This window comes from Agromyces intestinalis (assembly GCF_008365295.1).
In the GTDB taxonomy this organism is placed as follows: domain Bacteria; phylum Actinomycetota; class Actinomycetes; order Actinomycetales; family Microbacteriaceae; genus Agromyces; species Agromyces intestinalis.
The window spans coordinates 3,698,024-3,755,694 of the sequence record NZ_CP043505.1 but is presented as its reverse complement, the minus strand read 5'-3'; the positions used below and the strand labels follow the sequence as shown (position 1 = coordinate 3,755,694).

At 70.2% G+C, this 57,671-nt stretch carries 45 protein-coding genes and 1 tRNA gene (2 of these 46 running past the window's edge); 16 read left to right on the top strand and 30 right to left on the bottom strand.

Going from position 1 to position 57,671, the window contains the following annotated elements; translation table 11 throughout:
* Positions 1–394, top strand: the 3' portion of a protein-coding gene (locus tag FLP10_RS17095) for a vitamin K epoxide reductase family protein (protein WP_149161955.1). It extends 233 nt beyond the left edge of the window; 394 of the gene's 627 nt are visible here — the last part of the coding sequence; its start codon lies beyond the left edge, outside the window; its stop codon occupies positions 392–394.
* 90 nt (positions 395–484) lie between these two features.
* Here the strand turns inward: FLP10_RS17095 and ndk are convergent, their stop codons facing one another.
* The 6 genes from ndk to FLP10_RS17065 all read right to left on the bottom strand — a co-directional run bounded on the left by ndk (position 485) and on the right by FLP10_RS17065 (position 9,675).
* Entirely contained in the window at positions 485–907 is a 423-nt protein-coding gene (gene ndk / locus FLP10_RS17090; RefSeq protein WP_149161954.1) for a nucleoside-diphosphate kinase, read from the bottom strand.
* A complete protein-coding gene (locus tag FLP10_RS17085) occupies positions 904–1,383 on the bottom strand; it encodes a DUF4233 domain-containing protein (RefSeq protein WP_149161953.1) in 480 nt (159 codons plus the stop codon). The genes ndk and FLP10_RS17085 overlap by 4 nt, the downstream gene beginning before the upstream one ends.
* Entirely contained in the window at positions 1,380–2,753 is a 1,374-nt protein-coding gene (locus FLP10_RS17080; protein ID WP_149161952.1) for a bifunctional folylpolyglutamate synthase/dihydrofolate synthase, read from the bottom strand. Before FLP10_RS17080 ends, FLP10_RS17085 begins: the two co-directional genes overlap by 4 nt.
* On the bottom strand, positions 2,750–6,058 hold the full coding sequence (gene ileS, locus FLP10_RS17075; RefSeq protein ID WP_149161951.1) for an isoleucine--tRNA ligase: 3,309 nt from the start codon (positions 6,056–6,058) through the stop codon (positions 2,750–2,752). The genes FLP10_RS17080 and ileS overlap by 4 nt, the downstream gene beginning before the upstream one ends.
* A gap of 225 nt (positions 6,059–6,283) precedes the next feature.
* Entirely contained in the window at positions 6,284–9,001 is a 2,718-nt protein-coding gene (locus tag FLP10_RS17070) for a cation-translocating P-type ATPase (RefSeq protein ID WP_149161950.1), read from the bottom strand.
* 68 nt (positions 9,002–9,069) lie between these two features.
* Positions 9,070–9,675, bottom strand: a complete 606-nt coding sequence (locus FLP10_RS17065) for a TetR/AcrR family transcriptional regulator (protein WP_149161949.1) — start codon at positions 9,673–9,675, stop codon at positions 9,070–9,072.
* A 70-nt stretch (positions 9,676–9,745) separates the two neighbouring features.
* On the opposite strand from FLP10_RS17065, the gene FLP10_RS17060 reads away from it, so the two are divergent.
* The 6 genes from FLP10_RS17060 (at position 9,746) to FLP10_RS17035 (ending at position 18,436) form a co-directional block, all read left to right on the top strand.
* Positions 9,746–11,398 carry an ABC transporter substrate-binding protein gene (locus FLP10_RS17060; RefSeq protein ID WP_210418437.1) on the top strand — a complete coding sequence of 551 codons (1,653 nt, stop codon included), beginning with the start codon at positions 9,746–9,748 and terminating at the stop codon, positions 11,396–11,398.
* The gene (locus FLP10_RS17055) at positions 11,395–12,399 is read left to right on the top strand and encodes an ABC transporter permease (protein WP_149161948.1); all 1,005 of its coding nucleotides are present in this window, start codon (positions 11,395–11,397) and stop codon (positions 12,397–12,399) included. The genes FLP10_RS17060 and FLP10_RS17055 overlap by 4 nt, the downstream gene beginning before the upstream one ends.
* Positions 12,396–15,017, top strand: coding sequence for an ABC transporter ATP-binding protein/permease (gene nikE, locus FLP10_RS17050; RefSeq protein ID WP_246150068.1), 2,622 nt, complete (start codon positions 12,396–12,398; stop codon positions 15,015–15,017). Before FLP10_RS17055 ends, nikE begins: the two co-directional genes overlap by 4 nt.
* A gap of 138 nt (positions 15,018–15,155) precedes the next feature.
* The gene (valS, locus tag FLP10_RS17045; RefSeq protein WP_149161947.1) at positions 15,156–17,762 is read left to right on the top strand and encodes a valine--tRNA ligase; all 2,607 of its coding nucleotides are present in this window, start codon (positions 15,156–15,158) and stop codon (positions 17,760–17,762) included.
* 9 nt (positions 17,763–17,771) lie between these two features.
* Positions 17,772–18,215 (top strand): GNAT family N-acetyltransferase, encoded by a 444-nt coding sequence (locus FLP10_RS17040; RefSeq protein WP_149161946.1) that lies wholly within the window; start codon positions 17,772–17,774, stop codon positions 18,213–18,215.
* Positions 18,215–18,436, top strand: coding sequence for a hypothetical protein (locus tag FLP10_RS17035; protein WP_149161945.1), 222 nt, complete (start codon positions 18,215–18,217; stop codon positions 18,434–18,436). Before FLP10_RS17040 ends, FLP10_RS17035 begins: the two co-directional genes overlap by 1 nt.
* 72 nt (positions 18,437–18,508) lie before the next feature.
* Here FLP10_RS17035 and FLP10_RS17030 read toward each other — a convergent pair whose 3' ends face one another.
* Genes FLP10_RS17030 through sufB form a run of 6 tightly spaced genes read right to left on the bottom strand, consistent with a single transcriptional unit; the run spans position 18,509 to position 23,497 of the window.
* On the bottom strand, positions 18,509–19,348 hold the full coding sequence (locus tag FLP10_RS17030) for a methyltransferase domain-containing protein (protein ID WP_149161944.1): 840 nt from the start codon (positions 19,346–19,348) through the stop codon (positions 18,509–18,511).
* Positions 19,348–19,677 carry a metal-sulfur cluster assembly factor gene (locus tag FLP10_RS17025; protein WP_149161943.1) on the bottom strand — a complete coding sequence of 110 codons (330 nt, stop codon included), beginning with the start codon at positions 19,675–19,677 and terminating at the stop codon, positions 19,348–19,350. The genes FLP10_RS17030 and FLP10_RS17025 overlap by 1 nt, the downstream gene beginning before the upstream one ends.
* Positions 19,678–19,697: 20 nt before the next feature.
* The gene (gene sufC / locus FLP10_RS17020) at positions 19,698–20,495 is read right to left on the bottom strand and encodes a Fe-S cluster assembly ATPase SufC (protein ID WP_149161942.1); all 798 of its coding nucleotides are present in this window, start codon (positions 20,493–20,495) and stop codon (positions 19,698–19,700) included.
* A 47-nt stretch (positions 20,496–20,542) separates the two neighbouring features.
* A complete protein-coding gene (locus FLP10_RS17015) occupies positions 20,543–20,869 on the bottom strand; it encodes a non-heme iron oxygenase ferredoxin subunit (RefSeq protein WP_149161941.1) in 327 nt (108 codons plus the stop codon).
* Between the two features lies 1 nt (position 20,870).
* Complete coding sequence (sufD, locus tag FLP10_RS17010) at positions 20,871–22,076, bottom strand: Fe-S cluster assembly protein SufD (RefSeq protein ID WP_425457623.1); 1,206 nt, start codon at positions 22,074–22,076, stop codon at positions 20,871–20,873.
* A 2-nt stretch (positions 22,077–22,078) separates the two neighbouring features.
* Positions 22,079–23,497 (bottom strand): Fe-S cluster assembly protein SufB, encoded by a 1,419-nt coding sequence (sufB, locus tag FLP10_RS17005; RefSeq protein ID WP_149161940.1) that lies wholly within the window; start codon positions 23,495–23,497, stop codon positions 22,079–22,081.
* Between the two features lie 254 nt (positions 23,498–23,751).
* On the opposite strand from sufB, the gene FLP10_RS17000 reads away from it, so the two are divergent.
* Entirely contained in the window at positions 23,752–24,666 is a 915-nt protein-coding gene (locus tag FLP10_RS17000) for a COX15/CtaA family protein (RefSeq protein WP_246150067.1), read from the top strand.
* A gap of 251 nt (positions 24,667–24,917) precedes the next feature.
* On the opposite strand, the gene FLP10_RS16995 is transcribed toward FLP10_RS17000, so the two are convergent.
* Positions 24,918–25,838, bottom strand: coding sequence for a heme o synthase (locus tag FLP10_RS16995; RefSeq protein ID WP_149161939.1), 921 nt, complete (start codon positions 25,836–25,838; stop codon positions 24,918–24,920).
* A 317-nt stretch (positions 25,839–26,155) separates the two neighbouring features.
* Between FLP10_RS16995 and tkt the strand changes: the two genes are divergently transcribed.
* From tkt to pgl, 6 genes are read left to right on the top strand one after another with little or no spacing between them, the layout of a single operon-like run.
* Entirely contained in the window at positions 26,156–28,246 is a 2,091-nt protein-coding gene (gene tkt, locus FLP10_RS16990; RefSeq protein WP_149161938.1) for a transketolase, read from the top strand.
* A gap of 22 nt (positions 28,247–28,268) precedes the next feature.
* The gene (gene tal, locus FLP10_RS16985) at positions 28,269–29,393 is read left to right on the top strand and encodes a transaldolase (protein WP_149161937.1); all 1,125 of its coding nucleotides are present in this window, start codon (positions 28,269–28,271) and stop codon (positions 29,391–29,393) included.
* Positions 29,390–30,994 carry a glucose-6-phosphate isomerase gene (locus tag FLP10_RS16980; RefSeq protein WP_149161936.1) on the top strand — a complete coding sequence of 535 codons (1,605 nt, stop codon included), beginning with the start codon at positions 29,390–29,392 and terminating at the stop codon, positions 30,992–30,994. The genes tal and FLP10_RS16980 overlap by 4 nt, the downstream gene beginning before the upstream one ends.
* Before the next feature lie 16 nt (positions 30,995–31,010).
* Positions 31,011–32,552: a glucose-6-phosphate dehydrogenase gene (gene zwf / locus FLP10_RS16975; protein ID WP_149161935.1), complete on the top strand. Its 1,542-nt coding sequence runs from the start codon at positions 31,011–31,013 to the stop codon at positions 32,550–32,552.
* Positions 32,549–33,511 (top strand): glucose-6-phosphate dehydrogenase assembly protein OpcA, encoded by a 963-nt coding sequence (locus FLP10_RS16970; protein WP_149161934.1) that lies wholly within the window; start codon positions 32,549–32,551, stop codon positions 33,509–33,511. The genes zwf and FLP10_RS16970 overlap by 4 nt, the downstream gene beginning before the upstream one ends.
* Positions 33,508–34,278 (top strand): 6-phosphogluconolactonase, encoded by a 771-nt coding sequence (pgl, locus tag FLP10_RS16965; protein WP_149161933.1) that lies wholly within the window; start codon positions 33,508–33,510, stop codon positions 34,276–34,278. The genes FLP10_RS16970 and pgl overlap by 4 nt, the downstream gene beginning before the upstream one ends.
* A 70-nt stretch (positions 34,279–34,348) precedes the next feature.
* On the opposite strand, the gene FLP10_RS16960 is transcribed toward pgl, so the two are convergent.
* The 12 genes from FLP10_RS16960 to coaE form a co-directional block, all read right to left on the bottom strand.
* Positions 34,349–34,714 carry an RNA polymerase-binding protein RbpA gene (locus FLP10_RS16960; protein WP_149161932.1) on the bottom strand — a complete coding sequence of 122 codons (366 nt, stop codon included), beginning with the start codon at positions 34,712–34,714 and terminating at the stop codon, positions 34,349–34,351.
* Between the two features lie 12 nt (positions 34,715–34,726).
* Positions 34,727–34,978, bottom strand: coding sequence for a preprotein translocase subunit SecG (gene secG, locus FLP10_RS16955; RefSeq protein ID WP_149161931.1), 252 nt, complete (start codon positions 34,976–34,978; stop codon positions 34,727–34,729).
* 93 nt (positions 34,979–35,071) lie between these two features.
* Complete coding sequence (tpiA, locus tag FLP10_RS16950) at positions 35,072–35,860, bottom strand: triose-phosphate isomerase (RefSeq protein ID WP_149161930.1); 789 nt, start codon at positions 35,858–35,860, stop codon at positions 35,072–35,074.
* Positions 35,851–37,065 (bottom strand): phosphoglycerate kinase, encoded by a 1,215-nt coding sequence (locus FLP10_RS16945; RefSeq protein ID WP_149161929.1) that lies wholly within the window; start codon positions 37,063–37,065, stop codon positions 35,851–35,853. Before FLP10_RS16945 ends, tpiA begins: the two co-directional genes overlap by 10 nt.
* 13 nt (positions 37,066–37,078) lie before the next feature.
* On the bottom strand, positions 37,079–38,083 hold the full coding sequence (gene gap / locus FLP10_RS16940; RefSeq protein ID WP_149161928.1) for a type I glyceraldehyde-3-phosphate dehydrogenase: 1,005 nt from the start codon (positions 38,081–38,083) through the stop codon (positions 37,079–37,081).
* 93 nt (positions 38,084–38,176) lie between these two features.
* Complete coding sequence (locus FLP10_RS16935; protein WP_149161927.1) at positions 38,177–38,803, bottom strand: superoxide dismutase; 627 nt, start codon at positions 38,801–38,803, stop codon at positions 38,177–38,179.
* Positions 38,804–38,943: 140 nt separating this feature from the next.
* The gene (gene whiA / locus FLP10_RS16930) at positions 38,944–39,924 is read right to left on the bottom strand and encodes a DNA-binding protein WhiA (protein ID WP_149161926.1); all 981 of its coding nucleotides are present in this window, start codon (positions 39,922–39,924) and stop codon (positions 38,944–38,946) included.
* A gap of 24 nt (positions 39,925–39,948) precedes the next feature.
* Positions 39,949–40,824 (bottom strand): RNase adapter RapZ, encoded by an 876-nt coding sequence (gene rapZ / locus FLP10_RS16925; protein WP_149161925.1) that lies wholly within the window; start codon positions 40,822–40,824, stop codon positions 39,949–39,951.
* 35 nt (positions 40,825–40,859) lie between these two features.
* The gene (gene uvrC / locus FLP10_RS16920) at positions 40,860–42,767 is read right to left on the bottom strand and encodes an excinuclease ABC subunit UvrC (protein WP_149161924.1); all 1,908 of its coding nucleotides are present in this window, start codon (positions 42,765–42,767) and stop codon (positions 40,860–40,862) included.
* 2 nt (positions 42,768–42,769) lie between these two features.
* Positions 42,770–45,661: an excinuclease ABC subunit UvrA gene (gene uvrA, locus FLP10_RS16915; protein ID WP_246150066.1), complete on the bottom strand. Its 2,892-nt coding sequence runs from the start codon at positions 45,659–45,661 to the stop codon at positions 42,770–42,772.
* Between the two features lie 110 nt (positions 45,662–45,771).
* Positions 45,772–47,838: an excinuclease ABC subunit UvrB gene (uvrB, locus tag FLP10_RS16910; RefSeq protein WP_149161922.1), complete on the bottom strand. Its 2,067-nt coding sequence runs from the start codon at positions 47,836–47,838 to the stop codon at positions 45,772–45,774.
* 109 nt (positions 47,839–47,947) lie between these two features.
* Positions 47,948–48,562, bottom strand: a complete 615-nt coding sequence (gene coaE / locus FLP10_RS16905; RefSeq protein ID WP_149161921.1) for a dephospho-CoA kinase — start codon at positions 48,560–48,562, stop codon at positions 47,948–47,950.
* 68 nt (positions 48,563–48,630) lie between these two features.
* Between coaE and FLP10_RS16900 the strand changes: the two genes are divergently transcribed.
* Positions 48,631–49,257, top strand: a complete 627-nt coding sequence (locus FLP10_RS16900; protein WP_149161920.1) for a DUF4126 domain-containing protein — start codon at positions 48,631–48,633, stop codon at positions 49,255–49,257.
* Between the two features lie 72 nt (positions 49,258–49,329).
* On the opposite strand, the gene rpsA is transcribed toward FLP10_RS16900, so the two are convergent.
* The 4 genes from rpsA to FLP10_RS16880 all read right to left on the bottom strand — a co-directional run bounded on the left by rpsA (position 49,330) and on the right by FLP10_RS16880 (position 56,164).
* The gene (gene rpsA / locus FLP10_RS16895) at positions 49,330–50,781 is read right to left on the bottom strand and encodes a 30S ribosomal protein S1 (protein ID WP_149161919.1); all 1,452 of its coding nucleotides are present in this window, start codon (positions 50,779–50,781) and stop codon (positions 49,330–49,332) included.
* A 174-nt stretch (positions 50,782–50,955) separates the two neighbouring features.
* A complete protein-coding gene (locus FLP10_RS16890) occupies positions 50,956–52,632 on the bottom strand; it encodes a DUF885 domain-containing protein (RefSeq protein ID WP_149161918.1) in 1,677 nt (558 codons plus the stop codon).
* Between the two features lie 72 nt (positions 52,633–52,704).
* Positions 52,705–55,389, bottom strand: a complete 2,685-nt coding sequence (gene polA, locus FLP10_RS16885) for a DNA polymerase I (RefSeq protein ID WP_149161917.1) — start codon at positions 55,387–55,389, stop codon at positions 52,705–52,707.
* 130 nt (positions 55,390–55,519) lie between these two features.
* Positions 55,520–56,164: an ANTAR domain-containing response regulator gene (locus FLP10_RS16880; RefSeq protein ID WP_425457622.1), complete on the bottom strand. Its 645-nt coding sequence runs from the start codon at positions 56,162–56,164 to the stop codon at positions 55,520–55,522.
* Between the two features lie 3 nt (positions 56,165–56,167).
* Between FLP10_RS16880 and FLP10_RS16875 the strand changes: the two genes are divergently transcribed.
* Positions 56,168–56,253 (top strand) — tRNA-Leu (locus tag FLP10_RS16875).
* Between the two features lie 60 nt (positions 56,254–56,313).
* On the opposite strand, the gene pyk is transcribed toward FLP10_RS16875, so the two are convergent.
* A protein-coding gene (gene pyk / locus FLP10_RS16870; RefSeq protein WP_149161915.1) for a pyruvate kinase crosses the window boundary here: on the bottom strand, positions 56,314–57,671 show its 3' portion. The gene runs 58 nt beyond the window's last position; the window shows 1,358 of its 1,416 coding nt (coding positions 59–1,416); its start codon lies beyond the right edge, outside the window; the stop codon is at positions 56,314–56,316.

Below are 57,671 nucleotides of genomic sequence, written 5' to 3'. Positions count from 1 at the left end.
GGCCTGGCCTGTCGTCATGACGATCGCGGTGGCGCTCATCGGCGGCGTGCGGTTCCCGCGCTGGTTCTGGATCGGCTTCAACGTCGGCGTCGCGGGCGCACTCGTCTTCGTCGGCTGGCTCATCGCCCAGAGCATCTACGTGCTCGACGTGCTCTGCCCCTGGTGCATGCTCACCTGGGCCGTCACGATCCCGACGTTCTGGATCGTCACCCTCGACAACCTCCGCGAGGGGCGCTTCGGCGGCTCCGAGCGCACCCGCAAGGTCGGCGCCACCCTGTTCGGCTGGATCCCGCTCATCACGGTCGTCTGCTACGCGATCGTCATCCTGCTCGCGCAGGCGCAGATGAACGCGATCCCGCGGGTGCTCATCGACCTGCAGAACCTCTTCCGCTGAGCGTCGCTCCGCATCAGACACGGATGCCCCGTGGCCGGCGCCTGCGCGCCGGCCACGGGGCATCCGCTCGTTCGGGTGCAGCTCGCCGGCTCAGGCGAACCAGAGCGCGAGCTCGCGCTCGGCCGACTCGCGCGAGTCGGAGCCGTGCACCAGGTTCTGCTGCACCTTCAGGCCCCAGTCGCGGCCGAAGTCGCCGCGGATCGAGCCGGGCGCGGCCGTCGTCGGGTCGGTCGTGCCCGCGAGCACCCGGAAGCCCTCGATGACGCGGTTGCCCGCGACGCGCAGCGCCACCACCGGGCCCGACTGCATGAACTCGATGAGCGGTTCGTAGAACGGCTTGCCCTCGTGCTCGGCGTAGTGCTTCGCGAGCAGCTCGCGATCGGCCTGCACCATGCGCAGATCGACGAGCGAGTAGCCCTTCGCCTCGATGCGGCGCAGGATCTCGCCCGTGAGGTTGCGGGCGACGCCGTCGGGCTTGACCAGCACCAGGGTCTCCTCGATGCCGTTGCTCATTGCGGTTCCTTTCCGGGTTCGGCCGCGGCCGCCCTGTCTCGGTCGATTCGTGCGCCGACGACCATGCAGTACGCCCACAGGCCGCCGAAGAGTGCGCCGACGACGTACATCGCCGGGTTGATGATGCCCGCCACGATCACCACGACCTGGATCGCCCAGCCGAGCCAGAAGGCGAAGCGGAAGCGGAGCAGGCCGATCGTCGCGACGAGCAGCAGGATGATGACCCCGCCGGCGACGAGCGCCGCCCACGACGGCAGCCCCCACACGCCGCCCGACGCGTCGGCGAGGCCCCAGAGCACGAGTGCCGCGAGGAACACCACGATGGTCTCGAAGGCGAGCACGATCGACGCGAGACTGCGGCGCACCGAGCTGGGGCGGGCGGGTGCGACGGTCGGCTCAGGTGCGATCGACGCGGGCTCGGTCGAGTCGGCCTGCTCGGGCTGCACCGGCTCGGGCCGCTCGGATGCCGCGCTCATTCGCCGCTCCATCGGCGATCGCGTGCGAACGCGACGACCTCGCCGACGAGCGTGACCGAGCCGGTGGCGACCACGCCGCGACCCGGGGCGTCGGACGCCCAGTCGCGCGCATCCTCGAGGGCGTCCTCGAGGCGGTCGGCCGAGGTGACGCGTTCGGGGCCGACGACGGAGGCGATGCGGGCCGCGAGCTCGCCGACCTCGACCGCGCGATCCGACGACGACCGCGTCACGACGAAGGTCGCGCCCGTCGGCTCGAGCGCGCGGGCGATGCCCTCGGCGTCCTTGTCGGCGAGGATGCCGAGCACGATGACGAGCTCGGTGAAGTCGAAGTACTCCTCGAGGGCCGCGGCGAGCGACGCGGCGCCGTGCGGATTGTGCGCGGCGTCGACGATGAGGGTGGGGTCGGCGGCGACCCGCTGCAGGCGACCGGGCGAGGTCACCGCCGCGAGACCCGCCTGCACGACGTCATCGGGGATTCGTGCGACCCCGAGGAACGACTCGACCGCGGCGATCGCGACGGCGGCGTTCTCGGCCTGATGGCGGCCGAACAGCGGCAGCGCCAGGTCGCGGTAGTCGCCCGCGAGCCCCCGCACCGACACGAGCTGCCCGCCGACCGCGACGCGGCTGTCGATCACGGCGAACCCGCCGCCCTCGACCTCGAAGGTGCCGTCGGCGCGCGCTGCCGCCTCGCGCAGCACCTCGAGCACCGCCGGCTGCTGGAACGCGGTGACGACATCGGCGCCCGGCTTCACGATGCCCGACTTGGTGCGGGCGATCTGCTCGACCGTGCCGCCGAGTCGGCGCTCGTGGTCGAGGGCGATCGGGGAGAACACCGCGACCTGGCCGTCGGCCACGTTCGTCGAATCCCACTCGCCGCCCATCCCGACCTCGAGCACCATCACGTCGACCGGGGCATCCGCGAAGCAGGCGAACGCGAGCACCGTGAGCGCCTCGAAGAAGGTGAGCCGTGCCTCGCCGGCGGCCACGAGCTCGTCGTCGACGAGCGAGACGATGGGCTCGATCTCGTCCCAGATGCGCGCGACGTCGGCGTCGGCGATGGGCTCGCCGTCGATGAGGATCCGCTCGGTGAACCGCTCGAGGTGCGGGCTGGTGAGCAGGCCGGTGCGCAGGCCGTCGGCGCGCAGCAGGCTCTCGACGATACGGCTCGTCGACGTCTTGCCGTTCGTGCCGGTGAGGTGGATGACCGGCGCCGACCGGTGCGGGTCGCCGAGTAGCTCGACGGCGCGGCGGGTGGCACCGAGGCGCGGCTCGGGGGCCGCCTCGCCGACCCGGCCGAGCAGGCCGGCGTACACCGCGTCGGCGGCCTCGCGGGCGTCGGGGTCGAAGTCTGGGTCGAACTCGTCGGTCATGCGCGCTCCAGGTCGATGCGGACGAGGGTGCCGCCGGCGAGGGGCGCGAGGGCGGCGCCCTCATCGCCGTCCAGCGCGGTCAGCGCGAGGCCGACCGCGAGCGTCTCGCCGGCGATCAGTTCGCGGTGGGCATCGGCGGCGGCTGCCGAGGCTGCGTCGAGAGCGAGCGTCAATCGGATCCGGTCGCCGACCTCGAGCCCTGCGGCCTTGCGGGCCTCCTGCACGGCGCGCACCAGGTCGCGCGCGATGCCCTCGGCCTCGAGCTCGGCCGTGGTCGCCGTGTCGAGGATCACGAACCCGCCGTCGGAGAGCAGGCCCAGCACGGCCGAGCCGTCGCCCGCCGCGCCGGTCTCGAGCACAAGGTCGTACTCCCCCGGCTCGAGCGCGATGCCGCCGGCCACCACGGTCTCGCCGTCGAGGGTCCAGTCGCCCGAGCGGGCGGCGCCGATCGCGTGCTGCACCTGCTTGCCGAGGCGGGGCCCTGCGGCGCGAGCGTTCACCGTGAGCCGCTTGGTGACGCCGAACCGCTCGGCGCTGCCCCCATCGAGCTGCACCAGCTCGACCGCCTTCACATTCAGCTCGTCACGGAGGATCGCCTCGAACGGCGCCAGCGCCGCGGCATCCGACGCGACCACCGTGAGCGTCGCGAGCGGAAGCCGCACGCGACGGCCCGCCTGCTTGCGCAGCGCGAGCGCGGTGCCCGCGATCTCACGCACCGCGTCCATCGCGGCCACCAGCTCGGGGTCGGCCGGGAACTCGGCCGCGTCGGGCCAGTCGGCCAGGTGCACGCTGCGCCCGCCGGTGAGCCCCTGCCAGATCTTCTCGGTGACGAGGGGAAGCATGGGCGCCGCGAGGCGGGTGAGCGTCTCGAGCACCGTGTACAGCGTGTCGAAGGCCTCGGCGCCCGAACCGTCGTCGGCGACGCCCCGCCAGAACCGGTCGCGCGACCGGCGCACGTACCAGTTGGTGAGCACGTCGGCGAAGTCGCGCAGCTTCTGCGACGCGAGCGTCGTGTCGAACTCGTCGAGGTCGGCCGTCACCGCGGTGACCAGGTCGCGCAGCTTCGCGAGCAGGTAGCGGTCGAGCACGTCGGTCGACGAGGTCGAACGGGATGCCTCGTAGCCGCCCTCGCGCGCGGTGTTGGCGTAGAGCGAGAAGAAGTACCAGGTGCTCCAGAGCGGCAGCATGAGCTGGCGCACGCCCTCGCGGATGCCCTCCTCGGTGACGATCAGGTTGCCGCCGCGCAGCACCGAGCTCGACATCAGGAACCAGCGCATCGCGTCGGAGCCGTCGCGGTCGAACACCTCGTTCACATCGGGGTAGTTGCGCAGCGACTTCGACATCTTCTGCCCATCGCTGCCGAGCACGATGCCGTGACTGACCACGTTGCGGTACGCCGGCCGGTCGAACAGGGCGGTCGAGAGCACGTGCATGACGTAGAACCAGCCGCGGGTCTGACCGATGTACTCGACGATGAAGTCGGCCGGGTGGTGCGTGTCGAACCACTCGCGGTTCTCGAACGGGTAGTGCACTTGCGCGAACGGCATCGAGCCCGAGTCGAACCAGACGTCGAACACGTCGGTGATGCGGCGCATCGTCGACCGGCCGGTGGGATCGTCGGGGTTCGGGCGGGTCAGCTCGTCGATGTACGGGCGGTGCAGGTCGGGTTCGCCCTCGGGATTGCGCGGGAGCCGGCCGAAGTCGCGCTCGAGCTCTTCCAGCGAGCCGTACACATCGACGCGGGGGTACTCGGGGTCGTCGCTCTTCCACACCGGGATGGGCGATCCGAAGTACCGGTTGCGGCTGATCGACCAGTCGCGGGCGTTGCCGACCCACTTGCCGAACTGCCCGTACTTCACGTTCTCGGGCACCCAGGTGATGTCGTCGTTGAGCTCTTCCATCCGGTCGCGGAACTCGGGCACGCGCACGAACCAGCTCGACACGGCCTTGTAGATGAGCGGATTGCGGCAGCGCCAGCAGTGGGGGTACGAATGCTCGTACGACGCCTGGCGCAGCAGCCGGCCCTCGGCCTTCAGCAGCTGCGTGAGCGGCTTGTTCGCGTCGCTCCACAGCTGGCCCGCGACGTCGGTCACCGCCGGCAGGAACTTGCCGCCGTCGTCGAGCGACAGGATCACCGGGATGCCGTTCGCCTCGCAGATCCGTTGGTCTTCCTCACCGTAGGCGGGCGCCTGGTGCACGATGCCCGTGCCGTCTTCGGTCGTGACGTAGTCGGCGACCAGGATGCGCCAGGCGTGCTCGAGGCCGTACGCCTCGACGTCGGCGTAGTAGTCGAAGAGCCGGTCGTAGGTGACGCCCTCGAGCTCGGCGCCGCGCACGGTGCGCGAGATCGCGGCGCGCGCCGCATCGGCCGAGTCGTAGCCGAGCTCCTTCGCGTAGCCGCCGACGAGGTCGACGGCGAGCAGGTACTCGGCGCCCAGCACCTCGGTGTCGGATGCCTCGTCGCCGGCCTGCTCGCGCAGCACCGTCGCGTCGGGCGTGCCGTTCGGGCCGGCGGGCACCACCGCGTACTCGATGTCGGGGCCGACCGCGAGGGCGAAGTTCGTCGGCAGGGTCCACGGCGTGGTCGTCCACGCGAGCGCGCGTACGGCGGTCAGGCCGAGCGATTCGGCCTTGGGCCCGGTGAGCGGGAAGGTGACCGTGACGGTTTGGTCCTGCCGCATCTTGTAGACATCGTCGTCCATGCGCAGCTCGTGGTTCGACAGCGGCGTCTGATCGCGCCAGCAGTACGGCAGCACGCGGAAGCCCTCGTACGCGAGCCCCTTCTCGTGCAGCTGCTTGAACGCCCAGATGACCGACTCCATGAACGTCACGTCGAGCGTCTTGTAGTCGTGCTCGAAGTCGACCCACCGCGCCTGCCGGGTGACGTACTCCTGCCACTCGTCCGTGTAGCGCAGCACCGAGTCGCGCGCCGCGCGGTTGAACGCGGCGAGGCCCATCTCCTCGATCTGGCTCTTGTCGGTGATGCCGAGCTGCCGCTCGGCCTCGAGCTCGGCGGGCAGGCCGTGCGTATCCCAGCCGAACCGGCGATGCACCTGCTTGCCGCGCATGGTCTGGAACCGGGGGAAGACGTCCTTCGCGTACCCCGTGAGCAGGTGGCCGTAGTGCGGCAGTCCGTTCGCGAACGGGGGGCCGTCGTAGAACACCCACTCGGGCGAGCCCTCGCGCTCGTCGATCGACGCCTGGAAGGTGCCGTCGGCCTTCCAGAACGCGAGCACCTCCTGCTCGATGGCCGGAAAGCTCGGTGAGGGGTTCACGCCGTGGTCGTCTGGGGTGCGCGGGTACACGCTCGCTCCTTGCGGGACGGATGCCTTCACGAGGACGTCGGTCGCCCGATCGGGCGCCGCCGCGGTACCACCTCGCTTGCCCCGATCGCTCGGGACCGCTCTCACTGCGGCTGTGACGGGCCTGCCCCGTTCGGTTCTAGTGACGACGGATGCTTCGCGGCATGCCGTACGCGTTCTTCCGAAGACTCCCCGGTGATGGCCGGATCGCAGTCGTTGGGCGCTATCTTACCCGGCCCGTCGCGACCGCCGCGCGATCGCCTTCGCCGCCTCGACGATCAGGAAGACCGCCAGCGCGATGGCGGCGGTGAGGCCCCACTCGCGCGGTCCGATCGCGGCCGAACCGAACCAGGTGTGCATGAACGGCGCGTAGACGAACACGAGTTGCAGCACGATGAGCGCGATCGCCGACCACCAGACGACGCGGTTGCCGCGCAGTACGTCGACGGTGAGGCTCGACCGATCGAGGAATCGGCAGTTGAACAGGTACGCGAGCTGGCCGAGCGCGAGCATCGTCACCGCCGTGGTCTGCGCGGTCGCGAGTTCGTACCCGGCGGCGCGCTCGGCGTAGAAGACGCCGAGGGTTGCGCCGCCGATGAGCACCGAGACGAGTGCGATGCGCCGCAGCGCCGGCGCGTCGAGGATGGGGGCGCGCGGGTCGCGCGGCGGACGCGCCATCACGTCGAGCTCCGCGCGCTCGTTGGCGAGCGCGAGCGAGAGCGTCACGCCGGTGACCATGTTGACCCAGAGCACCTGCACCGGTTCGAGCGGCAACGCCAGGCCGAACAGCACGGCCACGAGGATGACGAGCGACTGCGCGCCGTTGGTCGGCAGCAAGAACAGGATGGACTTGCGCAGGTTGTCGTAGATCCGCCGGCCCTCTTCGACGGCGCGCTCGATGGTCGCGAAGTTGTCGTCGGCGAGCACGACCTCCGCGGCCTCCTTCGTGGCATCCGTGCCCTTGATGCCCATGGCGACCCCGACCTCGGCCTGGGTGAGCGCCGGGGCGTCGTTCACACCGTCGCCGGTCATCGCGACCACCTCGCCTCGGGCCTGCAGCGCCGAGACGATGCGGATCTTGTGCTCGGGGCTCGTGCGCGCGTAGACGTCGACCTGCGGCGCGAGCTCGTGCAGCTCCTCGACGCCCATCGTCTCGAGCTGCTCGCCCGTCAGCACCCGCGCGTCCTCGTCGCGAACGATGCCCATCTCGCGGGCGATCGCGTACGCGGTGCCGGCGTGGTCGCCGGTGATCATCTTCACGCGGATGCCCGCGGTGTGGCACGCCTCGATCGCCTCGACCGCCTCGGGGCGGGGCGGGTCGACGATGCCGACGAGGCCGATGAACTCGAGCCCCGCGTCGAGATCGGATGCCACGAGGGCATCGGTGCCCGATGTCGGCGTCGTGCGGGCCGCGGCGAGGACCCGGAGCCCCTGCGCGCCGAGCCGGTCGATCTCGTCGGACCAGAAGGCGGCGTCGAGCGGCTCGGAGGTGCCGTCGGGTGCGAGTTGCGTCGCGCTGCGCGCGAGCAGCCGGTCGGGGGCTCCCTTCACGTGCACCGCTCGACCGTCGGCGCTGTCGCGGTCGAGCGTGGCCATGTACTTCGTCGCGGATTCGAACGGCACGACCGCGACGCGGGTCCATCCGGCCGGATCGAACCCGGCCTTCACCCCGAGCACGTGCAGCGCGCCCTCGGTGGGCTCGCCGACGAGCCGCCACACGCCGGCGTCGTCGACGGTGCGGGCGTCGTTGCAGAGCGCCATGGTCTCGACGAGTGCGCGCAGGTCGGCGTGATCGGCGAGCGCTGCCGGCGCGCCGCCGCGCGAGAGGCCGCCGTCGGGTCCGTATCCGATGCCGGCGACGTCGTAGAGCCCACCGCGCGTGCGAACGCTGCGCGCGGTCATCTCGTTGCGGGTGAGCGTGCCGGTCTTGTCGGAGCAGATCGTGGTGACCGACCCGAGCGTCTCGACGGCGGTGAGCTTGCGCGTGATCGCCTGCCGGCGCGCCATCTGCTGCACGCCGAGCGCGAGCGTGATGGTCACGAGCGCCGGAAGCCCCTCTGGCACCGCCGCGACCGCGAAGCCGATCGCGGCCGACACCAGGTCGGGGATCGAGAAGTCGTGGACGAGCTTGCCGATCACCACCATGACGATCGCCAGCACGACGATGAGCAGGGCGAGCCGCTTGCCGAACGAGGCCAGCGTGCGGGTGAGCGGGGTCTCGAGGGCGTCGACGGTGGAGATGAGCGTCGAGATGCGGCCGATCTCGGTCGCCGCTCCGGTCGCGACGACGACCGCCTCGCCCGTGCCGGCGGACACCAGCGTGCCCGAGAACAGCATGTCGGCGCGGTCGCCGACGCCCGCCCCGGGCGCGACGGGCTCGGAGCGCTTGGTCGCGGAGAGCGACTCGCCCGTGAGCGCGGACTCGTCGACCTGCAGGTTGACCGCCTCGACGAGTCGGGCGTCGGCCGGGACCCGGTCGCCCGAGCGAACCCGCACGACGTCACCGGGCACGACCGATTCGGCGTCCACGGTCGTCCACTCGCCGTTGCGGCGCACGTGCGCGTGGACCGACAGCATCTCGGAGATGCCCTGCAGTGCCCGTTCGGCGCGCCCCTCCTGGATGAACCCGATCGCGGCGTTGATGACGGCGACGGCGAGGATGATCGCGAAGTCGATCCAGTCGCCGAGAATCGCCTTCAACCCCGCCGAGGCGAGCAGGATGTAGATGAGCACGTCCTGGAAGTGCGAGAGCACGCGGCGCCAGAGCGGCGCTCGCGGCGGGGTCGGCAGTCGGTTCGGCCCGACCCGGGCAAGCGCTGCCGTCGCGTCGTCGTCGTCGAGCCCGCCCCTGGTCGTGCCGAGGGCAGCGAACACGTCGTCGACCTCGGCCGCCCACGGCGCCTCGAGCGCCGACACCCCTGCTGCACGCACCCCGCCCTGCGTCATGCGCTCATGCTAGCGGCGGATCCGGCTCGGATCACCCGAGCGCGAACGTGCGCGGCGCCCCGCCCGATTCAGCCGAGGACGCGGCTGAACCCGTCGCAGACGGGCGCCACGGCGCGCGCCACGTACGCGGCGAGCGGATCGCGCTCGGGCCCGGCGAGCGCCCAGAGCTCGACGGCGGCGGAGCACGCCGCGGTCACCGCCGCGGCCGCCGCGCGCACGTCGGCGGACCGATCCACCGGGGCGCCCCGGCGCGAGAGCTCGGCGCGCAGCATCGAGCTCACCCGTTCGAACCGAGCGACCCCGGCGAGCCGGAACTCCGCGAGCGTGTCCATGAGCTCGGCCTGCGTGAGCGCGATCGGCACCGCTGAGCCCGGGTGCTGTTCGGCGACCGAGACGAGCGCGCGTTCGACGGCCGCCGTCGGGGAGATCCCGGGCGCCTGTGCGGCGAGCGCGTCGGCGAGCCGTTCGACGGTGGCATCGAGGTCGACCCAGAGCAGGTCGCCCTTCGACGCGAAGTAGTTGAAGAACGTGTTGCGGCTGACGCCGGCCCGGCGGGCGATGTCGTCGATCGTGGTGCGGCCGTAGCCCTGCTCCAGGAAGAGTTCGGCGGCGGCGTCCTCGAGATCGCGTCGGCTCGACGCGCGCGGGCGGCCGACACTGCGTGAAACAGGCATAGGATCATTATCCGGACTCAGTCCAAGAATCCGCCGCGAAGGTCACGGCGGAGCATCCCCGAGGAGTCTCGTGTTCTCTCGCCACCGTTCCCTCCGCTTCGCCCTGCCCGTCGCGATCTCGGCAGCTGCCGTGCTCGCGCTCGCCGCGTGCACCCCCGCCGAACCCGGCGCGTCGGGCGACGCCGCATCGGGCGGCACGCTCGTCTACGCGTCGGGCGACGCCGAGCCGACCTGCCTCGACCCGCACGTCGGCGGCAACTACCCGCAGGCACTCGCCGCCACCCAGTTCCTCGAGTCCCTCGTCTCACGCGACGCCGACGGCGAGATCATCCCCTGGCTCGCCGAATCGTGGCAGGTCTCCGACGACGGCCTCACCTGGGACTTCGCACTGAAGGCCGGCGTCGAGTTCACCGACGGCACGCCGTTCGACGCCGCGGCCGTGAAGGCCAACGTCGAGCACGTGCAGGACCCCGACACCGCGTCGTCGACCGGATGGCTCGCGCTCGCGAAGGTGGCCGAGGTCGAGGTCGTCGACGACACCCACGCCCGCTTCCACCTGAGTGCGCCCGACAGCGCGCTGCTCGAGTCGCTCAGCCAGCCCTGGGTGGCGATCGAGTCGCCGGCCGGGCTCGAGCGGGGCACCGACGAGAACTGCCTCGCCCCGATCGGCACCGGGCCGTTCATCGTCGACTCGTGGACGAAGCAGGACCGCATCGTCTTCGTGCAGAACCCCGACTACACCTCGCCGCCCGCCGACGCGGGCCACGACGGGCCCGCCTACCTCGACCGCATCGAGTGGCGGTTCCTGCCCGACTCGGCCACCCGCTACGCGGCCCTGCAGTCGGGCGAGGTCGACGTCATCGACAATGCGCAGCCCGACACCATCGCCGCCGCCTCCGACGAGGCCGGAATCGTGCACCTCGACGCACCGCGTCCGGGTGCGTCGAACCGCATCGAACTCGACTCCTCGAAGCCGCCGTTCGACGACATCCGGGTGCGCGAGGCGTTCATCAAGGCCGTCGATGTGAACGCCGGCATCGACTCGCTGTTCTTCGGCACCGCCGAGCGCGGGTACTCGCCGCTCTCGAGCGTCGAGCCGACGGCGTTCAGCGAGCCCGACCTGTTCGATGTCGATCCCGACGAGGCGAATCACCTGCTCGACGAGGCCGGCTGGACGGCGCGCGACGGCGACGGCGTGCGGGTGAAGGACGGGCAGCGCCTCGAGCTGCGGTTCCCGGTGAGCACGAACCAGTCGACCCCCGCCGAGCAGTCGCTGTTCGAGCAGCTGGGCGAGGGGGCCCGCGCCGTGGGCTTCGAGGTGCAGCTCGCACCGCTCGACCTGTCGAGCTGGTACGGCGCCCTCGCGGCGCACGAGTACGAACTCGTGAGCGCGCCGTACACGAAGGTCGGGCCCGACGTGCTGCGCATCCTCTTCCACTCCGACAGCACGATCCCGGCGCCGAGCGGGTATTTCGCGAACCTCGCGCAGGTGCGCGACCCCGAGATCGACGCGCTCCTCGAGCAGGCGTCGGCGTCGCAGGACGAGGCGCAGCGCGCCGAGATCTACCGCGATGTGCAACAGCGCGTGCTCGAGGGCCGCTACCTGCTGCCGATCTACGACCAGCAGAACCACTACCTGCACACGTCGCGTCTCGAGGGCATGCGGGCCATGCCCACGGTGTCGACCCCGACGTTCCTCGACGCGCGCTTCACCGAGGAGTGAGCGTCGCGCGCGTCGAACCGACGCGCGGGCGGTTGCGGCCGCTCGCGCGGCGGTTCGGCGTGCGCCTGGCCGGTGCGGTGCTCGTGCTGTGGGCGGTCGCGACGATCACGTTCTTCGCGATCCGGCTCATCCCGGGCGATCCCGCGCAGGCGATTCTCGGCGGCCCCGGGTCGCAGGCCAGCGCCGAGGCGCTCGAGGCGGTCCGTCACGAGTACGGCCTCGATCTGCCGCTGCTGCAGCAGTACCTGCTCGCGCTCGGCCGGCTCGCGACGTGGGACTTCGGCACGTCGTACGCGCTGCGCCAGCCCGTCGCCGAGGTGATCGCCGCCCAACTCCCCGGCACGTTCGCCCTGGCGGTGATCGCGCTCGCGTTGGCGTGGGTGATCGCGCTCGCCCTCGCGCTCTTCTCGACGCTCGGCGCGGGCACCCGCGGCGGCCGCATCGCCGCTGCGGTCGGCGGCACGGTCGAGACGGTCGCCGCCGCGCTCCCCCATTTCTGGCTCGCGGCCGTACTGGTGGTCGTGTTCAGCACCTGGCTGCACCTGCTGCCGCCGGTCAGCACTGCGGATGCCTCGGGCCTGGTGCTGCCCGTCGTCACCCTCGCGATCCCCGTCGCGGGCTTCCTCGCCCAGGTCATGCGCGAATCGCTGCAGCAAGCCCTCGGCGCCCCGTTCTCGTTGTCGGCGCGCTCCCGCGGCGAGACCGAGGGCGGGGTGCGGTTCCGTCACGCGCTGCGGCATGCGGCGCTGCCGGGCGTGAACCTCAGCGCCTGGGCGTTCGGCTACCTCGTGTCGGGCGCGGTGGTCGTGGAGACGATCTTCGCCCGGCCCGGGCTCGGTCGGTCGCTGCTGCAGGCGGTGACGCTGCGCGACGTGCCGCTGGTCACGGGCATCGTGCTGGTGTCCGCCATCGCGTACATCGTCGTGACCATCGTGGCCGACCTCGTGAGCGTCGCGCTCGACCCGCGACTGCGCGGGCCCGCCCGGGAGTTCGCGGCATGAGCGCAACCGAACCCCGCGTCGGCGCGGTAGAGCTCGAGGCGCTCGGCTCTCGCGGAGCGACCCGCGTACGCGTGCGCGGCCTCCCCGACCTGTCGGTCGGCGAGGTGATCGCCATCGCGTTCGCGGTGTTCCTGGCGATCGCCGCCCTCGCGCCCTGGCTCCTCGCACCGGGCGACCCGCGCGCCATCGCGCCGTCAGAGGCGTTCACGCCGCCGTCGCCGGGTCACTGGCTCGGCACCGACGAGTCGGGCCGTGACGTGTACACACGACTCGTGCACGGCGCCGCCGCGTCTCTCGTGATCGGCGTCGCCGCGACCGCGATCGGACTCGCTCTCGGTGCCGTGCTCGGGTTCACGGCGGGCCTGGCAGGCCGCGCCGCCGACCTCATCGTCGGTCGCGTGCTCGAGGTGCTGTTCGCGTTTCCCAGCCTGCTGCTGGCGCTCCTGGTCATCGTGATCGCCGGCCCGGGCCCGCTGCCGGCGACGATCGCGGTGGGCCTGTCCACCGCTCCCGGCTACGCGCGCATCATCCGCGGCCAGGTGCTGCGCATCCGCTCGACCGGCTTCGTCGAGGCGGCCCGCGTCCTCGGCCACTCGCGCACGCGCATCGTGTTCCGCTCGATTCTGCCGAACGTCGCGGGCGAGCTCCTCGTGCTCGCGACCCTCGGCGTCGGCCAAGCGGTGGTGTGGGCGTCGACCCTCAGCTTCCTCGGGCTCGGCGCGCAGCCCCCGGCGCCCGAGTGGGGGGCGATGCTCAATGCGGGCCGCACGTACATCCAGACGGCGTGGTGGCTCACCGTCATGCCGGGCCTCATGATCGTCGGCACGATCATCGCCGCCACCGTGATCGGGCGTCGTCTCGCCGCCGGGTCGCGTCGGCGAGCCGAGTCGGCGGGCACGGATGCGATCGCTCCGTCCTCGGCTCGGAGCGCCGTCGACGCTCGCGCCGGCGAGCTGGTCGACGAGGTCGCATCGGTGGACCACGAGCGTCAGGTCACCGACGCCGTGGGCGGGCGCGCGACCGCACCCGCCGAGCCCGAGGCATCCGACCCGCTCGTGGCCGTCGACGACCTCCGTGTCGCCTTCGGCGACCGCGAGGTCGTCGCCGGGGTCTCGCTCTCCATCGCGCCAGGCGAATGCGTCGCGATCGTGGGCGAATCCGGGTCGGGCAAGTCGGTCACGGCGCGGGCGCTGCTCGGCCTCGCCGGCGAGCACGCGCGCGTCACGGCCGATCGACTCGAGCTCGAGGGCGGCGATCTGCGCGGGCTCGGCGCGCGACGGTGGCGCGCGATCCGCGGCGAGCGGGTCGGCCTGGTGCTGCAGGACGCGCTCGTCTCGCTCGATCCGCTTCGACCGATCGGCCGGGAGATCGCGGATGCGCCTCGACTGCATCGACGCCTTTCCGTTCCTGCGCGCACGGCACTCGTACGCGACACCCTCGAACGCGTCGGCATGCCCGCCCCCGACCGGCGCGCGTCGCAGCGCAGCGGCGAGCTGTCGGGCGGTCTGCGCCAGCGCGCGCTCATCGCCTCGGCGATCGTGCTCGACCCGCCGCTCGTGATCGCCGACGAACCGACCACCGCACTCGACGCGTCCGTGCAGCGCCGCGTCCTCGACGAGCTCGCTCGTCTCAAGGCGGCCGGCACGGGGCTGCTGCTGATCACGCACGACCTCGCGGTGGTCGCCGGCATCGCCGACAGGGTGCTCGTGATGCGCGACGGCCGCATCGTCGAGCAGGGTTCCGCACACGACGTCCTCACGTCGCCGCGCACCGCGTACGCCCGTGAGCTCGTCGCGGCCGCCGACCTGCCGGCGCGCGACACGACGACCGCGGGCGCGCCGCCCGCGCAGTCGACCACCGCCCCGGTGCTCGCCGCGAGCGGCCTCGCGAAGTCGTTCGGCGACCGCATCGCCCTCGACGGAGTCGGGTTCGAGCTGCGCGCCGGCGAGACGCTCGGCGTGGTCGGCGAATCAGGCTCGGGCAAGACCACGCTCGCGCGCGCGGTCCTCGGACTCATGGCGCCCGATGCGGGCACGATCGGCTGGTTCGGGCTGACGTGGGCCGACCTCGACGGCACCGGGCGACGCTCGCTCCGCCGCCGGGTCGGCCTCGTCGCGCAGGACACGGCGTCATCGTTCGACCCGCGGTGGAGCGTCGGCCGCACGATCGCCGACGCGCTGCCGCCGCACGTGCCCGCCGCCCAGCGCGAGGCACGGGTCGGAGCCCTCCTCGCCGACGTCGGCTTGCCGGCGACGATCGCCGACCGCGCGCCGGCCACCCTCTCGGGCGGCCAGCGCCAGCGCGTCGCGATCGCGCGCGCGCTCGCCGCCGAGCCCGACGTGCTCGTGCTCGACGAACCCGTCTCGGCGCTCGACGTCACCGTGCAGGCTCGGGTGCTGGCGCTGCTCGACCGCCTGCAGCGCGAGCGCGGTCTCGCCTACCTCTTCATCTCGCACGATCTCGGCGTCGTGCGTCACCTCGCCGACCGGGTGCTCGTGCTGCACGACGGACGGGTCGTGGAGTCCGGCCCCGCCGCCGCGGTATTCGACTCGCCGACCGACGCGTACACGCGGCAGCTGCTGGCCGACCGGCTGACACTCGACCCCGCGCGCGGGTGAGCGCTCCGAGGCATCCGCATGGCGGCGGTGCGGGCGGCCTCGGCTACGTGACATCCGCCGTTCCCGTTAGAATCGGTCGGATCCACATTCAGGCACCTCATCACGGACTCGGTGCCGCACATATCGAACCGGAGCATCATGACCGACGCGCGCATTCCCGACAAGCCGGCCCTCGAGGGCCTCGAGGCCAAGTGGGGCGGTGTCTGGGAGACGCAGGGCACCTACCGGTTCGATCGCGACTCGGCACTTCGCCGCGTCGAATCCGCCGACGGCGGCCGCGAGTGCATCTACTCGATCGACACCCCGCCGCCGACCGCGTCGGGCTCGCTGCACATCGGCCACGTGTTCTCGTACACGCACACCGACGTCGTGGCCCGCTTCCAGCGCATGCGCGGCAAGCACGTCTTCTACCCGATGGGCTGGGACGACAATGGCCTGCCCACCGAGCGCCGGGTGCAGAACTACTACGGCGTTCGCTGCGACCCGACCCTGCCGTACGAGCCCGGGTTCGTGCCGCCGTTCGAGGGCGGCGAGGGCAAGAGCATCAAGGCCGCCGACCAGGTGCCGATCTCGCGGCGCAACTTCATCGAGCTGTGCGAGCGACTGACGGTCGAGGACGAGCAGCAGTTCGAGGCGCTCTGGCGCTCGCTCGGTCTCTCGGTCGACTGGAGCCAGACCTACCGCACCATCGGCGATGAAGCGCTGTTCACCTCGCAACTCGCGTTCGTGCGCAACGTCGAGCGCGGCGAGGCGTACCAGGCGCTCGCACCGACGCTGTGGGATGTCACGTTCCGCACCGCCGTGGCCCAGGCCGAGCTCGAAGACCGCGAGCAGCCGGGCCACTACCACCGGGTGTCGTTCCACCGCCCCGACGGCGGCATCGTCGAGATCGAGACCAGCCGCCCCGAGCTCATCGCCGCGTGCGTCGCCCTCGTCGCGCACCCCGACGACGAGCGGTACCAGCCGCTGTTCGGCTCGACCGTGACCACGCCCGTGTTCGGCGTCGAGGTGCCCGTGGTGGCACACCACCTCGCCCAGAAGGACAAGGGCACCGGCATCGCGATGATCTGCACCTTCGGCGACGTGACCGACGTCGTGTGGTGGCGCGAGCTGCAACTGCCGAACCGCGCGATCATCGGCTTCGACGGCCGCATCATCGCCGACGCGCCCGACGCGATCACCTCCGAGGCCGGGCTCGCCGCCTACGCGCAGCTCGCCGGCAAGACCGCATTCAGCGCCAAGCAGGCGATGGTGGAGCTGCTGCGCGAGTCGGGCGACCTGCTCGCCGACCCCAAGCCGATCACCCACCCCGTGAAGTTCTTCGAGAAGGGCGACCGGCCCCTCGAGATCGTCTCGACCCGGCAGTGGTACATCACGAACGGCGCGCGCGACGAGCAGCTGAAGCAGCGCCTGCTCGAGGTCGGCCGCGAGATCGACTGGCACCCCGACTTCATGCGCGTGCGCTACGAGAACTGGGTCGGCGGGTTGTCGGGCGACTGGCTCGTGTCGCGCCAGCGGTTCTTCGGCGTGCCGATCCCGGTGTGGTACCCGCTCGACGCCGACGGCAACCCCGTCTACGACGAGCCGATCGTCGCGACCCGCGAGCTCCTGCCGGTCGACCCGTCCTCGGCGCCTGCGCCGGGCTACGACGAGTCGCAGCGCGGCGAGCCCGGCGGCTTCGTCGGCGAGCACGACGTGATGGACACCTGGGCGACGTCGTCGCTCACCCCGCAGCTCGCCGCCGGCTGGGAGCGCGATGCCGAGCTGTTCGACCTCGTGTTCCCGTTCTCGCTGCGCCCACAAGGCCAGGACATCATCCGCACCTGGCTGTTCTCGACGGCGCTGCGCGCCCAGCTCGAGCACGGCGTCTCGCCGTGGGCGAACGCGGCGATCTCGGGCTTCATCGTCGACCCCGACCGCAAGAAGATGTCGAAGTCGAAGGGCAACGTGGTCACCCCGGCGGGCCTGCTCGAGCAGCACGGATCCGACGCGGTGCGCTACTGGGCGGCCTCGAGCCGCCTCGGCACCGACGCCGCCTTCGACCCGCAGAACCCGACGCAGGTGAAGATCGGCAGGCGCCTGGCCATCAAGGTGCTGAACGCGGCCAAGTTCATCCTCGGCTTCGAGGGCACCGCGGATGCCCCCGTGACCGAGCCGATCGACCGCAGCATGCTCGCCGCGCTCGAGCGCGTCGTCGAGCAGGCCACGCGCGCGCTCGAGTCCTACGACCACGCCCGCGCGCTCGAGGTGTCCGAGACGTTCTTCTGGACCTTCTGCGACGACTATCTCGAGCTCGTGAAGGAGCGCGCCTACGGCGAGGCCTCCCCCGCGCAGGCCTCGGCCGTCGCGGCGCTGAAGACCGCGCTCAGCGTGCTGCTGCGCCTGTTCGCCCCCGTGATCCCGTTCGCGGCCGAAGAGGCGTGGAGCTGGTCGAACGAGGCGAGCGTGCACACGGCCGCGTGGCCGACGGTCGACGAGCTCGACGCGCGCGGCGATGCCGGAGACGAGCTGCTCGAGCTCGCCGGGCTCGCGCTGACCGGCATCCGCGGAGCCAAGACGAACGCCAAGGCGTCCCAGAAGACGCCGGTCGCCCGAGCCGTGATCGCCGGCCCCGCCGACGCGATCCGCCTGCTCGAGACCGCGGCCGCCGACCTGCGCGCCGTCGGACGCATCGCCGAGCTCTCGTTCGTCGAGGGCGACGCGCTCGAGGTGCGCGAGATCGAGCTCGACGCGCCGCAGCAGTGAGGGGGAACTGTGAGCACTGACATCCGCACGGTCGAAGACGACGACTTCTTCGGCTGGTTGCCGCTGTTCGAGGGTTACTGCCGCTTCTACGGGCACGAGCTCGACGACGCGAAGGCCCTCATCGTGTGGAACTGGATCCGCGACGAGCACCACCCGCTCGACGCGCTGATCGCGGTCGACCCCGAGGGCACGCCGATCGGGCTCGCGCACTTCCGTCCAGCGCCCGACACGCTGACCGCGACCACCGGCCTGTACCTCGACGACCTGTGGGTCGCGCCCGACCACCGCGAGGGCGGGGTCGGCCGCGGCCTCATCGAGGCGGTGCACGCGCGCGCCGGGCAACTGGGCGGGGGCGTCAGCTGGATCACCGCCGACGACAACGAGCAGGCGCAGCGGCTGTACGACTCGCTCGCCCGACGCACGTCGTGGGTGACGTACGAGATGGACGCCTGATGCAGCTCGGCACGCGCTGGCCGTTCGGCGCCGAACCGCCCGTGTCCGTGCCGGCCTCGATCCGGCCGGCGATCGCCGACATCGAAGCCGGCCGGGCCGACGGTGCCGGCCGCGCATGGACGCTCACCTGGCTCGAGGGTCGACCGATCGCCGAGCTCGACGACGGCACGGTCGTGCGCGAGAGCATCGTCGATCTCGACGGTGGCGACGAGGACTGGTGACGCCGGGGGTCGCTGAAACGCGGTGCGTGCGGCAGCGATCGGGCTCGGGCCCGAGTCGCTCTCGTGTGCGGCTCAGCCGCGCGCGATGACCTCGGCGTGCGGCATCAGCAGCCAGCCGTCGCCGTCGGCCGCCCACTCGCGCCAGGCCTGCGCGATGCGCTCGAGCTCATCGGGGTGCGAATGGCCGGCCTCGACCGCGTGCGCGGCGAACTGCGACTCGGTCGCGCGCAGCGCCCACGACTCACCCCACCACTCGCGTTCGAGTGCGGTCGCGAACACCCACACCGACCCGGTCGCGGCGATCTCGTCGTATCCCGCCGTCCGAACCCACGAGGTGAGGTGCCGGCCCGCATCGGGTTCCCCGCCGTTCCAGCGGTGCACGTCGCGGTACAGCTCGAGCCAACGGGTGAGCCCCGCCGACGCCGGGCTCCAGATCACGCCGCCGTAGTCGACGTCGCGCACGGCGAGCACGCCGCCCGGACGCAGCACGCGTCGCCACTCGCGCAGGGCATCGACCGGTCGCGAGAGGTGCTGCAGCACCTGGTGCGCGTGCACGATGTCGACGCTGTCGTCGGGCAGGTCGAGCGCGTACGCATCGCCGGTGCGGAACTCGGCGTTCACGATGCCCGAGCTCTGTGCGAGGCCGGAAGCCTGCGCGACTACCTCAGCCGACGCGTCGATGCCGAGCACGCGCCCCGCGGGCAGCCGACGGGCGAGGTCGACGGTGATCGTGCCGGGCCCGCAGCCGACGTCGAGCACGCTCGCGCCGTCGAACAGGTGGGGCACGAGGTACGCCGCCGAGTTGTCGACGGTGCGCCACGTGTGGCTGCGCAACACGCTCTCGTGGTGGCCGTGCGTGTAGGTGTCGCGCGGCGCGGACTCGACCGGCCGATCGGCCGGGTCGGCCGTCATCAGATCGCGAACCCGAGCGCGCGCATCATGTCGCGACCGTCGTCGGTGATGCGCTCGGGACCCCACGGCGGCATCCACACCCAGTTGATGCGGAATTGCTCGACGATGCCGTCGAGCGCCTCGGCGGTCTGCTCCTCGAGCACGTCCGTGAGGGGGCATCCGGCACTGGTGAGCGTCATGTGGATGACCAGCGCGTCGTGCTCGTCGTCCCAGCCGAGGTCGTAGATGAGGCCGAGGTCGACGACGTTGACGCCGAGTTCGGGGTCGACGACGTCTTTCAAGGCCTCAGTGACCTCGTCGAACTTCTCAGGCGCGAGTGAGCTGACCATGAATCGAGTCTACGCCCGGACTACTCGCCCGCGGCCTCGAGGACCGCGGCCTCGGCGTCGGCCGCCTCGGCGACCTGGTACCGGTCGTAGCCCTCATCCTCGAGCCGCTCGGCGAGCTCGGGGCCGCCCTGCTCGGCGATCTTGCCTGCGACGAACACGTGCACGAAGTCGGGCTTGATGTAGCGCAGGATGCGCGTGTAGTGGGTGATGAGCAGGATGCCGAGTCCGGTGTTGTCGTGGGCGCGGTTGACGCCCTCCGAGACGACCTTCAGCGCGTCGACGTCGAGGCCCGAGTCGGTCTCGTCGAGCACCGCGAACTTCGGCTTCAGCAGCTCGAGCTGCAGGATCTCGTTGCGCTTCTTCTCGCCGCCCGAGAACCCCTCGTTGACGTTGCGCTCGGCGAACGCCTGGTCCATCTTGAGGTTCTGCATGGCGCCGCGCACGTCCTTCAGCCAGGTGCGGATCGCCGGCGCCTCGCCGTCGATCGCGGTCTTGGCGGTGCGCAGGAAGTTCGTGACGGTCACGCCGGGGATCTCGACCGGGTACTGCATCGCGAGGAACAGGCCGGCGCGGGCGCGCGCATCGACCGTCATCTCGAGCACGTTCTCGCCGTCGAGCAGGATCTCGCCCTGGACGACGGTGTACTTGGGGTGGCCGGCGATCGTGTAGGCGAGGGTCGACTTGCCGGAGCCGTTCGGCCCCATGATGGCGTGGATCTCGCCCTCGTTGATGACCAGGTCGACACCACGGAGGATCTCGCGGGTGCCCTGGTCGGTCTCGACGTTGACGTGCAGGTTCTTGATCTCGAGCACGGACATGGTGGGGTTTCTTCCTTCGGTCATGCGGCCGGAGGCCGCAGCAGGTTTCAGACGGTCAGCGTGACCGCGGGGTCGATGAGGACGTCGCCGCCCTCGATGTCGACCCGGTAGACGGGGACCGGCTCGTAGGCCGGGAGGGTGAGGGGCTTGCCGGTCTTCAGCGAGAACATCGAGCCGTGGGCCCAGCATTCGAGCGTGTCATTCTCGACGAAGCCCTCGGAGAGCGAGATGTCGCCGTGGGTGCAGGTGTCGCCGATGGCGAAGACCTCGCCGGCGGCGTCTTTCACCACCGCGATCGGCACGCCGTCGACGACGAAGCGCGACGCCTGGTTCTCGACCAGCTCGTCGATGCCGCAGATGCGAACGGCTGCCACGTCAGGCTCCCTGCAGCTCGGCTTCGAGCGCCTCGATGAGCCGTGCCTCGAGCTCGGCCTGGCCGATCTGCTGCACGATCTCGGTGAGGAACCCGCGCACGACGAGGCGGCGCGCCTCGTCTTCGGGGATGCCCCGGGCCATCAGGTAGAAGAGCTGCTCGTCGTCGAACCGGCCGGTCGCCGACGCGTGGCCTGCGCCCTCGATGTCGCCGGTCTCGATCTCGAGGTTCGGCACCGAGTCGGCACGCGTGCCGTCGGTGAGGACGAGGTTGCGGTTCTGCTCGTACGAGTCGGTGCCGGTCGCGGCGTTGCCGATGAGCACGTCGCCGATCCAGACGCTGCGCGCGCCCTCGCCCTGCAGCGCGCCCTTGTAGGTCACGCGCGAGCGGGTGTGCGGGGCGTCGTGGTGCACGAACACCTGCTGCTCGAGGTGCTGGCCCGCGTCGGAGAAGTACAGGCCCAGTGCCTCGACGTCGCCGCCCTGCTCGGCGAGGTGCGTCGACGGGTTGACCCGCACGACCTTGCCGCCGAGCGAGACGACGATGTGCTTGAGCTTCGCGTCGCGCGCGATGCGCGCGAAGTGGCTCGCGAGGTGCACCGAGTCATCCGTCCACTCCTGCAGCGAGACGACCGTGAGGTTCGCGCCCGCGCCCACCAGGATCTCGACGTTCTCACTGAGGCGGGCGTCGCCGGTGCCGCGAAGCACGACGAGTCCGCGACTGTTCGGTGCGGCCTCGATGACCGTGTGCGCGCCGCGCGGCGTCGTGCCGAGTCCGGTGCGGGTCACCGTGGCGACCTTGTCGTCCTCGCCGGTGACCGAGATGAGCAGCGCCTCGCCGAAGGTCGACCAGGCGTTGGCGCTCGCGCGCTCTTCAGGGATGCCGGCGGTGCCGATGCGGGCGTCGTCGCGCCCGATCCACGAGGTCGCGATGCCCGCGGCATCCGCGGTGTCGATCGCGAGCCGCGAGCCGTCGAGTTCGCCCGACGTCAGGTCGGCGAAGGCCGCGACCGGCGACAGCTTCCACTCGTGCTCGCGACCGGTGACCGGTTCGAAGTCGTCGACGTTCACCGAGCGGAACCGCTCGGAACGGGTCTGCACGGGCACCGTCGCGCCCGCGCCCTCGGAATGCGGACGGATGCCGTACTGGCCCTCGGTGACGAGGCCGGTCGAGGGCACAGCGGTGCTCTGCGTAGCGGGGGTGGTCACGCTCAGCCCACCGATCCTTCCATGCCCATCTCGATGAGCTTGTTGAGTTCCATCGCGTATTCCATCGGCAGCTCGCGCGCGATCGGCTCGATGAAGCCGCGCACGATCATCGCCATGGCTTCGTCCTCGGGGATGCCGCGGGCCATGAGGTAGAAGAGCTGCTCTTCGCTGACCTTCGAGACCGTGGCCTCGTGACCGAGCTGCACGTCGTCGACGCGGATGTCGATCGCCGGGTAGGTGTCGGAACGCGAGATCGTGTCGACCAGCAGCGCGTCGCAGCGCACCGTGTTCGCCGAGTGGTGGGCGTTCGCGTCGACGCGCACCTCGCCGCGATAGCCGGCGCGGCCGCCTCCGCGCGCGATCGACTTCGAGACGATCGACGACTGCGTGTACGGGGCCATGTGGATCATCTTCGCGCCGGCGTCCTGGTGCTGGCCGGGGCCCGCGAACGCGACCGACAGGGTCTCGCCCTTGGCGTGCTCGCCCATCAGGAAGATCGACGGATACTTCATCGTCACCTTGGAGCCGATGTTGCCGTCGATCCACTCCATGGTGGCGCCCTCGTGGGCGACGGCGCGCTTGGTGACGAGGTTGTAGACGTTGTTCGACCAGTTCTGGATCGTCGTGTACCGCACGCGAGCGTTCTTCTTCACGATGATCTCGACGACCGCCGAGTGCAGCGAGTCGCTCTTGTAGATCGGCGCCGTGCAGCCCTCGATGTAGTGCACGTACGAGCCTTCGTCGGCGATGATGAGCGTGCGCTCGAACTGGCCCATGTTCTCGGTGTTGATGCGGAAGTACGCCTGCAGCGGGATCTCGACCTGCACGCCCTTCGGCACGTACACGAACGAGCCGCCCGACCACACCGCCGTGTTCAGCGCGGCGAACTTGTTGTCGCCCGCCGGGATCACGGTGCCGAAGTACTCCTCGAAGAACTCGGGGTGCTCGCGCAGCGCCGTGTCGGTGTCGAGGAAGATGACGCCCTGCGCCTCGAGGTCTTCACGGATCTGGTGGTAGACCACCTCGGACTCGTACTGGGCGGCGACGCCGGCGACGAGGCGCTGGCGCTCGGCCTCGGGGATGCCGAGGCGCTCGTACGTGTTGCGGATGTCCTCGGGCAGGTCTTCCCAGGTCTGGGCCTGCTTCTCGGTGGAGCGCACGAAGTACTTGATGTTCTCGAAGTCGATCTCCGAGAGGTCGGCCCCCCACGACGGCATCGGTTTGCGGTCGAAGAGCTGCAGGGCCCGCAGGCGCCGCTGGAGCATCCACTCGGGTTCGTCCTTCAGCCCGGAGATGTTCGAGACCACCTCCTCGGAGAGTCCGCGGCGGGCGGACGCCCCGGCGGTGTCGGAGTCGGCCCAGCCGAACTCGTAGACGCCGAGACCTTCCAGTTCGGGGCGGTCGATCAGTACGTCCGTCATGTGCTCCTCGTTCTCCTCCCGTGCGACCGGCTATCATTCCGGCTCACCGCCCCTCGTACGTCGAGGTGCGTGCGTTCGGCGGTGATGTGCGGGTGGCTCCGTTGCGAACCTAAGATGGCTGGGGATCCGGGCGGCGCGTGGACATGCACCGGGCGGATGCCTCAACCTGACAAGTCTATAGGGTCGCGGACGCCGCGGCGCCGGACTCACGGCGTCGTCACAGGGCACGCGGCCCGAGTGAGGAACGAACCCGCGTGAACCCCGCGCCCGCCCCCATCTCCCGCCTGCTGCGCGTCTTCGCGTGGCTCAGCTTCCTCGCGCAGACGACGATCATCGCGACGGGCGGCGCGGTCAGGCTCACGGGTTCAGGGCTCGGATGCCCCACTTGGCCCACCTGCACGCCAGAATCGCTCGTGCCGACCGAGGAGCTGACGTACCACTCGCTCATCGAGTTCGGCAACCGCATGATGACCGGCGTCGTCGGCATCATCGCGCTCATCGTCTTCGTGCTCGTATGGCGGATCCGCCGCGAACGGCGCGACCTGTTCGTGCTCGCGTTCATCGTCGGCGCCGGCATCGTCGCCCAGGCGATCGTCGGCGGCATCACGGTGTGGACGGGTCTGAACCCCTTCATCGTCGGGTTCCACTACGTGTCGTCGATCGTGCTGGTGTGCGTGACCGCGGCGTTCCTCGCCCGGCTCGACGCGGTGCCCGGGCCGCGCGAGCTCGCCGTGCCCGGCTGGTACGCGGGGCTCGCGCACGCGACGACCGCGGTGCTCGCCCTGACGATCGCGTTCGGCATCCTCACCACGGGCGCCGGCCCGCACTCGGGCGATGCCGCGGCCGGCCGCAACGGATTCGACGCCGAACTCCTCGAGCACGTGCACGCGTGGCCCGGCTACGCACTGTTCGCGCTCACGGTCGTGCTCGCCGTCGCCGCGTGGCGGCTGAAGCTGCCGACGCTCGGATGGGCCGCTACCCTGCTGGGCGTCGAGCTCGTGCAGATCGCGGTCGGCCTCATCCAGGCGCGCAACGGCCTGCCGCCGATACTCGTCGGCATCCACATGGTGCTCGCCGCGCTCGCCGCGGCGACCATGACGCTCGTCGTCCTCCGCCTGAAGCGCCCGGTGACCGCCGACGTGCCGGCCGAGGCATCCGTCCCCGCCTGACGCCCGCACCCGCCAGAACCTCGGAGATCTGCACGGCACCGGGTCGATCGGCTGCACGTCCTCCGATGCTGTGGTGATCGCCGAATCCAGGGTGGACGACGAGCCGCTCGCCGATCAGGAAGTCCGGCACAGCACTTCCTTGGACACCAGTCCCTTGCGGCGCGCAGAATCCCACACCGCGATCGCGGCCTCGAACGGCTGGCACACGGCGACGAGCGCGAGCACGATCTCGATCGGGTCCGCGAGCGCGGCTAGAAGGGCAGCAGCGGGTCGATGCCGACCGCGAGGAACAGCAGCGACAGGTACACGATCGACCCGTGGAAGACCCGCATCGGCGAGACCTCGACATGCCGGATCGCGAGCGCGTAGAGGCGGTGCGTCTCGTAGACGAACCATCCGCCGACCACGATCGCGACCGCCGTGTACACGAGCCCCATGTCGGCGACGGGGATGAGCAGCAGCGAGCACGCGACCGTCGCCCACGTGTAGAGGATGACCTGCAGGCCCACCTGCGCGCGCCCTCGCACCACGGCGAGCATCGGCACGTGCGCGGCGGCGTAGTCGTCCTTGTACTTCATGGACAGCGGCCAGTAGTGCGGCGGCGTCCAGAGGAAGATGATGAGGAACAGGATGACGGGCGCCCAGTCGAGGCTGCCCGTCACCGCGGCCCAGCCGATAAGCACCGGCATGCAACCGGCGATGCCGCCCCAGACGATGTTCTGCGCCGTGCGGCGCTTCAGGATCAGGCTGTAGAAGACGACGTAGAGCAGGATCGCGGCCAGCGACAGCGCCGCGGCGACCCAGTTGGTGAAGACCCAGAGCCAGGCGATGGATGCCGCGCCGAGCGCGTAGGCGAATACGAGCGCCTGCCGGTCGGTGAGCTCGCCGGTGACGAGCGGGCGGTTCTTCGTGCGCTTCATCAACCGATCGATGTCGCGGTCGATGTAGCAGTTGAAGGCGCCGGCCGAGCCCGCGCTCATCGCCCCGCCGATGAGGGTGGCGAGCAGCAGCCACAGGTCGGGCAGCCCGTCGGCGGCGAGGATCATGGTGGGCGCCGTCACGACGAGCAGCAACTCGATCACCCGCGGCTTGGTGAGGGCGATGTAGGCGGCGACCTTGCGTCGCAGCGTCGTCGCCGGTCTGGCGTCACGGGTCTGTACGGCCTGCTGCATCGTTCCTCGTTCCGGAGCGCGCGACAGCCCGACCGGCGTGCACGATCCTCGACGATTCTAGGACATCCACAGCCCCGCCCCGACCTCACATCACCCGGGCGCTGGCGTGAGTCATCCTCCGTCACAGATCCCGGATGGGGAATACGGGGCGTCCGTATACTGAGACCAGCGCGCCAGGCGGCGTGGATTCGAGTGCCGTCTTCTCAACCACCGACGTGAGACCGGAACGGTCGTCGGGTCCACTGCGCCGTGACGATACGGCGGCCCCCCTGGAACGTCTTGCGGGTGTCGCCACGACCGGAAGGAACTGCAACCTCGTGGCAAGTCTCGAATGGGATCCGATCGATGCTCGGGCCGTGGATACGGCGCGCGTGCTCGCAGCCGACGCCGTGGAGAAGGTCGGCAACGGCCACCCCGGCACCGCGATGAGCCTGGCACCGGCGGCATACCTCCTCTTCCAGAAGGTGATGCGGCGCAACCCCGCCGACCACGCGTGGCTCGGCCGTGACCGGTTCATCCTGTCCGCCGGGCACTCCTCGCTCACCCAGTACGTCCAGCTCTATCTCGAGGGATCGGGGCTCGAGCTCTCCGACCTGCAGGCGCTGCGCACCTGGGGCTCAAAGACCCCGGGCCACCCTGAGTACGGCCACACCGACGGCGTCGAGATCACGACGGGTCCGCTCGGCCAGGGCCTCGCCTCGGCCGTCGGCTTCGCGTACGCCTCGCGCTTCGAGCGCGGCCTCTTCGACCCCGATGCCGCGGCCGGCCAGAGCCCGTTCGACCACTTCGTCTATGTGATCGCGGGCGACGGCGACCTGCAGGAGGGCGTCACCAGCGAGGCATCCTCGCTCGCCGGCCACCAGCAGCTCGGCAATCTCGTCGTCATCTACGACTCGAACCAGATCTCGATCGAGGACGACACGAACATCGCCTTCACCGAGAGCGTCGCCGACCGCTACGCGGCCTACGGATGGCACGTGCAGACCGTCGACTGGAAGAAGACGGGCGAGTACGTCGAGGATGTCGCGGCCCTGCACGAGGCGATCGAAGCCGCCAAGGGCGAAACCGACAAGCCGTCGATCATCATCCTGAAGACGATCATCGGCTGGCCGAGCCCGAAGAAGCAGAACACCGGCAAGATCCACGGCTCGGCGCTCGGCGCCGACGAGCTGGCGGCGGTGAAGGAGGTGCTCGGCTTCGATCCCGCCGAAACCTTCGTCGTCGCCGACGACGTGCTCGCGCACACCCGCGGCGCCCTCGAGCGCGGCGCTGCGGCGCAGGCCGAGTGGCAGGCCTCGTTCGACGCCTGGGCGGCCGCGAACCCCGAGCGCAAGGCACTGCTCGACCGGCTGCTCGCGGGCGAGCTGCCCGCCGACCTCGAGTCCGCGCTGCCGGTGTTCGAGGGCGGCACGCAGCTGTCGACCCGCGCCGCATCGGGCAAGGTCATCAACGCCCTCGCGCCGGTGCTGCCCGAGTTCTGGGGCGGATCGGCCGACCTGGCCGAGTCGAACCTCACCACCATCAACGGTGCGGCGTCGTTCATCCCCGAGCAGTGGTCGACGCACGAATTCGCCGGCAACCCGTACGGGCGGGTGCTGCACTTCGGCATCCGCGAGCACGCCATGGCCGCGATCCTGAACGGCATCGTGCTGCACGGGCCGACGCGTCCCTTCGGCGGCACGTTCCTCATCTTCAGCGACTACATGCGCCCCGCTGTGCGCCTGGCCGCGCTGATGAAGGTGCCGTCTGTGTTCGTGTGGACCCACGACTCGGTCGCTCTCGGCGAGGACGGCCCCACCCACCAGCCCATCGAGCAGCTCTCGACGCTGCGCGCCATCCCCGGCCTGTCCGTCGTGCGTCCCGCCGACGCGAACGAGGTGTCGTACGCGTGGCTCGAGATCCTCCGTCGCCGCCACGAGCCGACCGGCATCGCCCTCACCCGCCAGAACATTCCGGTGTTCGAGCGCGGCGACGGCGAGGCATCCGGTGATGTCCTCGCCTCGGCCGCCAACACGGCGAAGGGCGCCTACATCCTCGCCGAAGCCCCCGGCGGCACGCCCGACGTGATCCTCATCGCGACCGGCTCCGAGGTGCAGCTCGCGATCGCGGCGCGCGAGCAGCTCGCCGCCGACGGGGTGAACGCGCGCGTGGTCTCCGCGCCGAGCCTCGAGTGGTTCGCCGAGCAGTCCGACGAGTACCGCGAGCAGGTGCTGCCGTCCTCGGTCACCGCCCGGGTATCGGTCGAAGCCGGTCTGGCGTTGACTTGGGAGAAGATCCTCGGCGATCGCGGCCGCGCGGTGTCGATCGAGCACTTCGGCGCCTCGGCCGACTACCAGACCCTGTTCCGCGAGTTCGGCATCACCACCGAGCACGTCGTGGCCGCCGCGAAGGAATCGCTCGCCGCCTGAGCGAGCAGGAAGAAGTACAGAGATGTCCACCCAGACCCAGTCCCAGTCACCGACCGCCGCCCTGTCGGCCTCCGGCGTGAGCATCTGGCTCGACGACCTGTCGCGCCAGCGCCTCCAGTCCGGCGATCTCGACCGCCTGATCGCGGAGCGCAACGTCGTCGGCGTCACGACGAACCCGACGATCTTTGCCGCCGCACTGTCGCAGGGCGAGGCGTACGCCGAGCAGCTGCACGCGCTCGCCGCGTCCGGCGCCGACGTCGACACCGCGGTCTTCGAGACCACGACCGACGACGTGCGTGCGGCGTCCGACGTGTTCCGCCCCGTCTTCGACGCGACCGGCGGCCTCGACGGCCGGGTGTCGATCGAGGTCGCACCCGACCTCGCGCACGACGCCGCGGCGACCATCGAGTCAGCCAAGGCGCTGTGGGCGAAGGTCGACCGGCCCAATGCGATGATCAAGATCCCCGCGACGATCGAGGGCCTCGACGCCATCCGTGAGACGATCGGCGCCGGCATCAGCGTCAACGTCACGCTGATCTTCAGCATCGACCGCTACCGCGAGGTCATCGCCGCCTACCTCTCGGGCCTCGAGATCGCGAAGGCCGCCGGCATCGACCTCTCGACGATCCACTCCGTCGCCTCGTTCTTCGTGTCGCGCGTCGACACCGAGATCGACAAGCGCCTCACCACGATCGGCACCGACGAGGCGCTCGCACTGAAGAGCAAGGCCGGCGTGGCGAACGCCCGGCTCGCGTACGAGCTCTTCGAGCAGGAGTTCGCGGGCGAGCGCGCGCAGGCGCTGCTCGCCGCCGGCGCGAATCGTCAGCGGCCGCTGTGGGCCTCGACCGGTGTGAAGGACCCGTCGCTGCCCGACACGCTCTACGTGACCGAGCTGGTCGCGGCGGGCGTCGTGAACACCATGCCCGAGAAGACGCTCGAGGCGACGTTCGACCACGGCGTCGTCGAGGGCGACACCGTCACCGGCAACTATGCCGGTGCGGCGACGGTGCTCGACAAGCTCGCGAGCGTCGGCGTCGACTACGACGACGTCACGGCGCTGCTCGAGCGAGAGGGCGTCGAGAAGTTCATCGTCTCGTGGCACGAGCTGCTCGACACCGTGCGCACGGCGCTGGAGGCGGCCAAGTGAGCTTCCGCATCTCGGTCGGCGGCGCCGCCGCCGACGCCGTGCGTTCCGCGCTGCCGAAGTTGGTCGCCGACCGCATCGCCTCCGGTATCACCGCCCAGGACGGCGCACTCTGGGGCCCCGCCGCCGAGGACGAAGCATCCAAGCGACTCGGCTGGACGGAGGCGGTGGCCGTCTCGCGACCGCTCGTCGGCGAGATCGTCGCGCTGCGCGACGATCTGCGCGCGGCGGGCGTCGACCACATCGTGCTCGCCGGCATGGGCGGATCGTCGCTCGCACCCGAGGTCATCACCCGCACGGTCGGCGCGCACCTCACCGTGCTCGACTCCACCGACCCCGGGCAGGTCCGGGCTGCGCTCGCCGATCGACTGGCGACGTCCGCACTCGTCGTCTCGTCGAAGTCGGGCTCGACCGTCGAGACCGACAGCCAGCGCCGCGTGTACGAACAAGCGTTCCGCGACGCCGGCATCGACCCGGTCGGGCGCATCATCGTGGTGACCGACCCGGGTTCGCCGCTCGACGCTTCGGCACGCGAGGCCGGCTACCGGGTCTTCAACGCCGGCCCCAATGTGGGCGGCCGCTACTCGGCGCTCACCGCGTTCGGGCTGGTCCCATCGGGGCTCGCCGGCGTCGACATCGCCGAGATCCTCGACGAGGCCGAGACGATCGAGCTCTCGCTCGCCGTCGACACCGACGAGAATCCCGGCCTGATCCTCGGCGCCGCGATCGCCGCGACCTCCCCGCGCCGCGACAAGCTCGCGATCGTCGCCGACGGCACGCACATCGTCGGCTTCGCTGACTGGGCCGAGCAGCTGATCGCCGAGTCGACCGGCAAGGAGGGCACCGGCATCCTGCCCGTTGTGCTCGAGCTCGGTGCCCCCGAGCTGGCAGCTCCCCCGGCCGACCTCCAGGTTGTGCGCCTGGTGGACGACGCCGGCGACGAGGTCTTCCCCCACGGCGCACCCGACGAGATCCGCGTCTCGGGCACGCTCGGCGCGCAACTGCTCGTGTGGGAGTACGCGACCGCGGTGGCGGGTCTGCTGCTCGGCATCAACCCCTTCGACCAGCCCGACGTCGAGTCGGCGAAGATCGCCGCTCGCGGCCTGCTCGACCAGCGTCCGGCCCCCGAGCCCGCCGCCTTCGTGTCGAACGGCATCGAGGTGCGCGGCACGCCCGACGTGATCGGCGCCTCGAGCGACCTCGCCTCGGCCCTCGAGGTGCTGTTCGAGGAGCTGCCCGCCGACGGGTACGTGTCGATCCAGGCCTACCTCGACCGCGTCGACCACCCCGAGTTCGCGAAGCTGCGCGACCTGATCGCCGCGCGGTCCGGCCGACCGGTGACGTTCGGGTGGGGCCCCCGGTTCCTGCACTCGACCGGGCAGTTCCACAAGGGCGGCCCGGCGGTGGGCGTGTTCCTGCAGCTCACCGCGCGCACCGACGAGGACCTCGAGATCCCCGAGCGACCGTTCACGTTCGGCGAACTCATCGCCGCGCAGGCGTCGGGCGATGCGAGCGTGCTCGCCGCCCACGGGCGACCGGTGCTGACGCTGACGCTCACCGATCCGGCGACCCAGCTCGCCTCGATCGTCGACGCGCTCGGCTGACGGACGGGTTGCATCCATGGAACCGGCCGTCATCGAGGCGGGGCGCAATCCGCTCCGCTCCCCCAACGACTTCCGCCTGAACCGGATCGCCGGCCCGTCGAGCCTCATCATCTTCGGCGTGACCGGCGACCTCTCGCGCAAGAAGCTGATGCCCGCGGTCTACGACCTCGCGAACCGGGGGCTGCTGCCGCCCGGATTCGCGTTGGTCGGGTTCGCCCGTCGCGAATGGAACGACCAGGACTTCGCGCAGGTCGTGCACGACTCGGTGAAGCAGTACGCGCGCACCGAGTTCCGTGAGGACGTGTGGGACCAGCTCTCCCGAGGCATCCGCTTCGTGACCGGGACGTTCGACGACCCGGCCGCGTTCGACCGCCTGCGCGAGGTCGTCGACCGGCTCGACCGCGAGCGCGGCACGATGGGCAACCACGCGTTCTACCTGTCGATCCCGCCGAAGTCGTTCCCTCTCGTGACCGAGCAGCTGAAGCGATCCGGCCTCACCGAGCAGAGTGACGGTCAGTGGCGACGCGTCGTCATCGAGAAGCCGTTCGGCAGCGACCTCAAGACGGCGCAGGAGCTGAACGACGTCGTCGCGAGCGTCTTCCCGCCCGACTCGGTATTCCGCATCGACCACTATCTCGGCAAAGAGACGGTCCAGAACATCCTCGCGCTGCGGTTCGCGAACCAGCTCTACGAGCCGATCTGGAATGCGAACTACGTCGACCACGTGCAGATCACGATGGCCGAGGACATCGGCGTGGGCGGCCGAGCCGGCTACTACGACGGCATCGGCGCGGCGCGCGACGTCATCCAGAACCACCTGCTGCAGCTGCTCGCGCTGACCGCGATGGAAGAGCCCATCTCGTTCGATGCGGCGGCGCTGCGCGCCGAGAAGGAGAAGATCCTCGCGGCGGTGCGCCTGCCCGACGACCTGGCGACGGCGACCGCCCGCGGGCAGTACGCCGGCGGTTGGCAGGGCGGTGAGAAGGTCATCGGCTTCCTCGACGAGGATGGCATGAACCCCGAGTCCGTCACCGAGACCTACGCGGCGATCAAGCTGCTCATCGGCACCCGCCGCTGGGCGGGCGTGCCGTTCTACCTGCGCGCGGGCAAGCGCCTCGGCCGACGAGTCACCGAGATCGCCGTCGTGTTCAAGCGCGCCCCCCAGCAGCTCTTCGCCGACAGCCAGACCTCGCAGCTCGGACAGAACGCGCTGGTCATCCGGGTGCAGCCCGATGAGGGCGTCACCATCCGGTTCGGCTCGAAGGTGCCGGGCGCGGGCATGCAGGTCCGCGACGTCACGATGGACTTCGGTTACGGGCACGCCTTCACCGAGGCGAGCCCCGAAGCGTACGAGCGGCTCATCCTCGACGTGCTGCTCGGCGATCCGCCGCTGTTCCCCCGCCAAGAGGAGGTCGAGCTCTCCTGGAAGATCCTCGACCCGATCGAGGAGTTCTGGTCGACGCAGGGCCGTCCCGAACAGTACCGACCGGGCACGTGGGGTCCGTCGTCGGCCGATGCCCTGCTCGCCCGCGACGGCCGTAGCTGGAGGCGCCCGTGATCGTCGACCTTCCCGACACCACCACGAGCCGGATCTCGAAAGAGCTCGTGAAACTCCGCGAAGAGGGTGGTGCGGTCGCGCTCGGGCGCGTGCTGACGCTCATCATCGCGACCGCTCCCGGCGCCGAGGAAGAGGCGATCGAGGCGGCCAACGACGCGTCGCGTGAGCACCCGATGCGCGTGATCGTGGTCGCCACCGAGCCCGGCACCGAAGACGCAGCGGTCGAGCCGCGCCTCGACGCAGAGATCCGGGTGGGCGGCGACGCCGGCGCCAGCGAGGTCATCGTACTCCGCGCGAGCGGCGACGCCGCGCGCGACGAGGAGAGCCTCATCACGGGCCTGCTGCTTCCCGACGCGCCCGTGGTGACCTGGTGGCCCGGCATCGCCCCCGCGGTGCCGGGTGAGGCTCCGCTCGGCCGGTTCGCCCAGCGACGTATCACGGATGCCTCGGCCCAACCCGATCCGCAGGCCGCTCTGCTGACGCTGCAACAGAACTACACGCCCGGCGACGCCGATTTCGCCTGGACGCGGCTGACGCTCTGGCGCGCGCAGCTCGCCGCGGTGCTCGACCAGCCGCCGTACGCCCCGGTGACGAGGGTGCATGTGACCGGCGCCATCGACTCGCCGTCGACGACGCTGCTCGCGGCCTGGCTGCAGATGCAGCTCGGCGCGGTCACCGACTACGTGCTGACACCGGTCGACGACGGCTCACCCGGCATCCACGGCGTGGTGCTCGAGCGTCCGACCGGTCCCATCGAGCTCATCCGCGATGTTCCGGGGGTCGCCACCCTCCGTCAGCCCGGGCAGCCCGTGCACGATGTCGCGCTGCCTCGCCGCAGCCTTCGCGACTGCCTGGCCGACGAGCTGCGCCGCCTCGACCCCGACGAGTTGTACGGTGAGGTGATCACGAACGGGCTTCAGCAGCTCGGCGGAGCCGAGTCGGAGGGCGCAGACGCATGACCAACGAGCGACGGGTGCTGGTGCATCCTGACAAGTCCTCCCTCGCGGGTGCCGTTGCGGCACGCTTCATCACGAAGCTCCTCGACATCCTCGACGACCAGGAGCTCGCGCACATCGTGCTCACCGGCGGCACGATGGGCGCGGCCGTCCTCGAGGCCGTCGCGGCGTCGCCCGCGCGCACCACGATCGACTGGTCGCGGGTGCACGTGTGGTGGGGCGACGAACGGTGGGTCGCTTCGGGCGATGCCGACCGCAATGACGCCCAAGCCGATGCCGCCCTGCTCGACGATCTCGACCTCGACGAACGGAACGTGCACCGTTTCCCCGCGGCCGACGCCGGACTCGACCTCGATGAGGCCGCCGTTCGGTACGCGGCCGAGCTCGCCGAGTGGGCTGCGCCCGGTCTCGAGCATCCCGTGTTCGACATCACATTCCTCGGTGTCGGGCCCGACGGGCACATCGCGTCGCTCTTCCCGCACCGATCGGGCATCGGCGTCACCGACCGCACCGTCATCGCGGTGCGGAACTCCCCCAAGCCGCCGCCCGAGCGACTCAGCCTCACCCGCCCGGTGCTGAACGCTTCGCAGCGCGTGTGGTTCGTGCTCGCCGGGGCCGACAAGGCATCGGCGCTCGGGCTCGCGCTCGCGGGCGCGTCGCGCGACGAGGTGCCCGTCGCAGGCATCAAGGGCCGACGACGCACGGTGTTCTTCGTCGATCAGGATGCCGCGGCCGAGGTTCCCGAGGAACTCATCGCTCGCGACTACTGAACGACACCTGCGCCGCACGCAGAAGGGGCGGGCCGATCATCCGATCGGCCCGCCCCTTCTCGCTCTCGCGTCAGTCGTTCTTCGCGGTGCCTCGCCGGGCGCGTAGCTGCTCGAGTGCCTCCTCGAGCAGAGCGGCCGCCTCCTCCTCGGAGCGACGCTCCTTCACGTACGCGAGGTGAGTCTTGTAGGGCTCGGTCTTCGCGAGCGCGGGCGGGTTCTCGCGGTCGCGGCCGGCGGGAAGGCCGGTCGACGGGCTGTCGATGACGTCGGGAATCTCATCTTCGGGCAGGTTGGCCGCGAAGTAGCGGATCGTCTCGTTGCCCTTCGCGTCCCAGTAGCTCACCGCGACGCGGTCGGCGTGGACACCGTGGTCTTGCTCGCCCATCGGGCCGGCCCCGACTCGGGAGCCGCGGATCGCGCTGTTGCCGGAAACCATCGGAACCCCCGCTCAGAGTGCGCTGTCGAACTTGGTGATCAACCCGAGCACCACGATGCACAGGATCCAGACGACGCCCAAGATCACGGTGATGCGGTTCAGGTTGCGCTCGGCCACGCCCGACGCGCCCAGGCTCGACGTCACGCCGCCACCGAACATGTCGGACAGACCCCCGCCGCGGCCCTTGTGCAGCAGGATGAGCAGTGTCAGCAGCAGGCTGGTGAGACCGAGCAGCACCTGCAGTACGACCTGGAGAATCTCCACGGTGAACCCTTTCCGGGCACGACCCAGTGGACGTGCCGACTACCGAGTATAGCCAGAGCACGGGCCCCCGGCCGAAGCCGGAGGCCCGTGGCGTCAGGCTCCGATGTGTTTCTTGAACCGCACGATCGCGCTGAACTCGTCGATGTCGAGGCTCGCGCCGCCGACGAGCGCGCCGTCCACGTTCGGCTCGCGCATGAACGCGGCGATGTTCGCCGCCTTGACCGAGCCGCCGTACAGGATGCGGGTGCGGGCTGCGGCATCGTCGCCGAGGAGCTCGGCGAGCACGCCCCGCAACGCCGCCGCGACCTGCTCGGCCTGCTCGGGCGTCGCGGCCTGACCCGACCCGATCGCCCAGACCGGCTCGTACGCGACGACGATCTCCTTCGCGGCGTCGACGCCCTCGAGCGCCGCACGCAGCTGCGCCACTGGCACGGCGCTCGCGCCGTGCTGCTCGAGGTCCTCGGCGGTCTCGCCCACGCAGAGCACGGGGACCAGCCCGTGACGCTGGGCCGCGAGCACCTTGGCATTCACGTCCGCGTCGGTCTCGCCGTGCAGCGTGCGCCGCTCGGAGTGCCCGATGATGACGTACGCGCAGTCGAGTTGCGCGAGGAACGCGCCCGAGACCTCCCCCGTGTACGCGCCCGAGTCGTGCGCCGAAAGATCCTGCGCACCGTACGCGATCGGCAGCGAATCAGCCGCCACGAGCGTCTGCACGCTGCGCAGGTCGGTGAACGGCGGGAACACGGCGACCTCGGCATCGGCGGACGCGTGCTTGGCGTCGGCCAGCGACCACGCGAGCTTCTGCACGAAGGCGATCGCCTGCAGGTGGTCGAGGTTCATCTTCCAGTTGCCCGCGATCAGCGGGACGCGGTTCACTGCCATCCGAGGACCTCCAGGCCGGGAAGCTGCTTGCCCTCGAGGAACTCGAGGCTGGCCCCACCGCCCGTCGAGATGTGGCCGAACTGGTCGTCGGAGAAGCCGAGCTGGCGCACCGCGGCGGCCGAGTCGCCGCCGCCGACCACGCTGAGCCCGTCGACCTCGGTGAGGGCTTCGGCGACCGCGCGGGTGCCGGCGGCGAACGGTGCGAGCTCGAACACGCCCATCGGACCGTTCCAGAACACGGTCTTCGACGCGCGGATCCGCTCGGCGAACGCCGCCGCCGTGTCGGGACCGATATCGAGTCCGAGACCGGATGCCCCGAAGGCGGTGCCCTCAATGGCGTCGGCTGCCGCCACCTCGTGCGCCGCATCGGCCGAGAACGACTCGGCGACGACCACGTCGGTCGGGAGCACGAGCTCGACGCCACGTTCGGCCGCCTCGGCGAGGTAGCCGCGGACGGTCTCGATCTGGTCCTCCTCGAGCAGGCTCTTGCCGACCGCGTGGCCCTGGGCCGCGAGGAAGGTGAAGAGCATGCCGCCGCCGATGAGCAGCGTGTCGACGCGCGGAAGCAGGTGCGCGATCACGCCGAGCTTGTCGGACACCTTCGAGCCGCCGAGGACCACCGCGTAGGGACGCTCGGGGTTCTCGGTGAGCCGGTCGAGCACGTCGAGCTCGGCGGCGATGAGCAGGCCCGCGGCGCTCGGCCGGAGCTGCTCGAGATCCCACACGCTCGCCTGCTTGCGGTGCACGACGCCGAACCCGTCGGAGACGACGGCGTCGGCGAACGCGGCGAGCTGCTCGGCGAACGCACGCCGCTCGCCCTCGTCCTTGCTGGTCTCACCGGGGTTGAAGCGCAGGTTCTCGAGCACCAGCACCTGGCCGTCGCCGAGCGCCTCGACCTTCGCCGAGGCATCCGCACCGACCGTGTCGGTCGCGAACGCGACCTCGCCGCCGAGCAGTTCACCGAGCCGCTTCGCCACCGGAGCGAGGCTGTACTTGGGGTCGGGCGCGCCGTCGGGGCGGCCCAGGTGGGAGACCACGATGACGCGGGCGCCCTGCCCGGTCAGGGCCTGGATGGTCGGCACCGACGCCCGCACGCGGCCGTCGTCCGTGATGACCTCGCCCTGCAGAGGGACGTTGAGGTCGCAACGGACGACGACGCGCTTGCCGGCGAGCGGACCGAGGGAATCGATCGTTCGCAGGGACATCTCGTGAACCGGCTCAGAGACGCTCGGCCACGTAGACCGTGAGGTCGACGAGGCGGCTCGAGTAGCCCCACTCGTTGTCGTACCACGCACTGAGCTTGACCTGGTCGCCGATCACGCGCACGAGCCCGGCGTCGAAGATCGACGAGTGGGGGTCGGTCACGATGTCGGACGAGACGATCTCGTCCTCGGTGTACTTGAGGATGCCCTTCAGCGGGCCCTCGGCGGCGGCCTTGTAGGCGGCCTTGACCTCGTCGACCGTGACCGGGCGCGATGCCGTCACCGTGAGGTCGGTCACCGAACCGGTGGGGATCGGCACGCGCAGCGCGAATCCGTCGAGCTTGCCCTTGAGCTCGGGCAGGACGAGGCCGATCGCCTTCGCCGCGCCCGTCGAGGTCGGCACGATGTTGAGGGCGGCGGCACGCGCGCGACGCAGGTCGCGGTGGGGGCCGTCCTGGAGGTTCTGGTCGGCGGTGTACGCGTGCACCGTCGTCATGAGGCCGCGCTCGATGCCGAACGCGTCGTTGAACACCTTCGCGAGCGGCGCGAGGCAGTTCGTCGTGCAGGACGCGTTGGAGATGATGTGGTGGTTCGCCGGGTCGTAGTCCTGCTCGTTGACGCCGATGACGAACGTGGCGTCCTCGTCGGTCGCGGGGGCCGAGATGAGCACCTTCTTGGCGCCGGCCTCGAGGTGCTTGCGCGCGTCACCGGCCTTGGTGAAGAAGCCGGTCGACTCGATCACGATGTCGACGCCGAGCTCGCCCCACGGCAGCTTCGCCGGGTCGCGCTCTTCGAAGGAGCGGATCTTCTTGCCGTTGACGATGATGTGCTCGTCGTCGTACTCGACGGTCGCGTCGAGGCGCCCGGTGATCGAGTCGTACTTGAGCAGGTGCGCGAGGGTCTTGTTGTCGGTGAGGTCGTTGACCGCGACGATGTCGATGTCGGCGCCCTGCGCGAGCGCAGCGCGGAAGTAGTTGCGGCCGATGCGGCCGAAGCCGTTGATGCCGATCTTTACGGACACGGATGTCTCCTGATTGACGGTGCGCGAACGCGCGGATTCTCGATGGATTCGGACGACGGCGTCCCCGGGCGGCGCCCGGGGACGCCGCGTTCATCACGACAGTAGCAGCAGGCCCGCCGTCTTCTCACGGGCGACGTCGAAGCGCCGCTGCACGTTCGCCCAGTTCGCGATCGTCCAGAACGCCTTCACGTAATCGGCGCGCACGTTCTTGTAGTCGAGGTAGTACGCGTGCTCCCACACGTCGAGCATGAGCAGTGGCACGATGCCGGCCGGCAGGTTCGCCTGCTGGTCGAAGAACTGCAGCACGATGAGGCGCTGCCCGATCGAGTCCCACGCGAGCACGGCCCAGCCCGAGCCCTGCACGCCGAGCGCGGTCGCGGTGAAGTGCGCCTGGAACGCGTCGAACGAGCCGAACTGGTCGTCGATCGCCGCCGCGAGCTCGCCGGTCGGCTTGTCGCCGCCGTCGGGCGAGAGGTTCGTCCAGAAGATCGAGTGGTTGACGTGGCCGCCGAGATTGAACGCCAGGTCTTTCTCGAGCTTGTTCACGTTCGCCAGATTGCCCGTCTCGCGGGCCTCGGCGAGCTGGGCGAGCGCGGTGTTCGCGCCGGTCACGTAGGCCTGGTGGTGCTTCGAGTGGTGCAGCTCCATGATCGTGCCGCTGATCGCCGGCTCGAGCGCCGAGTAGTCGTAGGCCAGATCCGGGAGGGTGTAGTCAGCCATTCCTTCTCCTTGTCAGATGCCGGGAACCGAGCGTCTGCCCGGATGTACCGCGGCCGTCCTCGAGTCTATGCCCGCAGGCGCGCGACCGGTCGGGGGTTGCGTCACATCACGTCGAGGAGGCACGACGAACGCACGGGGCGTCAGACGATGTCGAGATCGGCGGGCAGGCTCGCCTCGGTGCCCGGCACGCCCAGGTCGGCGGCGCGCTTGTCGGCCATCGCCAGCAGTCGGCGGATCCGGCCGGCCACCGCGTCCTTCGTCATCGGCGGGTCGGCGTGGTGCCCGAGCTCGTCGAGGCTGGCGTCGCGGTGCGCGAGCCGCAGCTCGCCGGCGTACTTGAGGTGGTCGGGGATGTCGTCGCCGAGCAGCTCCATCGCACGTTCGACGCGAGCGCACGCGGCGACCGCGGCCTGGGCGCTGCGCCGCAGGTTCGCATCGTCGAAGTTCACGAGGCGGTTGGCCGTCGCTCGCACCTCGCGACGCTGGCGGAGCTCTTCCCAGTTGCGTACCGTGTCGGTCGCGCCCATCAGCTCGAGCATCGTGCTGATCGCCTCGCCATCGCGGATGACGACGCGGTGCACGCCGCGCACCTCGCGCGCCTTCGCCGAGATCCCGAGCCGGCCCGCCGCGCCGACGAGCGCCATCGCGGTCTCGTTACCGGGGCAGGTGATCTCGAGGGCTGCGGAGCGGCCGGGGTCGGTGAGGCTGCCGTGTGCGAGGAACGCCCCGCGCCACACGGCCGCGACCTCGGGGCGTGAGCCGGTCGTGAGGCGGTTCGGCAGGCCACGCACCGGGCGACGGCGTGCATCGAGCAGGCCGGTCTGCCGCGCGAGCGTCTCGCCGCCCTCGAGCACCCGCACGAGGTACTGGTTCTGGCGCCGCAGCCCCGACGCCGAGATCACCGACACCGTCGGCCGCACGCCGTACAGCTCGCCGAGGTCGCGGGTGACGCGCTTGGCGATCGCGGGCGAGTCGAGCTCGGCCTCGATCGCGATCCGGTTCGAGATGATGTGCAGGCCGCCCGCGAACCGGAGGATCGAGGCGAGCTCGGCGGCCCGCACGCTCGTCTTCTGGACCTCGACGCGAGCGAGCTCCTCCTTCACATCTGCGGTCAATGCCACGTGGTCGTTCCCATCTTTCGTACGTCATTCGCGACCGAGGTCGCGGTCTTTCACGTTCACCGCGACGCCGGGGAGTCCGGCGATGCGCGCGGCGAGTTCACGGGCGATGGCCACCGAACGGTGCTTGCCACCGGTGCATCCGATCGCGATCGTCGCGTGACGCTTGTTCTCGCGCTGATAGCCGGCGAGGACGGGAGCGAGCGCGGCGGTGTAGGCCGCGATGAACTCGGATGCTCCATTCTGCCCGAGCACGAAGTCGGAGACTGCCGGGTCGGCGCCCGTGAGGGGGCGCAGTTCGGGCACCCAGAACGGGTTCGGCAGAAACCGCGCGTCGGCCACGAGGTCGGCATCGGGTGGCAGCCCGTATTTGAAGCCGAAGCTGAGCACGGTCACCTGCACGCCGGCCCGGCCCGACTCGGCGAACGATTCCGTGACGAGGTTCGCGAGCTGGTGGATGTTGAGCTCGGAGGTGTCGACGATGAGGTCGGCCGTCTCGCGGATCGCCTGCATCCGCGCGCGTTCGGCGCCGATGCCGTCGAGGATCGTGCCGTCGCCCTGCAGCGGGTGCGGCCGGCGCACGGACTCGAACCGGCGCACCAGCACCGCGTCGGATGCGTCCAGGAACATCACCCGTACGTTCACACCGTCGCGCAGCGCCTGCACGATGTCTTGCAGCTCGGCGAAGAAGTCGCGCCCGCGGATGTCGACGACTGCGGCGATCCGCGGCAGCGATGCACCCGCGCGTTCAGCGAGCTCGACGAGCGGACGGAGCATCTGCGGGGGCAGGTTGTCGACGACGTACCATCCGAGGTCTTCGAGCGCGTCGGCCACCGTTGAACGGCCCGCTCCAGACATCCCGGTGACGATGACCAGCTCCTGCTGCGCGGACTCCTCGCCCATCCGTCGACGCCCCCTTCCCGGAACCTCCACCCAGCCTAGCCGCGCTCGGCGGCGACCTCGCCGGAGAGACGTTGCCGCACCGCCGTCGCGAGCGCGGGCCCGATGCCCTTCACCTCGGCGATCTCGGACTCGTCAGCGGCCCTCAGGCGGGTGACCGACCCGAAGTGGCGCAGCAACGCGCGCACCCGCGCCGGGCCGAGACCGGGAATCTCGCTGAGCACGGTCGAGATGTCGCGCTTGCGCCGCTGTCGCTGGTGCGTGATGGCGAAGCGGTGAGCCTCGTCGCGTACGCGCTGGAACAGGAACAGCGCATCGGAGTTGCGCGGCAGGATCACCGGGAAGTCGCTGTCGGGCGTCCAGATCTCTTCGAGGCGCTTCGCGATGCCGCACAGCGCGATACCCGTGACACCCGACTCGCGCAGCGCCCGCGCGGCGGCCGCGACCTGCGGCTGCCCGCCATCGACGACGAGCAGATTCGGCCGGTAGGCGAACTTCGCGCGCTTGCCCGTCACGGCGGGGTCGTCGGATGCCTCGGGCGAATCGGATGCCTCGGCCCCGTCACGCGGCGAGAGGTAGGCGAGCCGCCGGGTCAGTACCTGGTGGATCGAGTCGGTGTCGTCGCTGGACGCCGGAATGGTGAACCGACGGTACTCGTCTTTTCGCGGCAGACCGTCTTCGAAGACGACCATCGAGGCGACGATGTTCGTTCCCGACAGGTGCGAGACGTCGAAGCACTCGATGCGCAGCGGGGCCTCGGCCATGCCGAGCGCCTCCTGGATGTCTTCGAGGGCACGTGAGCGTGTGGTGAAGTCGGTGCTGCGTTGGGTCTTGTATCGCATCAGCGTCTGCTTGGCGTTCTGCGTGGCCGTGGCCAGCAGCGCCGCCTTGTCGCCGCGCTGCGCCGCACGCAGGCGCACCCGACGCCCCGCCAGACCCGTCAGCCAGGTCTCGACCGCGGCGGCATCGTCGGGGAGCTCGGGCACGACCACCTCGGCCGGCGGCACGATGCCGTCGCCGTACGCGTTCTGGAGGACCGAGTCGACGAGGTCGGCGAGGGGGACGTCGAGCTCTTTGTCGACCGTCCACGACCGCTCACCGCGGACCCTCCCGCCTCGCACGATGAAGAGGTGCACCGCGGCCGCGAGCTCGTCGTGCTCGATGCCGAACACGTCGAGGTCGACGCGTTCTCCGAGCACCATGGCGCTCTTCTCGAAGAAGGCGTTGGCGGCCTGCAGCTGATCTCGACGCCGCGCCGCGGTCTCGTAGTCCTGCACCGCTGCCGCAGCTCGCATCTCGCGCTCGAGTTCGCTCACGATGCGCGGATCCTGGTTCTGCATGAACGCGACGAACCGGTCGACGTTCGCCCGGTGCTCCTCGAGCGTGACCTTCTGCGAGCACGGCCCGAAGCATCGGCCGATCTGCCCGGCGAAGCACGGCTTGCCCGAGGCCATCGCACGCCGGTAGTCGCTGTCTTTGCACGTGCGGATCGGGAACATGCGGATCAGGATGTCGAGCATGTCCGTGATCGCCCACATCTTCGGGTAGGGGCCGAAATAGCGGGCGCCCGGGATGGAGCGCTTACGGGTGACCATCGCCCGGGGCGCCTCGTCGGCCATCGTCACCACGAGGTACGGGTAGGACTTGTCGTCCTTGAAGCGCACGTTGAACGGGGGCTTCCACTCGTTGATCCACGTGATCTCGAGGTTCAGCGACTCGACGTCGCTGGCGACGACCGTCCACTCGACCGAGGTCGCCGTGGTCACCATGCGCCGGGTGCGTTCGTGCAGCGTATGCAGGGGCGCGAAGTAGTTCGACAGCCGAGCGCGAAGGTTCTTGGCCTTGCCGACGTAGAGCACGCGACCGTCGGCGTCGCGGAAGCGGTACACGCCGGGCTCGGTGGGGATCTCCCCCGCCTTCGGACGATACGGGACGGTGTTCGCCACGGTCAGCTCGCGACCTCCGCGCGACCGGACGCCGCGTCGAAGATCTCGTGCAGGAAGTAGCCGGTGTGGCTGTCGGGGTTCAGCGCGACCTCCTCGGGCGTACCGGTGGCGACGATCGTGCCGCCGCCCGAACCGCCCTCGGGGCCGAGGTCGATGATCCAGTCGGCCGACTTGATCACGTCGAGGTTGTGCTCGATCACGATGACGGTGTTGCCCTTGTCGACGAGCTTGCCGAGCACCTTCAACAGCTTGCGAACGTCTTCGAAGTGCAGCCCGGTGGTCGGCTCGTCGAGCACGTACACGCTGCGGCCGTTGGAGCGGCGCTGCAGCTCGGTGGCGAGCTTGACGCGCTGGGCCTCGCCGCCCGAGAGGGTCGTCGCGCTCTGGCCGAGCTGGACGTATCCGAGCCCGACGTCGACGAGCGTCTTCAGGTAGCGGTGGATCGCCGAGATCGGCTCGAAGAACTCGGCCGCCTCGCTGATCGGCATCTCGAGCACCTCGGCGATGTTCTTGCCCTTGTAGTGCACCTGCAGCGTTTCGCGGTTATAGCGCTTGCCGCCGCAGACCTCGCAGGCGACGTACACGTCGGGCAGGAAGTTCATCTCGATCTTGATCGTGCCGTCGCCCGAGCATGCCTCGCAGCGCCCGCCCTTGACGTTGAAGCTGAACCGGCCGGGCAAGTAGCCGCGCGCCTTCGCCTCGACCGTCTCGGAGAACAACGTGCGGATGCGGTCGAACACGCCCGTGTAGGTCGCGGGGTTCGAGCGCGGCGTGCGCCCGATCGGCGCCTGGTCGACGTGCACGACTTTGTCGAGGTGGTCGAGCCCCGTGACCCGCCGGTGCTTGCCCGGGACCTTGCGCGCTCCGTTGAGCCGGTTGGCGAGCACGCGGTAGAGGATGTCGTTCACAAGGGAGGACTTGCCCGACCCGCTGACACCCGTGACCGCGGTGAAGGTGCCGAGCGGGAACTGCACGTCGACCTTCTTGAGGTTGTTCGCCTCGGCACCCTCGACCGTGATGTGCCGTTCGGGGTCGATCGGTCGCCGGTGCGAGGGCGTGGCGATCTCGCGGCGGCCGGCGAGGTAGTCGCCGGTGAGCGACTCGGTGTTCTTCAACAGGTCGGCGTAGCTGCCCGAGTGCACCACCGTGCCGCCGTTGACACCCGCTCCGGGGCCGATGTCGACGATCCAGTCGGCGGTGCGGATGGTGTCTTCGTCGTGCTCGACGACGATGAGCGTGTTGCCGAGGTCGCGCAGCGCGACGAGGGTGTCGATGAGCCTGCGGTTGTCGCGCTGGTGCAGGCCGATGCTCGGCTCGTCGAGCACGTACAGCACGCCCGTGAGCCCCGACCCGATCTGCGTGGCGAGGCGGATGCGCTGGGCCTCGCCGCCCGAGAGGGTGCCGGCCGCACGCGCCAGGTCGAGGTACGCGAGCCCGACGCGGATCAGGAAGTCGAGCCGCAGCTTGATCTCGCGCAGCACCTGCGCGGCGATCGCCTGCTCGCGGTCGGTGAGGTGCAGACGATCCATGAAGGCGCGCGCGTCGGTGAGGCTCATGAGGCAGACGTCGGCGATGCTCGCGTCGTGCACGAGCACCGAGAGCACTTCGGGCTTCAGGCGTTTGCCGTCGCAGACCGGGCACGGGATCTCGCGCAGGTACTCGGCCCAGCGTGCACGCTGCACGTCGGTTTCGGCCTGCGCGTACTGTCGCTCGATATAGGGCGCGACGCCCTCGAACCCCGAGGTATAGCTCATCTCGCGGCCGAATCGATTGCGCCAGCGCACCTTGACCTCGAAGTTGTCGCCGTGCAGCACGGCCTGTCGCACCGACGGGTCGAGTGATTCCCACGGCGTCTCGAGTGAGAAGCCGAGGTCGCGCGCGAGCCCGTCGAGCAGCTTCTCGTAGTAGTTGTAGAGGCTCTTGCCCTGCGAGGTCCACGGGAGGATGACGCCCTCGCCGATGCTGAGCGCGGGGTCGCCCAGCAGCAGGTCGTCGTCGACCGACATGCGGGTGCCGAGCCCCGAGCACTCGGGGCACGCGCCGAACGGCGCGTTGAACGAGAACGTGCGCGGTTCGATCTCGGTCAGCGCGATCGGGTGCTGGTTGGGGCACGAGAGCTTCTCTGAGAACGTCTGCCACGCGTCGGGGCCGTCGGCGTCGACGTAGTTGATCTGCACGATGCCGTCGGTGAGCCGCAGCGCGGTCTCGAGCGAGTCGGTGAGGCGGCCGAGCAGATCGTCGGATGCCACGAGCCGGTCGATCACGACCGAGATGTCGTGCTTCACCTGCTTCTTCAGCGTCGGCGGCTCGTCGAGGCGGATGAGGTCGCCGTCGACCACGGCGCGTGTGTAGCCCTGCGCAGCGAGGTCGCGGAACAGGTCGACGAACTCGCCCTTCTTCTTCGAGACGACCGGCGCGAGCACCTGGAACCGGGTGCCCGTCTCGAGTTCCATCAGCCGGTCGGCGATCTGTTGCACCGTCTGGCGCTGGATGCGCTCACCGCAGACGGGGCAGTGCGGCACGCCGATGCGCGCCCAGAGCAGGCGCATGTAGTCGTAGATCTCGGTGATGGTGCCGACCGTCGAGCGCGGGTTGCGGTTGGTCGACTTCTGGTCGATCGACACCGCCGGGCTCAGCCCCTCGATGAAGTCGACGTCGGGGCGGTCGACCTGCCCGAGGAACTGGCGTGCGTACGCCGACAGCGATTCGACGTAGCGGCGCTGCCCCTCGGCGAAGATCGTGTCGAACGCGAGCGACGACTTGCCCGAGCCCGAGAGGCCGGTGAACACCACCATCGCGTCGCGCGGAATCTCGACGTCGACGTTGTGCAGGTTGTGCACGCGGGCACCGCGAACGCTCAGACGCGAATGAGGGTCGAGACGAGAAATTGGCACCATACGAGTCTACGAACCCCTTCCGACATCCGGCTGAGAGCGCTCGCGCGTCACCCGAACATCCGTTCGAGTACCTCGCCGACTCGGGGTCGGCTCCCTCGCCGGCCGCATCACCCGAGGTGCCCGGCCTTCTCCATCTGCCGAAGCTCGCGCTTGAGCTCGGAGACCTCGTCGCGCAGGCGCGCAGCGAGCTCGAACTTCAACTCCCCCGCCGCGACGAGCATCTGATCGTTGAGATCGCGGATGAGATCTTCGAGGTCGTTCGCGCCCTCGGCGGCGATGCCCTCGCGACGAAGGTTCGGCACGGGCGACTTGGCCTTCGCGTCACGGCCCGCGAGCAGCTTTGCGGTGTCTGCCTCTTCACGTGCGAGCACCTCGGTGATATCGGCGATGCGCTTGCGCAGCGGCTGCGGGTCGATACCGTTGACCCGGTTGTACTCGACCTGCTTCTCGCGGCGGCGATTGGTCTCTTCGATCGCGTTGTGCATCGAGTCGGTCATCACGTCGGCGTACATGTGCACCTGGCCCGACACATTGCGTGCCGCACGCCCGATTGTCTGGATGAGCGACGTCGACGACCGCAGGAAGCCCTCTTTGTCGGCGTCGAGGATCGCCACCAGCGAGACCTCGGGGAGGTCGAGCCCCTCGCGGAGCAGGTTGATGCCGACCAGCACGTCGTAGACGCCGGCGCGCAGTTCGGTGAGCAGTTCGACCCGGCGCAGCGTGTCGACGTCGGAGTGGAGGTACCGGACCCGAACGCCCGCCTCGGAGAGGAAGTCGGTGAGTTCTTCGGCCATCTTCTTCGTCAGCGTCGTGACGAGCACGCGCTCATCGCGGTCGGACCGCACCCGGATCTCTTCGAGCAGATCGTCGATCTGCCCCTTCGACGGCTTCACCACGATCTCGGGGTCGATGAGCCCGGTCGGGCGGATGATCTGCTCGACCACGCCGTCGGCGACGCCCATCTCGTACCGGCCGGGCGTGGCCGAGAGGTACACGGTCTGCCCGACGCGGGCCTTGAACTCGTCCCACCGGAGCGGTCGGTTGTCGAGCGCGCTCGGCAGGCGGAACCCGTGCTCGACGAGGGTGCGCTTGCGCGACGAGTCGCCCTCGTACATCGACCCGATCTGCGGCACGGTGACGTGCGACTCGTCGATGACCACGAGGAAGTCGTCGGGGAAGTAGTCGAGCAGGCAGTGCGGGGGCTCGCCCGCCATGCGGCCGTCGATGTGCCGGGAGTAGTTCTCGATGCCCGAGCAGAAGCCGATCTGCTCCATCATCTCGAGGTCGAACGTGGTGCGCATGCGCAGGCGCTGCGCCTCGAGCAGCTTGCCCTCGCGCTCGAGCTCCTGCAGACGTTCGTCGAGTTCGTCGCGAATGGTGCCGATCGCCCGCTGCATGACGTCGGTGGACGCGACGTAGTGCGACCCCGGGAACACCGGCACGGCGTCGAGCCGCTCGAGCACCTGCCCGGTCAGCGGGTGCAGGCTGTAGAGCGCCTCGATCTCGTCGCCGAACATCTCGATGCGGATGGCTCGCTCTTCGTAGACCGGGATGATCTCGATGGTGTCGCCGCGCACCCGGAAGTTGCCGCGCGAGAAGTCGACGTCGTTGCGCTGGTATTGCATCGACACGAACTTGCGGATGAGCCAGTCGCGATCGACCCGCTGCCCGACCTGCAGCGGCATCATCGCATTCAGGTACTCTTCGGGCGTGCCGAGGCCGTAGATGCACGACACCGTCGAAACCACCACGACGTCGCGCCGGCTGAGGAGCGAGTTCGTGGTCGAGTGGCGCAACCGCTCGACCTCGGCGTTGATCGACGAATCCTTCTCGATGAAGGTATCGGTCTGCGGCACGTACGCCTCGGGCTGGTAGTAGTCGTAGTAGGACACGAAGTACTCGACCGCGTTGTTCGGCATCAGCTCGCGGAACTCGTTCGCCAGCTGCGCGGCAAGCGTCTTGTTGTGCGCGAGCACGAGCGTCGGACGCTGCACCTGCTCGATGAGCCAAGCGGTCGTCGCCGACTTGCCCGTGCCCGTCGCGCCGAGCAGCACCACGTCGGTCTCGCCGGCGTTGATGCGCGACGCGAGGTCGGCGATCGCCGTAGGCTGATCGCCGCTGGGCCGGTACTCGCTGACGACCTCGAACGGGCGAACAGAACGAGTGGTCTCCATGCCTTCCAGTGTAGGAAGGCCCACCGACACGACTCCCGGCGTTCGCCGCCGGCGGAGCGCCGACGGCGGCGACCACGCGAGCACGGGAGCGAACTCGGGATCGAGCGCCTCAGCCGCGCGCCCGCTGCTCGGCCCGGATGCGGGCCCACAGCGCGTCGGCCTGGCTCATGGTGTGCGCGAGCGTGCCGCCCGTGTCGATCACCACGTCGGCGATCGACTTGCGGGTCTCGGGGTCGACCTGCGCGTCGACGCGCGCTTCGGCGTGCGCCGGTTCGAGCCCGCGCTCCTGTACGAGTCGCGCGACCTGAGCGCGTCGCGGCGCATCCGTCACGACGATGAGATCGAACGGATGGTCGACCTGGGCCTCGACCAGCAGCGGCACGTCGTAGACGACCACGGCCTCGGGGTCCTCGGCCTCGGCCTTCGCGATCAGCCTGCCCGACAGCTCCCGTACCGCCGGGTGCACGATGCCGTTCAGCCGGGCCAACGCGGCGGCGTCGCCGAACACGATCCCGCCGAGCTTCGCGCGATCGAGTGACCCGTCGCCGTGCAGCACGCCCGGCCCGAACGCCTCGACGATGGCGGCCAACGCGGGCGTGCCCGGCTCGACGACCTTGCGCGCCAACTGGTCGGCGTCGATGTGGACGGCGCCGTGCTCGTAGAGGCGGCGGGCGACGGTGGACTTGCCCGACGCGATGCCGCCGGTGAGGCCGATCAGGTACACGCCGCCACTCTACCCGGGGTCGTCGCGGCGACCTCGCGTGCGAGACTCGTGGGCGGGAGGCATCCGTCATGCTCGAACTGCTCACCGGCGCGGGCCTCGCGCTGGCCGCCGGACTCAACGCGTGGATCCCGCTCGTACTGCTCGGCGCCCTCGACCGGTTCACCGGCCTGGTCGAACTGCCGTCGGCCTGGGCGTGGCTGTCGAACGAATGGGTGCTGCTCATCCTCGTGGTCCTGCTCGTCGCCGAGGTGATCGCCGACAAGATCCCGAGCTTCGATCACGTGAACGACGTCATCCAGACCGTCGTGCGCCCGACGGCCGGCGGTTTCGCGTTCGGATCGGGCACGACCGCCACGACGGTCGCCGTCACCGACCCCGCCGCCTTCTTCGCATCCAACCAGTGGGTGCCGATCGCGATCGGAGCCGCGCTGGCATTGGCCGTGCACCTGCTGAAGGCCGTCGCGCGGCCGGTCGTGAACGCCGCGACCTTCGGGCTCGGCGCACCCCTCGTCAGTGCGGCCGAGGATGCCTCGTCGGTCGCGCTCTCGTTCGCCGCGATCCTCGTGCCGCTGCTCGTGATCGCCGGGATCGCCGGGATCGTGTTCGTCGCGATCCGCGTCATCCGCCGTCGTCGCCGCCGTCGCGCCGAACCCGACGCGCCGGACCCGTCACCTGGTTCCGAACCCGTCGCCTGAGACGCCGGAAGGCCGGCCCCGAGCGGGACCGGCCTTCCGTTTCATCGTGCGAGCGCCATGCGCCCGACGCGATCAGTTGTTGCTCGAGAGCTTCTCGCGCAGCGCCGCGAGCGACGCGTCGTCGGCGAGGGTGCCGCTCGCAGCCGAGTCGCTCGAGTAGCTCGAGGTACCCGACGAGAACGAGTCGTCGGCGACCTGAGCGGCCTGCGACGCGGCGACCTGCTTCTTGTGCGCCTCCCAGCGAGCCTGGGCTGCAGCGTACTCCTGCTCCCACTTCTCGCGCTCGGCGTCGAAGCCCTCGCGCCACTCGTTCGTCTCGGGGTCGAAGCCCTCGGGGAACTTGTAGTTGCCCTGCTCGTCGTACTCGGTGAGCATGCCGTAGAGCGCCGGGTCGAACTCGGTGCCCTCGGGGTCGACGCCCTCGTTCGCCTGCTTCAGCGAGAGCGAGATGCGGCGACGCTCGAGGTCGATGTCGATGACCTTGACGAAGACCTCTTCGCCGACCGACACGACCTGCTCGGCGAGCTCGACGTGACGACCCGACAGCTCCGAGATGTGCACGAGGCCCTCGATGCCGTCGGCGACGCGAACGAACGCACCGAACGGAACCAGCTTCGTGACCTTGCCCGGGGTGACCTGGCCGATCGCGTGCGTGCGCGCGAAGACCTGCCAGGGGTCTTCCTGCGTCGCCTTGAGCGAGAGCGAGACGCGCTCGCGGTCGAGCTCGACCGAGAGCACCTCGACGGTGACCTCCTGGCCGACCTCGACGACCTCGCTGGCGTGCTCGATGTGCTTCCACGAGAGCTCGGAGACGTGCACGAGGCCGTCCACGCCGCCCAGGTCGACGAACGCACCGAAGTTGACGATCGAGGAGATGACACCCTTGCGCACCTGGCCCGGGTGGAGGTTCGCGAGGAACGTCGAACGCGACTCCGACTGGGTCTGCTCGAGGAGCGCACGACGCGAGAGCACCACGTTGTTGCGGTTCTTGTCGAGCTCGAGGATCTTCGCCTCGAGCTCCTGGCCGAGGTAGGGGGTGAGGTCGCGAACGCGGCGCAGCTCGATGAGCGAGGCCGGGAGGAAGCCGCGAAGACCGATGTCGACGATGAGGCCGCCCTTGACGACCTCGATGACCGAACCGGTCACGACGCCGTCGTTCTCCTTGATCTTCTCCACGTCGCCCCAGGCGCGCTCGTACTGGGCGCGCTTCTTCGACAGGATGAGCCGACCCTCCTTGTCCTCCTTCTGGAGAACCAGGGCCTCGACGGTGTCGCCGACCTCGACGACCTCGGAGGGGTCGACGTCGTGCTTGATGGAAAGCTCACGCGAGGGAATGACACCCTCGGTCTTGTAGCCGACGTCGAGGAGAACCTCGTCGCGGTCGATCTTCACGACGGTGCCCTCGATGAGGTCGCCGTCGTTGAAGAACTTGAGCGTCTTCTCGACCGCGGCGAGGAAATCGTCAGCAGATCCGATGTCGTTGATCGCGACCTGCTTGGGTGCCTTGGTCGTTACGGTGGTCATGTAGTGGATGCTCCGAATGGACAGTATCGGGCCCTCGCGGTTCGAGCTGGTGTGTGTTTTTCCGCGATGGGCAGCGGACATGGATGTCACACGAGTGACGTTCCATCCTAACGGAAACGGGGGGCGGGCGGCAACCGACCGGTCGGCCGCCACCGCTCCCCCGCTTCGGCACCCTCAGGAGAGCAGTGCCCGGCGCAACGTGTCGAGCCCCACGCCGCCGAGGTCGAGCGCCCGACGGTGGAAGTCGCGGATGTCGAACGCAGCACCCGCGCGTGCCTTCGCGTCATCGCGCAGCTGCTCCCAGATGCGCTGGCCGACCTTGTACGAGGGCGCCTGCCCGGGCCACCCGAGGTAGCGGTTGACCTCGAATCGCACGAACGCGTCGTCCATCTGCACGTTGCTGCGCATGAAGTCGAGCGCGTACTCGGCCGTCCACGCGCCTTCGCCGTCGGGGCGGGGCTTGCCGAGGTGCACGCCGATGTCGAGCACCACGCGCGCGGCGCGCATGCGCTGGCCGTCGAGCATGCCGAGCCGGTCGGCCGGATCGGCGAGGTAGCCGAGCTCTTCCATCAGGCGCTCGGCGTACAGCGCCCACCCCTCGGCGTGGCCCGACGTGCCGGCCAGCTGCCGGCGCCAGGTGTTGAGCTTGCCGCGGTTGACCACCGCCTGCCCGATCTGCAGGTGATGCCCGGGCACGCCCTCGTGGTAGACCGTCGTGAGTTCGCGCCAGGTGTCGAACTCGGTCACGCCCTCGGGCACCGACCACCACATGCGCCCCGGCCGGCTGAAGTCGTCGCTCGGGCCGGTGTAATAGATGCCGCCCTCGTGGGTCGGAGCGATCATGCACTCGAGCGTGCGGATCTCGGCGGGGATGTCGAACTGGATCGCCCCCAGCTCGGCGACGGCGCGATCGCTCGTCTGCTGCATCCAGCGCTGGAGGGCGTCGGTGCCGCGGAGCTTGCGGGCCGGGTCGGCTTCGAGATGCGCGACCGCTTCGGCCACGGATGCCCCGGGCAGCACCTCGCGCGCGGTGCGGTCCTGCTCGTCGACCATGCGGGCGAGCTCGTCGAGCCCCCATTCGTACGTCTCGTCGAGGTCGATCGCGGCGCCGAGGAAGCGGCGCGACTCGAGTGCGTAGAGGTCGCGACCGACCCCGTCGGTCTCGCGGGCGGCGGGCTCGAGCTCGTCGGCGAGGAAACCCGCGAGCTGCTCGTACGCCACCGCGGCACGCCCGGCCGCATCGCCGAGCTCGCGCGCGAGGCTGGCCGGCAACTCACCCTCGGACGGCACCGCACTCGCGGCGAAGTGCGCGAAGAAGCCGTCGGGAGCGGCGTGCCGCCGCACCTGCGCGACGACCTCGCGCACCTGGCGCCGGGCGGGTGTCGCGCCGGAGTCGACCCCGAGTCGCAACGTCTCCACGTAGCCGGCGATGGCGCCCGGCACCGCGTCGAGCCGAGCGCGGATGCGCTCCCAGTCGTCGGTCGACGCCGTGGGCATGAGGTCGAACACGTCGCGGATCTCTTGCGCGGGACTCGCGATGACGTTGAGGTCGCGCAGGTGCTGGCCCGCCTCGTGTCGCTCGATCACGAGCCGGAGCTCGGCGCCCAGGTCGGCACGCGTGACCTCGTCGACCTCGTCGGCCGGTTCGGCCGACTCGAGCGCAGCGAGGGCAGCCTTCGTGGCGGCCACGAGCGTCTCATGACCGGCCGGCGAATAGTCGCCGAGTCGGTCGTCGGCGTCGGTGCGGCCGATGTAGGTGCCGACGGTCGGGTCGAGGTCGACGAGGGTGTCGACCCACGTCTCGGCGACGCGATCGACAGCGGTGGGGGTGCGCGGCTCGGAAGCAGTCATGGATCCGAGCCTAGAGGGGCCCGACGACACCGCGGTCGGGCCGGAGGCGGTGTGCTGCGCGAGTGCGCTGCGTCAGTGCGCCGCGTCGTCCCAGCTCGCGCCGCGCCCGACCTGCACGTCGAGCGGCACGAGCAGGTCGGCCGCCGAGCTCATTCGGTCGCGCACGATCGTCTCGAGTGCGTCGGCCTCGCCGTCGGCCACCTCGAACACGAGCTCGTCGTGCACCTGCAACAGCATGCGCGACCGCAGCCCGGCCTCGGCGATCGAGCGCTCGACGCCGATCATCGCCAGCTTGATGATGTCGGCGGCCGAGCCCTGGATCGGCGAGTTCAACGCCTGGCGCTCGGCGTTCTCGCGCAACACGCGGTTGGGGCTGTTCAGATCGGGGAACGGGCGGCGACGGCCGAAGATCGTCTCGGTGTAGCCGTCGATGCGGGCCTGTTCGACGACGCCGCGGAGGTAGTCGCGCACCGCGCCGAACCTGGCGAAGTACTCTTTCATGAGCTGCGTCGCCTCGGCTCGGTCGATGCGCAGCTGCTTCGAGAGCCCGAATGCGCTGAGCCCGTAGGCGAGCCCGTACGACATCGCCTTGACCTTGGTGCGCATGAGCGGGGTGACGTCGGCCGGGTCGACCGAGAACACCCGCGCGCCCACGAACCGGTGCAGGTCTTCGCCCGCATTGAACGCCTCGATGAGCCCGGGGTCGCCCGACAGGTGCGCCATGATGCGCATCTCGATCTGGGAGTAGTCGGCCGTCATCAGCTCGACGTACCCCTCGCCGTTGCGGAACGCCTCGCGGATGCGACGCCCGTCCTCGGCGCGGACCGGGATGTTCTGCAGGTTGGGGTCGTTCGAGCTCATCCGGCCGGTCGCCGCGCCGATCTGCCCGTAGGTGGTGTGGATGCGCCCGTCCGCGGCGATCGCCTTGTCGAGCGAGTCGACGATCTGGCGCAGCTTCGTGGCATCCCGATGCTCGAGCAGGTACCCGAGGAACGGGTGCGGGTTCGATTCCTGCAGGTCGGCCAGCGCGCTCGCATCGGTCGTGTAGCCGGTCTTGGTCGCCCGGGTCTTCGGCATGCCGAGCTGGTCGAAGAGCACCTCTTGCAACTGCTTGGGCGAGCCGAGGTTCACCTCCCGCCCGATTTCGGCGTAGGCGAGCACCGCGAGGCCGGCGGCCCGGTCGCCGAGTTCGGCCGAGAGCGCGGCGAGTCGATCGTGGTCGACGGCGACGCCGCGCAGCTCCATCGCGGCGAGCACCGGTACGAGCGGCATCTCGACGTCGGCGAGCAGCTGCCGGGTGCGCTCGGGAAGCACACGCAGTACCTCGGGTGCGACACGCAGCGAGTACCACGCATACTCGGGCGCGCCGGCGTCGCTGCCCTCCTCGGGCACGAGGAGCGCGGGATCGGACTGCGGCAGGGTCTCGCCGAGATACCGGTCGACCAGGTCGGCGAGCGACTTCTCTTGCAGGTTCGGCCGCATCAGCCAGCCCGCGAGCAGCGTGTCGACGACCAGTCCGTCGAACGCGAGCCCCGAGCGCGCGAGCGCCTCGAGCTGCAGCTTCGCGTCGGTCATGATCTTCGGCGCGTCCGACGCGAGCCAGGCCGCGAGCGCCGGCGAATCGGCGGCCGACTGCCACTCGAGACGCACCGTCTCGGTCGCGGTCGCGATGCCGACGCCGGCCACCTCGCCGGCGATCACGTCGATGCTGAGCCCGAGGCCCGCGGGCTCGGCGGCCGTTGCCGTCTCGAGCCAGGCCGCGAGCTCGTCGTCGCGCAGCGGCTGCGGCGTCGGCGCGGCGGGTGCGGGCTCGCGCTCGACCGGCGCCGACGGCGCCGCGCCACCGGAGGCGGCCTGGCCGGCGTCGCCGAGGGCGAGCTTGGTCAGGCGGTCCATCAGGGTGCGGAACTCCAGCCGCTCGAAGATCGGGCGGACCGCATCGAGGTCGATCGGCTTCGCCTCGAACTCGGCGAGCTCGACGTCGAGGTCGACATCGCGGACGAGCCGGTTCAGCTTGCGATTGCGCACCGCGTTCTCGCGACCGTCGCGCAGGTTCTGCCCCACGACGCCCTTGATCTCGTCGGCGTGGGCGAGAATGCCGTCGAGGTCGCCGTAGAGCCCGAGCCACTTCACCGCGGTCTTCTCGCCGACCTTGGGGATGCCCGGCAGGTTGTCGCTGGTCTCGCCGACGAGCGCGGCGACGTCGGGGTACTGCTCGGGACGGATGCCGTATCGCTCGATGACCGCCGCGGTGTCGTAGCGCTTCAGCTGCGAGACGCCCTGCGTGTTCGGATACAGCAGCGTGACGTCGTCGTCGACGAGCTGGATCGTGTCGCGATCGCCCGAGACGAGCAGCACGCGGTAGCCCTCGGCGGTGCCGCGGGTGGCGAGCGTGGCCAGGATGTCGTCGGCCTCGAAGTCGTCCTTCTCGAGGGTGCGCACGCCCATCGCGTGCAGCGCCTCCTGCAGGAGCGGCACCTGGCCCTTGAACTCGGGCGGCGTCTCGGAGCGGTTGCCCTTGTACTCGGCGTACTCGCGCGTGCGGAACGACTGACGCGACTTGTCGAACGCCACCGCGAGATGGGTCGGCCGCTCGTTCTGCAGCAGCAGGAGCAGCATCGACAGGAAGCCGTGGATGGCGTTCGTGTGCTGCCCGTCGCGGGTGGAGAAGCTGTCGACGGGGAGGGCGTAGAAGGCCCGGAATGCGAGCGAGTGGCCGTCGACGACGAGGAGGGTGGGCTTGACTGGGTCCGTCACCACCCCAGCCTACAAGCGGCCTCCGACACGGTTCGTGCGCTCGGGACGCCCTGAGGATGCCTCGCAGCGACGCGGATGCCGCGGCGAACGTGTCGCCGCGGCATCCGCGAAGTTGTCGGTGGAGACGAGGTCAGGACTTCTTCGGAGCGAGCTGCTCGATGATCGCCTGCGAGACGTCCTTCATGGTGAGGCGGCGATCCATCGACGCCTTCTGGATCCACCGGAACGCCTCGGGCTCGGTGAGGCCCATCTTCTCGTTGAGCAGGCCCTTGGCCCGGTCGACGAGCTTGCGGGTCTCGAACCGCTCGACCAGGTCGCCGACCTCGGCCTCGAGGGCGATGATCTGCGCGTGACGGGCGAGGGCGATCTCGATCGCCGGCAGCAGGTCGTTCGGAGTGAAGGGCTTCACGACGTAGGCGAGGGCGCCGGCTTCGCTCGCCCGCTCGACCAGCTCCTTCTGGCTGAAGGCGGTCAGCAGCACGACGGGGGCGATGTGCCCCTTTGAGAGCCGCTCGGCGGCCGAGATGCCATCAAGCTGCGGCATCTTCACGTCCATGATGACGAGGTCGGGGCGCAGCTCGGTCGCGAGCTGGACGGCGGTCTCGCCGTCGCCGGCCTCGCCGACGACCTCGTAGCCGTTGTCGCGGAGGATCTCGACGATGTCGAGCCGGATGAGCGATTCGTCTTCGGCCACGACGACCCGGCGCGGTGCCGCCGGCTGAGTGGATTCGCTGTCAGTCACGGCTGAAAGCCTACGGTATTCTGGCCGAGGCATCCGGCCGGTGTGGCGGAATGGCAGACGCGGAGCACTCAAAATGCTTTGCCCGAAAGGGCGTGTGGGTTCGACCCCCACCACCGGCACCACCACGGCGAAGGGCCGGCGGATCACTCCGCCGGCCCTTCGCCGTCTCGCCTGCGACCTGCTCAGAGCACGTCGCCGACCTTGTGCACGCGAACGTCGTTCGTCGTGCCGGGGATCCCGGGAGGCGAACCGGAGATGATGACCACGGTCTCGCCCTCGACGGCGCGGCCCGACTTCACGATCACGTCGTCGACCTGTCCGACCATCTGGTCGGTGTGGGTGACGCGGTCGACCACGAACGACTCGACGCCCCAGAACAGCGACATCCGCCGGCGGATGGCCTGATCGGGCGTGAAGGCCAGGATCGGGATACGGCTGCGCAGGCGGGACATCCGTCGCACCGACTCGCCCGACTCGGTGAAGACGCAGAGGTACTTCGCGTCGACGAAGTCGCCGATGTCGACGGCGGCCGCGGTGATCGCGCCCGACTGGGTGCGCGGCTTGGTGCCGAGCTTCGGCACGCGCTCGAGGCCGTGCTGCTCGGTCGACTCGACGATGCGCGCCATGGTCTGCACGGTGATCACGGGGTACTCGCCCACGCTCGTCTCGCCCGAGAGCATGACCGCGTCGGCGCCGTCGAGGATCGCGTTCGCGACGTCGGACGTCTCGGCGCGCGTCGGCACCGGGCTGTGCGTCATCGACTCGAGCATCTGGGTCGCCACGATGACCGGCTTCGCAAGCCGGCGGGCGATCTCGATGGCCTGCTTCTGCACGATCGGCACCGCCTCGAGCGGCAACTCGACGCCGAGGTCGCCGCGGGCGACCATGATCGCGTCGAACGCCTCGATGATCTCCTCGAGGTGGTCGACGGCCTGCGGCTTCTCGATCTTCGCGACCACGGGCACGCGGCGCCCGACCTCGTCCATGATCTCGTGGACACGGGTGATGTCCTCGGCGTTGCGCACGAACGAGAGCGCGATCAGGTCGGCCCCGAGCTCGAGGCCCCAGCGCAGGTCGGCCTCGTCCTTCTCGCTGAGCGCGGGCACGTTGACCGCGACGCCGGGCAGGTTGATGCCCTTGTTGTTCGACACCGGGCCCGCGACGATCACGCGGGTAGTCACGACCGTGCCGTCGGTCTCGAGCACCTCGACGCGCACCTTGCCGTCGTCGATCAGCAGGAAATCACCGGGACTCACGTCCTGCGGGAGGCCCTTGAAGGTGGTGCCGACGATCTCTTTCGTGCCGAGGATGTCCTCGGTGGTGATCTTGAAGATGTCACCCTCGGCGAGTTCGTGCGGACCGTCGGCGAACTTGCCGAGCCGAATCTTCGGGCCCTGCAGGTCGACGAGGACGCCGATCGCGCGGCCGGAGTCGTTGGCGGCCTTGCGCACGTTCTGGTAAACGCCCTCGTGGACGTCGTAGCTGCCGTGGCTGAGGTTCATCCGCGCGACGTCGATGCCCGCGTCGATGATCGCCCGGA

Excerpts from the sequence above, each read along its gene's own strand:
- sufC (WP_149161942.1), bottom strand. The coding sequence starts at position 20,495 with ATGTCCGTGCTCGAGATCAAGAACCTGCACGTCAACGTCGAGACCGAC.
- FLP10_RS17065 (WP_149161949.1), bottom strand. The coding sequence starts at position 9,675 with ATGCCTGTTTCACGCAGTGTCGGCCGCCCGCGCGCGTCGAGCCGACGC.
- ndk (WP_149161954.1), bottom strand. The coding sequence starts at position 907 with ATGAGCAACGGCATCGAGGAGACCCTGGTGCTGGTCAAGCCCGACGGC.
- tal (WP_149161937.1), top strand. The coding sequence starts at position 28,269 with ATGTCCACCCAGACCCAGTCCCAGTCACCGACCGCCGCCCTGTCGGCC.
- FLP10_RS17085 (WP_149161953.1), bottom strand. The coding sequence starts at position 1,383 with ATGAGCGCGGCATCCGAGCGGCCCGAGCCGGTGCAGCCCGAGCAGGCC.
- FLP10_RS17070 (WP_149161950.1), bottom strand. The coding sequence starts at position 9,001 with ATGACGCAGGGCGGGGTGCGTGCAGCAGGGGTGTCGGCGCTCGAGGCG.
- FLP10_RS16945 (WP_149161929.1), bottom strand. The coding sequence starts at position 37,065 with ATGTCCCTGCGAACGATCGATTCCCTCGGTCCGCTCGCCGGCAAGCGC.
- sufB (WP_149161940.1), bottom strand. The coding sequence starts at position 23,497 with ATGACGGACGTACTGATCGACCGCCCCGAACTGGAAGGTCTCGGCGTC.
- FLP10_RS16995 (WP_149161939.1), bottom strand. The coding sequence starts at position 25,838 with ATGCAGCAGGCCGTACAGACCCGTGACGCCAGACCGGCGACGACGCTG.
- FLP10_RS17080 (WP_149161952.1), bottom strand. The coding sequence starts at position 2,753 with ATGACCGACGAGTTCGACCCAGACTTCGACCCCGACGCCCGCGAGGCC.
- tpiA (WP_149161930.1), bottom strand. The coding sequence starts at position 35,860 with ATGGCAGTGAACCGCGTCCCGCTGATCGCGGGCAACTGGAAGATGAAC.
- FLP10_RS17025 (WP_149161943.1), bottom strand. The coding sequence starts at position 19,677 with ATGGTCAGCTCACTCGCGCCTGAGAAGTTCGACGAGGTCACTGAGGCC.
- FLP10_RS17030 (WP_149161944.1), bottom strand. The coding sequence starts at position 19,348 with ATGACGGCCGACCCGGCCGATCGGCCGGTCGAGTCCGCGCCGCGCGAC.
- FLP10_RS16935 (WP_149161927.1), bottom strand. The coding sequence starts at position 38,803 with ATGGCTGACTACACCCTCCCGGATCTGGCCTACGACTACTCGGCGCTC.
- FLP10_RS16880 (WP_425457622.1), bottom strand. The coding sequence starts at position 56,164 with ATGCCTCGGCCAGAATACCGTAGGCTTTCAGCCGTGACTGACAGCGAA.
- FLP10_RS16900 (WP_149161920.1), top strand. The coding sequence starts at position 48,631 with ATGCTCGAACTGCTCACCGGCGCGGGCCTCGCGCTGGCCGCCGGACTC.
- FLP10_RS16890 (WP_149161918.1), bottom strand. The coding sequence starts at position 52,632 with ATGACTGCTTCCGAGCCGCGCACCCCCACCGCTGTCGATCGCGTCGCC.
- rpsA (WP_149161919.1), bottom strand. The coding sequence starts at position 50,781 with ATGACCACCGTAACGACCAAGGCACCCAAGCAGGTCGCGATCAACGAC.
- FLP10_RS16960 (WP_149161932.1), bottom strand. The coding sequence starts at position 34,714 with ATGGTTTCCGGCAACAGCGCGATCCGCGGCTCCCGAGTCGGGGCCGGC.
- zwf (WP_149161935.1), top strand. The coding sequence starts at position 31,011 with ATGGAACCGGCCGTCATCGAGGCGGGGCGCAATCCGCTCCGCTCCCCC.
- FLP10_RS17035 (WP_149161945.1), top strand. The coding sequence starts at position 18,215 with ATGCAGCTCGGCACGCGCTGGCCGTTCGGCGCCGAACCGCCCGTGTCC.
- uvrB (WP_149161922.1), bottom strand. The coding sequence starts at position 47,838 with ATGGAGACCACTCGTTCTGTTCGCCCGTTCGAGGTCGTCAGCGAGTAC.
- valS (WP_149161947.1), top strand. The coding sequence starts at position 15,156 with ATGACCGACGCGCGCATTCCCGACAAGCCGGCCCTCGAGGGCCTCGAG.
- pgl (WP_149161933.1), top strand. The coding sequence starts at position 33,508 with ATGACCAACGAGCGACGGGTGCTGGTGCATCCTGACAAGTCCTCCCTC.
- nikE (WP_246150068.1), top strand. The coding sequence starts at position 12,396 with ATGAGCGCAACCGAACCCCGCGTCGGCGCGGTAGAGCTCGAGGCGCTC.
- rapZ (WP_149161925.1), bottom strand. The coding sequence starts at position 40,824 with ATGGGCGAGGAGTCCGCGCAGCAGGAGCTGGTCATCGTCACCGGGATG.